The 57671-nt window shown below is 58.4% G+C and carries 47 protein-coding genes and 4 pseudogenes (1 of these 51 running past the window's edge); 19 read left to right on the forward strand and 32 right to left on the reverse strand.

Annotated features, from left to right (window positions below; translation table 11 throughout):
* Positions 1 to 263 precede the first annotated feature (263 nt).
* Positions 264 to 478 (reverse strand): annotated as a pseudogene (locus ACTJJ7_RS11205) (transposase); the annotation flags it as partial.
* 162 nt (positions 479 to 640) lie between these two features.
* On the reverse strand, positions 641 to 1042 hold the full coding sequence (locus tag ACTJJ7_RS11210; RefSeq protein WP_353574394.1) for a hypothetical protein: 402 nt from the start codon (positions 1040 to 1042) through the stop codon (positions 641 to 643).
* Between the two features lie 403 nt (positions 1043 to 1445).
* Here ACTJJ7_RS11210 and ACTJJ7_RS11215 point away from each other — a divergent pair, with 403 nt between their 5' ends.
* Positions 1446 to 2006, forward strand: a complete 561-nt coding sequence (locus tag ACTJJ7_RS11215; RefSeq protein WP_353574393.1) for a TetR/AcrR family transcriptional regulator — start codon at positions 1446 to 1448, stop codon at positions 2004 to 2006.
* 724 nt (positions 2007 to 2730) lie between these two features.
* Here the strand turns inward: ACTJJ7_RS11215 and virB11 are convergent.
* From virB11 to ACTJJ7_RS11275, 12 genes are all read right to left on the reverse strand, one after another.
* Complete coding sequence (gene virB11 / locus ACTJJ7_RS11220; RefSeq protein ID WP_353574392.1) at positions 2731 to 3744, reverse strand: P-type DNA transfer ATPase VirB11; 1014 nt, start codon at positions 3742 to 3744, stop codon at positions 2731 to 2733.
* A gap of 8 nt (positions 3745 to 3752) precedes the next feature.
* Entirely contained in the window at positions 3753 to 4925 is a 1173-nt protein-coding gene (gene virB10 / locus ACTJJ7_RS11225) for a type IV secretion system protein VirB10 (RefSeq protein WP_353574391.1), read from the reverse strand.
* A gap of 11 nt (positions 4926 to 4936) precedes the next feature.
* Positions 4937 to 5794: a P-type conjugative transfer protein VirB9 gene (virB9, locus tag ACTJJ7_RS11230; protein ID WP_434782055.1), complete on the reverse strand. Its 858-nt coding sequence runs from the start codon at positions 5792 to 5794 to the stop codon at positions 4937 to 4939.
* A complete protein-coding gene (locus tag ACTJJ7_RS11235; protein WP_353574390.1) occupies positions 5791 to 6462 on the reverse strand; it encodes a virB8 family protein in 672 nt (223 codons plus the stop codon). Before ACTJJ7_RS11235 ends, virB9 begins: the two co-directional genes overlap by 4 nt.
* Positions 6463 to 6785: 323 nt before the next feature.
* A complete protein-coding gene (locus ACTJJ7_RS11240; RefSeq protein WP_353574389.1) occupies positions 6786 to 7706 on the reverse strand; it encodes a type IV secretion system protein in 921 nt (306 codons plus the stop codon).
* A gap of 7 nt (positions 7707 to 7713) precedes the next feature.
* On the reverse strand, positions 7714 to 7944 hold the full coding sequence (locus ACTJJ7_RS11245) for an EexN family lipoprotein (protein WP_353574388.1): 231 nt from the start codon (positions 7942 to 7944) through the stop codon (positions 7714 to 7716).
* Positions 7941 to 8636 (reverse strand): P-type DNA transfer protein VirB5, encoded by a 696-nt coding sequence (virB5, locus tag ACTJJ7_RS11250; protein ID WP_353574387.1) that lies wholly within the window; start codon positions 8634 to 8636, stop codon positions 7941 to 7943. Before virB5 ends, ACTJJ7_RS11245 begins: the two co-directional genes overlap by 4 nt.
* Positions 8636 to 11023, reverse strand: coding sequence for a VirB4 family type IV secretion/conjugal transfer ATPase (locus tag ACTJJ7_RS11255; protein WP_440967149.1), 2388 nt, complete (start codon positions 11021 to 11023; stop codon positions 8636 to 8638). Before ACTJJ7_RS11255 ends, virB5 begins: the two co-directional genes overlap by 1 nt.
* Positions 10995 to 11333: a type IV secretion system protein VirB3 gene (locus ACTJJ7_RS11260; RefSeq protein ID WP_353574385.1), complete on the reverse strand. Its 339-nt coding sequence runs from the start codon at positions 11331 to 11333 to the stop codon at positions 10995 to 10997. The genes ACTJJ7_RS11255 and ACTJJ7_RS11260 overlap by 29 nt, the downstream gene beginning before the upstream one ends.
* Before the next feature lie 2 nt (positions 11334 to 11335).
* On the reverse strand, positions 11336 to 11635 hold the full coding sequence (locus ACTJJ7_RS11265; RefSeq protein WP_353574384.1) for a TrbC/VirB2 family protein: 300 nt from the start codon (positions 11633 to 11635) through the stop codon (positions 11336 to 11338).
* Positions 11636 to 11642: 7 nt separating this feature from the next.
* Positions 11643 to 12317 carry a lytic transglycosylase domain-containing protein gene (locus ACTJJ7_RS11270; protein WP_353574383.1) on the reverse strand — a complete coding sequence of 225 codons (675 nt, stop codon included), beginning with the start codon at positions 12315 to 12317 and terminating at the stop codon, positions 11643 to 11645.
* 2 nt (positions 12318 to 12319) lie between these two features.
* Positions 12320 to 12841, reverse strand: coding sequence for a hypothetical protein (locus ACTJJ7_RS11275; protein ID WP_353574382.1), 522 nt, complete (start codon positions 12839 to 12841; stop codon positions 12320 to 12322).
* An 89-nt stretch (positions 12842 to 12930) separates the two neighbouring features.
* Here ACTJJ7_RS11275 and ACTJJ7_RS11280 point away from each other — a divergent pair, with 89 nt between their 5' ends.
* The 5 genes from ACTJJ7_RS11280 to repC (ACTJJ7_RS11300) all read left to right on the forward strand — a co-directional run bounded on the left by ACTJJ7_RS11280 (position 12931) and on the right by repC (ACTJJ7_RS11300) (position 19748).
* On the forward strand, positions 12931 to 13284 hold the full coding sequence (locus ACTJJ7_RS11280; protein WP_353574381.1) for a MarR family transcriptional regulator: 354 nt from the start codon (positions 12931 to 12933) through the stop codon (positions 13282 to 13284).
* 368 nt (positions 13285 to 13652) lie between these two features.
* Entirely contained in the window at positions 13653 to 15185 is a 1533-nt protein-coding gene (gene repC, locus ACTJJ7_RS11285) for a plasmid replication protein RepC (RefSeq protein WP_353574380.1), read from the forward strand.
* Positions 15186 to 16027: 842 nt separating this feature from the next.
* Positions 16028 to 17242 carry a plasmid partitioning protein RepA gene (repA, locus tag ACTJJ7_RS11290; RefSeq protein WP_434782054.1) on the forward strand — a complete coding sequence of 405 codons (1215 nt, stop codon included), beginning with the start codon at positions 16028 to 16030 and terminating at the stop codon, positions 17240 to 17242.
* Complete coding sequence (gene repB / locus ACTJJ7_RS11295; RefSeq protein ID WP_353574378.1) at positions 17239 to 18255, forward strand: plasmid partitioning protein RepB; 1017 nt, start codon at positions 17239 to 17241, stop codon at positions 18253 to 18255. Before repA ends, repB begins: the two co-directional genes overlap by 4 nt.
* A gap of 179 nt (positions 18256 to 18434) precedes the next feature.
* Positions 18435 to 19748 carry a plasmid replication protein RepC gene (repC, locus tag ACTJJ7_RS11300; protein ID WP_353574377.1) on the forward strand — a complete coding sequence of 438 codons (1314 nt, stop codon included), beginning with the start codon at positions 18435 to 18437 and terminating at the stop codon, positions 19746 to 19748.
* A gap of 408 nt (positions 19749 to 20156) precedes the next feature.
* Here the strand turns inward: repC (ACTJJ7_RS11300) and ACTJJ7_RS11305 are convergent.
* Both ACTJJ7_RS11305 and ACTJJ7_RS11310 read right to left on the reverse strand, forming a co-directional pair.
* A pseudogene (locus tag ACTJJ7_RS11305) lies at positions 20157 to 20405 on the reverse strand (type II toxin-antitoxin system Phd/YefM family antitoxin).
* Between the two features lie 68 nt (positions 20406 to 20473).
* Positions 20474 to 21403 carry a recombinase family protein gene (locus ACTJJ7_RS11310; protein ID WP_353574376.1) on the reverse strand — a complete coding sequence of 310 codons (930 nt, stop codon included), beginning with the start codon at positions 21401 to 21403 and terminating at the stop codon, positions 20474 to 20476.
* A 282-nt stretch (positions 21404 to 21685) separates the two neighbouring features.
* Here ACTJJ7_RS11310 and ACTJJ7_RS11315 point away from each other — a divergent pair, with 282 nt between their 5' ends.
* Complete coding sequence (locus tag ACTJJ7_RS11315) at positions 21686 to 22792, forward strand: RHE_PE00001 family protein (RefSeq protein ID WP_353574375.1); 1107 nt, start codon at positions 21686 to 21688, stop codon at positions 22790 to 22792.
* Positions 22793 to 22954: 162 nt separating this feature from the next.
* Positions 22955 to 23374 (forward strand): hypothetical protein, encoded by a 420-nt coding sequence (locus ACTJJ7_RS11320; RefSeq protein WP_353574374.1) that lies wholly within the window; start codon positions 22955 to 22957, stop codon positions 23372 to 23374.
* Positions 23375 to 23725: 351 nt separating this feature from the next.
* Here the strand turns inward: ACTJJ7_RS11320 and ACTJJ7_RS11325 are convergent.
* Both ACTJJ7_RS11325 and ACTJJ7_RS11330 read right to left on the reverse strand, forming a co-directional pair.
* Positions 23726 to 23953: pseudogene (locus tag ACTJJ7_RS11325) on the reverse strand (nucleotidyl transferase AbiEii/AbiGii toxin family protein); the annotation flags it as partial.
* 165 nt (positions 23954 to 24118) lie between these two features.
* Positions 24119 to 24661 (reverse strand): hypothetical protein, encoded by a 543-nt coding sequence (locus tag ACTJJ7_RS11330; RefSeq protein ID WP_353574373.1) that lies wholly within the window; start codon positions 24659 to 24661, stop codon positions 24119 to 24121.
* Positions 24662 to 24935: 274 nt separating this feature from the next.
* Between ACTJJ7_RS11330 and ACTJJ7_RS11335 the strand changes: the two genes are divergently transcribed.
* Positions 24936 to 25565 (forward strand): hypothetical protein, encoded by a 630-nt coding sequence (locus ACTJJ7_RS11335; RefSeq protein ID WP_353574372.1) that lies wholly within the window; start codon positions 24936 to 24938, stop codon positions 25563 to 25565.
* Positions 25566 to 25767: 202 nt separating this feature from the next.
* Here ACTJJ7_RS11335 and ACTJJ7_RS11340 read toward each other — a convergent pair whose 3' ends face one another.
* Together ACTJJ7_RS11340 and dinB are read right to left on the reverse strand one after the other, a co-directional pair.
* Positions 25768 to 26163, reverse strand: coding sequence for a DinB/UmuC family translesion DNA polymerase (locus tag ACTJJ7_RS11340; RefSeq protein WP_440967222.1), 396 nt, complete (start codon positions 26161 to 26163; stop codon positions 25768 to 25770).
* The gene (gene dinB / locus ACTJJ7_RS11345) at positions 26072 to 26863 is read right to left on the reverse strand and encodes a DNA polymerase IV (RefSeq protein WP_353574371.1); all 792 of its coding nucleotides are present in this window, start codon (positions 26861 to 26863) and stop codon (positions 26072 to 26074) included. Before dinB ends, ACTJJ7_RS11340 begins: the two co-directional genes overlap by 92 nt.
* 248 nt (positions 26864 to 27111) lie before the next feature.
* On the opposite strand from dinB, the gene ACTJJ7_RS11350 reads away from it, so the two are divergent.
* The 7 genes and pseudogenes from ACTJJ7_RS11350 (at position 27112) to ACTJJ7_RS11380 (ending at position 35211) form a co-directional block, all read left to right on the forward strand.
* Positions 27112 to 27450, forward strand: a complete 339-nt coding sequence (locus ACTJJ7_RS11350) for a hypothetical protein (RefSeq protein ID WP_353574370.1) — start codon at positions 27112 to 27114, stop codon at positions 27448 to 27450.
* 557 nt (positions 27451 to 28007) lie between these two features.
* Positions 28008 to 29493 (forward strand): annotated as a pseudogene (locus tag ACTJJ7_RS11355) (helix-hairpin-helix domain-containing protein); the annotation flags it as partial.
* A gap of 210 nt (positions 29494 to 29703) precedes the next feature.
* Complete coding sequence (locus tag ACTJJ7_RS11360; protein WP_353574369.1) at positions 29704 to 32679, forward strand: TrlF family AAA-like ATPase; 2976 nt, start codon at positions 29704 to 29706, stop codon at positions 32677 to 32679.
* 302 nt (positions 32680 to 32981) lie between these two features.
* Positions 32982 to 33359, forward strand: coding sequence for a TauD/TfdA family dioxygenase (locus tag ACTJJ7_RS11365; RefSeq protein WP_353574551.1), 378 nt, complete (start codon positions 32982 to 32984; stop codon positions 33357 to 33359).
* Positions 33360 to 33567: 208 nt separating this feature from the next.
* A complete protein-coding gene (locus ACTJJ7_RS11370; protein ID WP_353574368.1) occupies positions 33568 to 34236 on the forward strand; it encodes a DUF6088 family protein in 669 nt (222 codons plus the stop codon).
* Entirely contained in the window at positions 34233 to 34991 is a 759-nt protein-coding gene (locus ACTJJ7_RS11375; protein ID WP_353574367.1) for a nucleotidyl transferase AbiEii/AbiGii toxin family protein, read from the forward strand. Before ACTJJ7_RS11370 ends, ACTJJ7_RS11375 begins: the two co-directional genes overlap by 4 nt.
* Positions 34969 to 35211, forward strand: a complete 243-nt coding sequence (locus tag ACTJJ7_RS11380) for a hypothetical protein (RefSeq protein ID WP_353574366.1) — start codon at positions 34969 to 34971, stop codon at positions 35209 to 35211. Before ACTJJ7_RS11375 ends, ACTJJ7_RS11380 begins: the two co-directional genes overlap by 23 nt.
* Before the next feature lie 107 nt (positions 35212 to 35318).
* Here ACTJJ7_RS11380 and ACTJJ7_RS11385 read toward each other — a convergent pair whose 3' ends face one another.
* A complete protein-coding gene (locus ACTJJ7_RS11385; protein ID WP_353574365.1) occupies positions 35319 to 36080 on the reverse strand; it encodes a hypothetical protein in 762 nt (253 codons plus the stop codon).
* Between the two features lie 769 nt (positions 36081 to 36849).
* On the reverse strand, positions 36850 to 37428 hold the full coding sequence (locus ACTJJ7_RS11390; protein ID WP_353574364.1) for a hypothetical protein: 579 nt from the start codon (positions 37426 to 37428) through the stop codon (positions 36850 to 36852).
* A gap of 211 nt (positions 37429 to 37639) precedes the next feature.
* On the opposite strand from ACTJJ7_RS11390, the gene ACTJJ7_RS11395 reads away from it, so the two are divergent.
* Genes ACTJJ7_RS11395 through ACTJJ7_RS11405 form a run of 3 tightly spaced genes read left to right on the forward strand, consistent with a single transcriptional unit; the run spans position 37640 to position 43639 of the window.
* Positions 37640 to 38722 carry a hypothetical protein gene (locus ACTJJ7_RS11395; protein ID WP_353574363.1) on the forward strand — a complete coding sequence of 361 codons (1083 nt, stop codon included), beginning with the start codon at positions 37640 to 37642 and terminating at the stop codon, positions 38720 to 38722.
* On the forward strand, positions 38722 to 39639 hold the full coding sequence (locus ACTJJ7_RS11400) for an antitoxin (RefSeq protein WP_353574362.1): 918 nt from the start codon (positions 38722 to 38724) through the stop codon (positions 39637 to 39639). The genes ACTJJ7_RS11395 and ACTJJ7_RS11400 overlap by 1 nt, the downstream gene beginning before the upstream one ends.
* Positions 39640 to 39649: 10 nt before the next feature.
* Positions 39650 to 43639: a PIN domain-containing protein gene (locus ACTJJ7_RS11405; protein WP_353574361.1), complete on the forward strand. Its 3990-nt coding sequence runs from the start codon at positions 39650 to 39652 to the stop codon at positions 43637 to 43639.
* Positions 43640 to 43811: 172 nt separating this feature from the next.
* Here ACTJJ7_RS11405 and ACTJJ7_RS11410 read toward each other — a convergent pair whose 3' ends face one another.
* The 10 genes from ACTJJ7_RS11410 to ACTJJ7_RS11455 form a co-directional block, all read right to left on the reverse strand.
* Entirely contained in the window at positions 43812 to 47414 is a 3603-nt protein-coding gene (locus ACTJJ7_RS11410) for an ABC transporter ATP-binding protein/permease (protein ID WP_353574360.1), read from the reverse strand.
* Positions 47415 to 47506: 92 nt separating this feature from the next.
* Positions 47507 to 48949, reverse strand: a complete 1443-nt coding sequence (locus ACTJJ7_RS11415; RefSeq protein WP_353574359.1) for an ABC transporter ATP-binding protein — start codon at positions 48947 to 48949, stop codon at positions 47507 to 47509.
* A complete protein-coding gene (locus tag ACTJJ7_RS11420; RefSeq protein ID WP_353574358.1) occupies positions 48950 to 49807 on the reverse strand; it encodes an ABC transporter permease in 858 nt (285 codons plus the stop codon).
* Between the two features lie 2 nt (positions 49808 to 49809).
* Positions 49810 to 50763, reverse strand: coding sequence for an ABC transporter permease (locus ACTJJ7_RS11425; protein ID WP_353574357.1), 954 nt, complete (start codon positions 50761 to 50763; stop codon positions 49810 to 49812).
* A 4-nt stretch (positions 50764 to 50767) separates the two neighbouring features.
* Positions 50768 to 52330: an ABC transporter substrate-binding protein gene (locus tag ACTJJ7_RS11430; RefSeq protein ID WP_353574356.1), complete on the reverse strand. Its 1563-nt coding sequence runs from the start codon at positions 52328 to 52330 to the stop codon at positions 50768 to 50770.
* 275 nt (positions 52331 to 52605) lie between these two features.
* A complete protein-coding gene (locus tag ACTJJ7_RS11435) occupies positions 52606 to 53499 on the reverse strand; it encodes a MurR/RpiR family transcriptional regulator (RefSeq protein ID WP_353574355.1) in 894 nt (297 codons plus the stop codon).
* A gap of 78 nt (positions 53500 to 53577) precedes the next feature.
* Complete coding sequence (locus ACTJJ7_RS11440; protein ID WP_353574354.1) at positions 53578 to 54528, reverse strand: sugar phosphate isomerase/epimerase family protein; 951 nt, start codon at positions 54526 to 54528, stop codon at positions 53578 to 53580.
* 97 nt (positions 54529 to 54625) lie between these two features.
* On the reverse strand, positions 54626 to 55711 hold the full coding sequence (locus ACTJJ7_RS11445; RefSeq protein WP_353574353.1) for a PLP-dependent cysteine synthase family protein: 1086 nt from the start codon (positions 55709 to 55711) through the stop codon (positions 54626 to 54628).
* The gene (locus ACTJJ7_RS11450; RefSeq protein WP_353574352.1) at positions 55708 to 57042 is read right to left on the reverse strand and encodes a Y4yA family PLP-dependent enzyme; all 1335 of its coding nucleotides are present in this window, start codon (positions 57040 to 57042) and stop codon (positions 55708 to 55710) included. The genes ACTJJ7_RS11445 and ACTJJ7_RS11450 overlap by 4 nt, the downstream gene beginning before the upstream one ends.
* Positions 57033 to 57671, reverse strand: the 3' portion of a protein-coding gene (locus tag ACTJJ7_RS11455; protein ID WP_353574351.1) for an ornithine cyclodeaminase. It continues 357 nt past the right edge of the window; only the last 639 of its 996 coding nucleotides appear in the window; its start codon lies off the right edge, out of view; it ends in the stop codon at positions 57033 to 57035. The genes ACTJJ7_RS11450 and ACTJJ7_RS11455 overlap by 10 nt, the downstream gene beginning before the upstream one ends.

Genomic DNA, 57671 nt, shown 5'->3' on the forward strand with positions numbered 1-57671 from the left:
AACACCCAGGCGTTCGGCAACCTCCTTGCTGTGCAGACCCTGGGCGCACAGTAAAATCATCTGGCAACGATCTGACAAGGAACGTGGCGCTTTATGCTTACGCACCTGGGTTTCAAGGAAGTTTTTGTCCGCCTCGTTCAGAACGACGAGGTCCGCTGGCCGGCCAATCATGATAAAAACTCCTGTTCCTCTGACAGAAGCTAAACAATATGAGGCTTATTTTAGTTCCACCTGACTAGGTGACCGACTCATAACGCGGCCGAGCGCCCATCGTGAGCCTTGCCATGGGTCAGCTTGAGGCGGATCGGCCTGCCCTCGGCATCGACGAGCGCATGTATCCTGGTGGTCAGGCCGCCGCGCGAGCGACCCATGCAACAGGATCGCTCGTCTTTTTTTGACCGTTGGCGGCATGCCGTTGCACGCGGATCGAGGACGAGTCGATCATCTGCACATCCCCATCGTAAGCAGCTGAAACGGCTCCGTTGATCGGGCAATCTCTGCTCGTACTGCTAGGGTTGTTCGTGCTTGAGGATGGACTGCATCATCTCAAAGGCCCTCGGTCATCATGGGTTCAAAACGCCACGCATTCTCTGCGATAGCCCAACCTACTTCATCCCAATGACGTTCTGCAACCAGACAGCTAGGCAACCCGACCATTGCCAGAAGCCTCTGGTGCGAGGCCAATTACTCTTGGCGCTGCCGCCTTACTTGCCACACCGGGACTGCGGCGAATGCCAGAAAACCCGTCTCCGTTGCCTCGCCTCCATTGAAGTGGAAGGTTGATGACTCCGGAGGACCTTCCAAGGACCGACGTCACCACCGATTTGATTCCGCAGCTCAGCAATGGGTTTTTCCCCTCCACGCGGATCATGATTCCACGCTTGTCAGCCCGGAGTAACACGCGACCATCTTGCAGACTAAGAACCGTATCGCAATCAACGCATTCTTCCATTTTGGTCAGATCGGCAATCTGCCGAATGATGGATGGAATGAGCTCCGCCGGCTTCAAGACAATGGCGTAGGCTTCCCAGATTTCATGCATGGCAACTAACTCCCACATAGGTCCGGAAGTAGCTAAAAAGCAGCGTCCCGCGGCGCACGCCAATGTCCTGGTGAATTCTTTAGGCGGGACCCGATCAGGCTGGCGCACCGACTTGAGCTACGGGGCACAGGTCTCTACCATTAGCAATGGCAGTCTCCAGCGTCCGCCCAATCGCGGTTGCCTGTCCCATTCCCTTTAGAAACGCCGCGCTCATGATAATTGCCGTCTTACCTTCCAACTTGCCACTCATGGACTTGCTCCTTCTCCACGCCGGCACTCAGGACTGCCTATGAAAACATAATAAACGTTACATGACGTAACCTTTATTTACAAATAGGCCTATACCTTCGCGAACGTCAAGGAATTTCGTATATGAGTGATGGTAGTAAAGGAGACAGAGCGAATGAGCCAACGTGCGGACGGCCGGGAAAACCGGCTACGCCTGATCGAGGCTGCTGAAGCCATATTCGCGGATGAAGGTTTCGATGTGCCGCTCGAGGCCATAGCGAAGTCGGCCGGCGTGAGCCGCATGACGTTTTACCGCCATTTCCAGGACCGGGAGTCACTTTGTTTCGCTATTTTCGAACGGAACATCCTGAAGTTGGAGGACATGGCGAAACGGTTGCAGAGCGATCCGAACGCATTTGGGCTCCTTCTGGACGCGCTGGTCGACATGTTCGCCTGCGACTATGGCCTGGTGGAAGGCTTGACAAGGCAGCAAACGCATCAGGATCAGCTCAACAGCCTGAGGTGCCGCGTCGTCGCACTTCTGTCCGCGCCACTGGCGCGGGGCCGAGACTTCGGTTTGATAAACGACGATTTTCACCTGAACGATCTCTATATCCTAATTGACATGTTGGGGGCTGCGGTGGGTTTTGGGCCCATCGAAGCAAGGCGTGCGCGCGTCAGTCGTGCATTGACGATTTGCAGCTCGGGGTTTGCGCCTTCTCAAAAAAGTCGATAACTAAACCGTGCGGATGCGGGGATAGCGCGGCCAGTGAGCCTTAGCTCGAAATTGGCGACGAGTTTCAACACACGTGTTCTCCAAGGACCTTGCTGAATAGCAGGGCGTGAAGATGCTGCTGGACACGATTGGGGGATCGACAGTCGAATACTGAACCCTGAACTTTTCTTGCCGCTGGACAGGGCCAGCGGTTCTTGAAAACGTGAACTTCTAGGTACCGGACGGCGCGAGGATTTACCTTGGTGGGCTCTTCTGCGGGTGACGACGGCAGCCTAGGAGAATGGTTGCAAAACTGGATGGAAAGTTACCTGGCAACCGATACCGCCAAGCGAAGGCTCGAAACCTCCGCGAACCTATTCTCCAAGTGACTTTCGACGTGACCGAAGTTTCACAGTGAGCGCGAAGCCGACCCCATCTGGCGCGACGTGAGGTGATGGGTAAGAAATTGTGACACTGGAGAGCCAGGGAGCTTACGGTGTCAATCTCTATATCTGCGCCTATGGCTGACGATAGAAGATTCCATGTCCTGGAGGCGGTTCCGAGCCGGTTGGAGGCGACCCGCAGCGTCCGCGCCGGCGCTGGTCGGAGGAAGCGAAGACACGGCTGGTCGAGCTGAATAAACCGGCGCCGTGGGATATGTTTGGCAAGATCGCCGTTCCCGACTTCGCCTATAAAAGCCATACCTCGATTGATCAGCGGCACAGCTTCATCCGTGGCTGGGCATTCACGCACGCCTCAGAAGCCCCGTTTCAGCTTCTGCGTAATAGATTTCGGTGACACGGAAACGGCCAGCAATCCGTTTGCATTGAACGATCACATCGATCGAGATGTTGAGCAGATTTCGGATATCGTCCCGGTCGAGGTCCTGGCCGCCTTCAGATTCCTTAACCAGAAGCGTCAGCTGCTCGAATGCGAGGTTCGGTGAATCCGCGTGCACCGTGGTAATCGAGCCGGGATGCCCCGAATTGATGTTGCGAATGTAGTAGAAGGCTGTTCCGTCCCGCAACTCCTGTAGCAGCACGCGATCGGGTCGCATTCGCAGGCACGATTCTAATAACTCTTTCGCGCCGAGTTTGGCTAGGCCCTGTCCGCCCTTCGAATAGAAAAGCCGGACATGGTTCGGCTGCGGAATCGTCAGTTCCGGCGTATCCTCGATGCTGATAAGGCGCTCGTCTTTTGGAATATGCTGGATAAGAGCCTTCGACAGCGTGGTCTTGCCGGAACCCGTGGCCCCCGAAATAATGATATTTTTTCGCGCGAGGACGGCCCGTTCCAGAAACGCCCGGTATTGTCCCTGGCGATAGAACTGCATCAGAGACTCGTCCTCCCCCTCGTGTTCTCTGCTGCCGACGACGGCATCGAACAGGCCACCATTCTCCATATCCTGCATCGAGAGTGACACCGATGACGGTTTGCGGATGGTGATGGAGACGGTGTTTCTCGTCGTTGCCGGCGGGATCACGATCTGGATGCGTTCGTCATCCGGAAGGGTGGCGGAAAGAAGGGGCCGTGTCTCATCAATGCCCTGACTGGAAAAACTGGCGACCGCCCGCGCCAGCCGCATCAACTTGTCGTATGATAGCTCCTGCAGCTCGTGACGCTGCCACCCCTTCGATCCTTCCGTAAGCACTTCACCGGCTCGATTGATGACGACCTCATAGAGGGTTTTGTCCCTCAGGAAGGGAGCGAGTGGCAGGAGGAGTTGGCGAACGACGCCGGCATCGGAGGTTTCAGTCATGCCCTGCCCTACTTCGTCACAAGATCGGATTTCGGATAGAAATCGCCCATCACCGCCCGGTCGTAGATCGTGTTGCGCGGCTCAGTGACGCGCAGGCCGTAAATGCTGGAGAAATCCAGGTCGCGCGCAACGAAGATCGATACGAGCGAACCCTGGTGTTTGATCAGTGTCGGCGGAATGTTGATAGACTGCTCGACGGCGATAGCGGCTGCCTCCTTGCCGGCGCTAGTCGTGCCCTGCGCCTGAACATCGCTGCGCTGCAATTCCTGACCGGCGTAGGTCGCGATGTCGCCGACCACCGACAGAAGCAGCGCACTGCCGAACCGTTCCCACCAATGCGTGTCGACATAGCCGTCGAACCCGGCGCGTCCGATGGCATCAGTTGCCGGCGAGGCCAATGTGATGATCACGCCGGTCGGTGTCTTCGCACGATTCCAAAGCACGAAGAGCCGGCTCTGCCCGCGGCGCAATCCGCCACGATATTCGCCGACGACCTGGGTACCCTTTTCCATCAGCACCACGCGGCCATTGTCCGAGAGCACATCACGCGTGATCACGCAGCTGGTGAAACCCGGCTGGTCCGACGATAATGCAGTCTCCAGCGCGCAAGGGATCGACGTGCCCATCGCGACGATGAAATTGCGATTGCCGAGATGCCCAGCCTTCGAGCCCTCCAGCACCGTGGGCTTCAGCATGCGGTTGAAACGCTGGTCCTCGTTTTCGCCCTGTCCCCCTCCGCCCAGCGCGCCATCGACCGGAATGAAATTGGGATCGGTGCCCGGTGACCCGGCAGTCTGCTGGCGGTTGCTGTTTCCGGCCTGGCCGCCCCCGAAGGCCATGACCGGCGCTCGCCTGGCGGCTTCGAGCAGTTCGTCGACAGCAGGTGCTTCCTCCGCTGTGACCGCCGGCGTCGGGAGCTTGATCTCTGGCACGGGCAGCACGACAGGTTCCGGCTCCGCCTTGGCAGGTTCAAATTCCGTGGTCTGCCGGATGACGTTTGAGCCAGGTTGCTCGACTTCTTCCTTGGGTGCCTGCCGCATAGACCACATGGCAAACCCCATGAAGGCGACGATGGCGAACACGACCGCGCCACGCTTCAGCAGAGGATTGCTGTCAACCTTGCGGGCTGTCGTTGTCTGACCACGTTCGCCGGGGATGACCGTTTCTTCAGTCTCTGACATGGTGCCCTCCCCTACTGGCCCGCAGCCGGAACTTTGACCACGCGCTCGACCGAGGGCGAGGTGGTGTTGGTGCCTGGATTCACCCCGACCGGCGAGTAGGCCTCGTTGAAGATGCAGAGTGTGTCGGAGCCGCGGCGCAGGATGAACTTGCGGCTGATCGCGTGAACGAGAACGAGATCGCCCTGCACGGTCTTCGGCACCAGGCTTTCCGTTCCATCGGAGTTCTCGATGTAGATAGCCGGCATCTCCTGATTACCGCTAAAGGTAAACGTCGTTACCTTGCCATTGTCATAGACCGCCTGTGGTTCGATGGCCGCAGATCCCTGCGCAGAATAGCGCCAGTTGCGCGGGCCATACTGCTCATGAATGCCAAGAACCTGGTCGGCATAGCCGGCCTCGGCGGCGCGCTTGCGTGCTTCTTCCTCAAGGCGGCGCCGCGCCGCCTCGTCAGCTGGATATCGATACTTCACGTAGAAATAGGTGTTCTGCCCGGCATCAACGGAGCCTTCTCGCACGATCAGCTCCATCTGGTAACTGCGCTTTGATCCGTCCCGCCTTGTTGTTACCACGGAAATGTTCGTCGCGGGCTGGTTCTCACGTGGTTTGAGGAAAAGGATATGCCCCGCAGGCGCGACCTCCCAGGCCACCGTGTTGCCGAGTGCGACATGGGCGATTTCTTCATCCGGTGCGAACTCCACCTGCACCGAGGACCGGATCGTCCCGACGACCCGCGTGATGTTGTAGGGCTGATAGTTGACAAAACGGACGCGATTGTCTTGCTGTGCACTGGTCGGAATCTCCAGCGCGTAGGCCGTGTGCATTGCCATCAGTGCGATGTTGCTTGCAGCGAAAATTCTTGCTTTCTTCAATTGAATGCCTCCGGATCGGCACGGTACTCGCTCACCACGAACCCAAGTGGGTTCACCAGCCGGTCGCTGGAGGACGCCGGGGCATTTGCATAGGAATAGGTGATCGTCGCGACCCAATGGGTCGTGCGGATATCGTCACCCCGTGTGATGGTTCTCGTGTATCGAACCGAAACGACATTATTGTTGATGAGCGAGATCGACTTGATCGCAATCCGTGAAGTCGACGAGCGTCCATAGACGTTCTGAGGCGATTCCGGGTTGCTGCCACGGTACCACGAGGAAAAGCGCTGCTGCTCGGCGGCGGTTGACATCAGCGAGGCAGTACGGAAATTTTCCTCGGCCTCCGACCACACATAGCCCTCGCGGGCACGAACATAGCGCGCCGCGAAGTACTTCGTTACCTCCTCGTCGTAACTACCGGCGGCTGAGGACAGCGCCGAAACCACGTCAACAATGCCGGTCGAATTATCGACCCGAATGACGAACGGCTCGACGGTCTTGAGCGGCGTCAACGCGACGACGGCAGCCACAGAAATGCATGCAAGCACACTGGCGACCGCAGCTACGAGCCAGGCGAGACGCCTGGACCGTTCGGCTGATATCATTCGATCCTGGTCGAAACGCCGGGCCTTGTTGAAATATTCCTTCAGACTATCCGTGGTCACCATCGTCTTACCCCACCTGGCAGGCGCGGTGAGATCCGGCCTCATCAAAACCCGCGAATGCTGTGTGAACGCCCACGCCGTTTTGGTTTGGCGAAAAGGCCACGGCAGGCGTATCGTTCGCGGCAAGCGAAGAGTGTTGCTGGACGAGGGCCTGTTTGCCACTCTCCCAATCCCACATCGAACGATTGAGCGGCCGCTTCGCGTAGCCGTCGCATTTTGGCAGCGGATAGCTCAGCGTGGCGCAACCGCTCAATGCAAACAGTGACAGACATAACAATAGCGCTCGCCCCATCGATGCGGACCTTTCAAGAGTGCGGGATCGGCGGTCAGGACGAACCTGAGGGCCGGAATTTTTGGTAAACTGCCTTGATGCCCTTGCCGGCGTTCCTTGCGCCCCACGCCAGCGTGCTCTCATGCGCATCGCGGGCCGCGCCGTAACCGTAAGTGAGCGACGCGCCGCCTGCAGCGAGCGCCGAGGCGATCGCGGGGAGTTGGTAAAAGACATAGAGCGCTGCAAGGCAGATGGCGCAGAGCGCGATCGGACGCATCAGTACATCGGAATAGGCCTCGATGGCGAGGAAGATGGAATCGATCGTGTCGATCAGCAACGAGCCGATGGCCACCACCAGAACCTGCAGGATGACAAAATTGACAAGCTGGCCGATCCATGCCTCGGTGAAGCGCCTTGTGGCCTGGAACATGGCGAGCGCGATGAAGATCGGCCCGATCGCCAGAATGATCGCGAGCGCCAGTCTGGCATAGAGTGAGACGATGTAGCCGATTGCCGCGACGGCGAAACTTGCCCCGATCACCAGCATGCCGCCGATACCCGTCACGATGTCGACGGGCCAGGACGCACGCGCCCAGACCTCGTGCGCCGACTTCTGGCCCTTGTCGAGTAACGCATCGAAGGTGCTCGCCGTCGGCGCAGTGCCAACATTCAGCGCCTGAGAGATCTCGCGCGGAAGCGACTCGAAAAACAGATCGGCGACATATGTCTGATATTCGCCGGCATTGCGGACCAGCATCAGAATGATGGCGAGCTTCATTGCGCGGAACGTGAAGTCCATGATCGGCTCCTGAACGGAGCCGCGCAGGATGAGGAAGCCGTACAGGATCACGTACAGTGTCAATGCCACGGTCAGCGGGCCAACGACCCAATTGGCGATGTTCGAGGTGCCGGTGGAGATGAAATTCTGCAACGGCGTCTGGAACTGGCCATCGACGAAGGCAAACACATTATACATCTTCCGGTCAGCCCCCCAATGCCTTGTTCATGCGTTCAAGCCGGGCCTTGCCATCCGCGGCAGCTGCATTGACGCAATTGGGCGTCTGACCGAGTTCGCCGGGATTGTTGCGGCATTTTTCGACATGCTCGGCCAGCAGCGCCTCATCAGCCAGGAAATCCTCCACCGAATAGGTCTTCTCCGCTTTTGAGCAGCCTGCCAGAACGACAAGGCTGATAAGGACGAAGGCTCGCTTCATTGCAGGGCCGCCCCCATCGTATCCATGCGCTTTTTCCAGTCCTCGGCCTGGCGCTGCTGCTCGACCTGGACCTGGGCTTGTTGGACCATCTGCAGGCCTTGCATGCGCAGAAGGTCGGTCTGGAGAAAGGCGCTCTCGGCCTGAATGCGTGCCTGCAGATCAGCAATGTCCTTGGCGTCGCGCGCCGAGGAGATCTGCTGGCGTAGCTGGTCGATGCCCTCGATGCGTTTTGTTGCCGTGTCGTAAATCTGCTGGCCAAGAGACATCTGTCCGGCGTTGCGTTTCTGGATCCTCTCCAGTTCCTGCGCATAGAAATCGTTCGCCGAAGTCTGATAGGTGGAATTGCTCTCGAGGAACTTCGACGCCGCATCGCCAAACACGCCGGAACCGTTGCCACTCAGAAGGCTCTCGATGGCAGCAAAATCCTGCGGCAGCGCCTTGCGAATTTCCGGCTGGTTCAAGAGCGATGCAACATCCGCCATGTCGGTCAGCTTGTTCAGTGAGCCGAACAACTGCTCGGCCTGGCTGATCTGCTGATTGAGCGCTTCATACTGCTCTTTCATGGCGTCGAGCTGGCTCGTCCAACGCAGGATGGCGGTCTTGTCGATGACAGGAATCCCCTGTGCGCTGGCGGTGCCGGCCGATAACGTGAGGATGGCGACAGCCGCCACAATCGAATTGGGTATACGCATCAGCCTGCACTCCTTTGTTGGTGGAAAAGGGGAAGCCACACTTCCGGGTCATCGCCGGCCTGCGCCCTTATCGTATCGGCGAGCTCGACATTTCCCGTGCGGCCCGACAACACGGCGAGTTCGTCGTCGAAGCCGCCGAGATTGAGTTCGGCGACAATGCTGTTGTGACCCTGCTTGACGATGAAGCGGCGGCTCTCATTCGAGAGCTCACGCGCGATCAGCTCATATTCCCGTTCTGTCAGCTTGAAGCCGTCGACATGATCTGCACGGCCGCCGCGTGAGTTCGGCATGAATACCTGCGTCGGGCACTGCTCGATAATCGTATGGGCGATCGGGGAGTTGATCGCGTCGCGCGGGCTCTGCGTGGCGAACAGCATCAGACCGTTCTGCTTTCGAATGGTCTTGAGCTTGTTCTGGGCGAGATCGCGGAAACCCTCGTCGGCAAGCGCCTTCCAGAATTCGTCGATGACGATGATGATGCGGCGGCCGTCGATCAGCTGCTCGACCCGATGGAAAAGATAGGCCATCAGCGGAGTGCGAATCTCCTCATTGTCGAGGAAGTCCGTCATGTCGTAGCCGAGGAACCTGGCGCCGATGCCGATCTCGTCGGCCTCGTTATCGAAAACCCAGCCGAGCGGCCCTACCCTCTCCCATCGGCGCAAACGCGCGGCGATGCCTTCCGGGTCAGTGTTGTTGAGAAAGGTTCTCAGCGCGCCGATCGTGCGACGCTCGACAGGGAGATCGGCAAGGCCATCAATCGCGCCGGCGATATCGCGGACCTCGGACACCGAGAGCTCACGCGTCTTCGAGCTGACAAGCCTGGTTACCCACTGCGCCAGGAACACCTTGTTCTCAGGCGTCAGTTCCATGCCCTTGAGGGGCGCGCAGCCCGTCGGTCGGCCATTCTTCAGCGGCAGATAGGTTCCGCCTGCCGCGCGAACGAAGAGGTCGGCGCCGCGGTCCTTATCAAAGAAAATGATATGGGCGTCGAACTTCTCGCTCTGCGAGAGAATGAAGTTGAGCAGAACCGTCTTGCCCGATCCGGAGGGACCGCCGATGAAGGTGTTTCCGAGATCACCATAATGTAGATTGAAATATAGCGGCGAGCCAGAGGCGGTCTTCAGCATCGCAACCGCCGGTCCCCATTCATTACCGTCGCGCTGACCTGCCGGATAGGAGTGGAATGGCGAGAAGGCTGCGAAATTCTTCGACGTTATGGCGCCGGAGCGAACGCGATAGCGGAAATTGCCTGGGAGCTGTGCCCACCAGGCAGCCTCCAGGCCGAGGTCTTCGCGCGCAACGACGGCGCCACCATTGGTCAAATGTGTTCGGCTCTTTGCCAGATTATCAGTTAGCTCCTTTACCGAGTTGGCAAAAACCGCCAGCGTGAGGTGATGATCACCCAGCACAAAGCGGTTCGATTCCAGATCGTCGAGGGCATCATCCAGTTCTTCCAGCTGCGAGCCCGCCTTGTCGCCAGCGCTGACCATCTGGTTCTGCTTGCGCCCCATTACCGTCTTGGCGTCAGCTTTCGATAGAAACGAGAAGCTTTGCGTCAGGATCAGTTCATAGGGCGCGGTGAGAAGGCCATCGAACATGCCCGGCCGTGTTCGGGCCGGATATTCCTTGAAACCGAATATGCCGGCATAGCGACTCAATCCCTCGTGGCGGATCTCGACGGTCTCGCGTCCGACGATGACCCGATCTGAATAAATCGCCGACGATATGCGCCCCTCGGTCAGCGGCACAGCCTCGCGGCGACCGCCGACCAACCGGTGCAGGACCTCGCTCGGCTCGGAGAAGATAAGCCCGTCTCGTTCCTGCAGCGATAGGACACGTGGACCGAAGCGCTTGAGCCCGGCAGTCACGTCGACGACGGCGTCGTTGAGATGCTTCAGTGCTTCTTCGTCAATCTCTGATCCAGCCCGCCGGGCTTTGCGCAGCTTCGACAGGAATTTCACCACGCGTTCAGCCGTGTCCCGGCCGGGATGCCAAACCAGGGTTAGATAGAGATCGTTGCGGAACAGGTCCTCGTCGATCATGCGAGCGCGGTATTTGTCGTTCAGCGTCCGTGAGAAAACATTGGAGAATGTGCCTTCGGGGTATTCGTTGTCTCGGCGGCGGATAACATGCGTCCACAGTGCCAGCCGCTCATCGGCGATATTGCGGTAAAGCGTATTCAGGTCGCGATGAAGAGCATTGAGGTCAAGCGTGTCGGCTGTTTCAAAGGAGACGCCTTCCAGCGCGATCACCACCATCAGGGCGCGGGAATCGAGCGCGACGATCCGTTCGTCGACATGGCGAACATAGGGAATGAAAGTTTCCGGCTCGAGCTCGCGGCTCCTGATGACGGCGGTTCTAGACAAGGCCGAGGTCCCTTTCGTCATAACGCCGGACAAGTTTCATAGGTGTGAGGCTTGAGCCGCCCCAGAAACTCGAGTTGCGCGCCCTGCCCCGCGTTTCGATCCAGCCAAGCAGAACGCGGAACATATTATGATCGTGCTTGACGATCGCCTTGAAGACGAGGTGAAAGACCAATCCGACGAACGCGTAAGCGATTGAGCCGGCGACGATGAAAAGGATCGTCGTGAAGATCATATTGACCCCCATGGCTTCCATGGTGACACCGCCGATCATCGCTGGCCGCGTGCAGGCCAGAAACAGCGTGTCTTCCTCAAGGTCGATCGTCCCGCTCATTGTCAGCCGCCAGCCAGTGTATTGACGATCTCTGTCGCGCCAAAAATGATACCGATGCCCAGGACACAGTAGGCCGCCTTACGCAGATCGAGGTATCCGAACATCCAGGCGATGCCGGCGATGATGACCGCGATAACGGCCAAAAGCCGCGCGACGTTACCCTGCAGCATATTCACGACGTTCTGCAGAACGCTTTCGATTCCACCGGCCTGAGCAAAGCTCGGTTCGATCAGGGCCAGAGATAAAACGGTTGCCATCGTCGCGATCGTCGCGAACGGCCTCATGCGAGCCGCCAGGTTCATGTGCTCATCACTCCTGTTGTTCATTGGAAAAAACGAGAACGGAAGAACTCCGCCCAGAATTGAAAACGTCCCACCTTGGTGCCGGCGGCTCGGAACGGCTTTGAGATTGCTCCGGGTTCGCGTCAGCATTTGAACTGACCGCGAGCTTCCCTGCCCGCTCTCGCCGCGGCAGATCGTTCGCCTGTTCTTCGGAGAATTCGATATTCTGAAGACGTCCAGCCAGTCGCTGGCGTTCCGCCAGGACGCGGGCGTCATAGCCAACCATCTCGCCCAACGATCCCTCGCCATGGCCATAGTAGGAGCGCAGCATCACTCTCTCGGCCTGCGTCTTTGTAGCACCGCCCTCGATCGCGGCACGATAGTAACCGTCGAGCAGGGAGGCGCTCGCTTTAAGGTTCAGACAAAGATCAAACGCGTCGCTGATGGACAGGCCGAGCCGGGCGAGATTGCCGGAGCTGATTCCCGCAAGACCGAGGTCGACGTCGTGGCCTTCGGCGATCAGGATCGACGCGGTTTCGATCGCCTCGGCTTTGTTTGCTGGCTGATCGGCGAGAGGATAATCGGAATTAATGCGGATCGCTAAAGGGTTAAATCCGCTCTCAACACTCACCACAGCTGCAAGTGTTTCGACTGCGATCTGTGGTGCACATTGCTGGGCGACATCGATAAAAACTACCGGCATGGCTAGAACCACACCCGTTGGCGGCCTGCACCATCTATGGTCACGTCAACATATCTCGGCTGCTCTCGCACGTTGGGACGCTTGGTGACAAATGCCTTGCAGACCCGCTTCCCCTCTTCGACATACCACAGGCCGGTTCCCCCGCCACTGTCATCACGCCTGCACATCTGGCTGCTAACGGCCTTGGCTTCCGTGGATACGCAACCAACCTCACTGCGGCCCCGATCACCTGAGCGTGTGACGAGGCGAAATCCGCTATCACAATAATAGGGCTCATAGCGCGGCTTGGACGCAGTGAAGCCAACGCCACTGCAAATGGGAAATGAGCGCCCCTTGGCCAGATGCGACCAAAGCCGCTCGATTGGTGGGCGGCATTCGGCGTATTCGGTCGGCGAGCCGGGATTGGAAAGGCAGAGCAAAACCTGGCAGCCCCAGTCATTGGCTCGCGCTACAGATGACGAAAACGTGTATAATGAAACAGATAGTACAACGCTGGAAAGTGTCCGAATGACTGCATGTTTCATGCCAATCTCCCCGTCTAGCGCGCATCAGGTGTCCCACCTGGGCGCTTTCATCATCTTGCCATACTACACGATAACGCATAGATAAAAAGATGCCAAGCCAATTAGAGAGCCGCTGGCACAACACGATTTTTGCGACCGTGACCACGCACGAGATCATGTCCAAACCGCAGCCCAATGAGACACCGAATTCGCGTCTGCGCCAGCTTGGCATGATGAATCTGCTCTATAGCCTGCAGAAGGCGGAAATGGCGTTAACCATCACCAACGTCACGGAAGTGACTGGAATGACACGCAAAGCGGCGCAAGAGGCGATTGACCCACTCGTTACACGTGGCTTGTTGAAGGAATCCTGGGGCAGGACGTCCATTGGCCGCGGCAAAGCACGGCAGTATGAGATCGCGCCGGAGATCTTTGAAAAGCTGCAGGGTGTTTACGGCGCCTGATCGTTTGCCAGAGGGTTCCCTATCCTCTCGATCTTCTTATCTATAACATTACGAAAACGCACAGTATTGATTGCACCAACGCGCGCAAGCATACTTGACGTTACGACTCGGCTGTCCAAAAGGCAGGCTGATTCGTTTTTGCGCAGGTAAACCGTGTGATGGAGAAGCTATACGGCAAAAATGGAACGGCCTCGGAAGTTGGCGCTTCCAAGACCGGTTCGATGAAGAACGGATTTCTTTGATTGGGCTCTTTGGCGAGAACCGAAACCGAATAACCAGGTTCAACAATCGCAAAACCCCAAATTCCTGTCAAGGCGAAACGCCGCTTCGGCGAACGATCCTGTTTGCCGTTTCGGAGGGATCTCGAAATGAGCACTACAAGAGTATCTGAACCGACCGGATGTGCCAAACCGGTGGCCGGTGCCCGAAAGGTCACGCCCGGCAGTCTAGCCGCACAACGGGCAGCACGCCGCTACGCCGGCGATCGCTCGACGCACATCAAGCGCATCGAGGCACTACAACTCGCGAAACGCGCGGCCGCGGCCATGGGGCTGAAGGCGGCGAAGATCGCGATGATCGACAAGCTGTTCGCCTACTCACCCTCGGCGGATTGGGACCGTAAGGTCGCCAACCCGATTGTCTGGCCTTCCAACGACGTCCTCGCCCGCCAGCTTGGTCTTTCCGTGTCTACGGCCCGGCACCATCTGCGCGGGCTGGCCGAGGCTGGCCTCATCGCTCATTCGTCACACCCGACCTTTCAAAGACGCGGGGTTCGTGACAAGAACGGCTATATCGTTGAGGCATACGGGATCGATCTTTCTCCTATCGTCGCGCGTTACGACGAACTGCTTGCAATGGCGGAGGCCTATGAACAGGAAGGCCGTGATCGACGTGCGCTTTCCTTTCAGCGTACGCAGCTCCGGCGAGAGATTGAGGGGATCTTGGAAGCCGCGCGACGAGATCGGTTCGTTGGTACCAGCTGGCAACAATATCAGGCGAGACTTGATCGTCTCCGCGAGACCAGAGTAAGGAGCATTGGCAAGTTTCACGAGGCAGTCGCCGCGTACACGGCGCTGCTCAGCGAAGTTGAGGATGCGTACGAGGGTGAATACTCACGGTCAGATTTAGACACCGCGGTGTCCGGAATTCGTCAGTTACAAACTACAGGAGATCTACCTTCTGATAATTGTAGGAAGGCGACATCCTCCGGCGGGATGGGTCCTAAATTCAACGCACCGCCCTCCCGCGGCACTATTGCTTCCGGAAGGATGAGAACCGCACGCCGAATGGCGGCCCGGTCCGACAAAGATCATGAATTGCCGTCCCGCGATGACATCGGGCAGGTGTCGCTCGACCTTGTTCGGACCGCCTGCCCGGCTCTTGAAAAGCATATCCCGAAAATCTTTGATAGCTGGACGCAACTGCGTGAATCCGGCCGTCAACTCTGCGCGACAGCTGAAATCAACGCCCAAGTGTGGACTGAAGCTGAGGCTTATCTCGGTCCTGACACCGCGATCGCTGCTCTTGCTGTGACCATACAGCGCGCAGCGGACGGTCACGTCGGGAGCCCAGGCGCCTATCTGCGGACGCTCATTCAACGCGGTAGAGTGGGGGAATTGCGGATCAGTAGGTCTCTGTTCGCGCTCGCCACCACCAAGGTCGGTGAATCCTCGACGGCGACCCTCCGGTCCAAGGCGTCGTATCGTGGGTTCCCGACCGAGCGAATCACATGGTCCGTCTGGGCTGACTTGGTGCGGATGCATGCGCCCTCGCCGACACCCGACATCGAGCTCTTGGCGGATGCTTTCAGGTCTTGGTGCCTCAAGGGGAATATCGATCTTGCTCAGCCAGCTATCGAGAAGGCGTTTATTGGGTTCTGCAAAAAGTGGCGATTGCGCTGACATGTTGAAGTTTACCGGTCGATGGCTGTGAGTTTAGGTAGAGGGCGCGTCTTTGAGAAGTGGGCTGGCCGTGTGGCGCTGTAGCAGCGTCGTGGCTCGTATCTCAGACACTGACGAAAGAGGTAGTAATGCCACCCAACCCGTGTTCAAAAACCGGGGGCTTTATCGCGCACTGCTACGTTAGCGGCTTTGATAATGGAGCCGCCGGCCTGGAACAAGGCATGTGCGTCCTCCGCGTGACAGAGAGAGAAGGGCCGCCACCCCAGTATCGAGAGAAGGAGGTCGGGGCGAAGGCCTCCCAGACGGGTGTCTGCTCGAGTGAGTTCCTGGTTCCTGGTGACTGCGGCGCATGTTCCGAGCATACAATCCAGGGCCCCGCAACGGTGAGTGCGTGCCCGGAAGATAAATCCGTGGCGGAGTTGCCATGTGGCAACTCGTCGCCATGCAGTATGGTGGGCAACTGTTGTGAAGGGTTGGGCTCTAACGGAACTGTTGCGTTGCCGGCGTTGAGGCAAGGTCGCCGTCGGGAAAAATCTATAAAGATCTTCCTTCCACGAGGCGAAACAAATCGATGCCGTTAGGTTGAAATGGCACCAAGGCCGATCGGAGTTTGGCTCAGCGGTTTCCTTGTGCCGGCGACTGGCGACGCGCAATCGAAGCTCACAATCCGCGACCGTACATCGGCCGGTCATCGCAGCCGCATGGTGGGAGTTGCCATATGGCAACTCCCGACGATGACGCAGTCGTTAATTTCCATTAACCTTAAAGTTGTTGCATAATCACGCGACTCGGCGCATTCATATCTACGATGAAACGCCGTAGTTGGAATTGACCCCGTAGTTATGCAAAAAGCTCGTAGCACAAAGACACTCGCATCGGGAACGAAGCCATTGATGACAGACGTCATTGCTGGCGACGGTGCCGCACTGTCCGCAGAACTGCTGGCGATGCGCGAAGCCTTGTTCCCACCCGTTTCCAGAAAAACGCTCCGCTCTTTCTCGTCCGTCGAAACCGCGAAGCTCATCGGAATTGCGGACGCATACCTGAGGCAATTATCCCTCGGCGGCAAGGGGCCGCAGCCGACAATTGGCGCGGGTGGTCGGCGGTCATACACCCTCGACCAGATCAATGAATTACGGGCCGTCCTTGAGGAGGGCTCGAAAGGGAAGCGGTACGTTCCACATCGGCGCGGCAACGAACATTGCCAGGTGATGGCAGTAGTGAATTTCAAAGGCGGTTCGGGCAAGACGACGACCGCCGCGCACCTCGCGCAATATCTGGCGATGCAGGGCTATCGTGTACTCGCAGTCGATCTTGATCCGCAGGCCTCGTTTACTGCTCTCCATGGCTATCAGCCGGAGTATGATATTCAACCCAACGAGACTATGTACGCCGCAGTGCGTTACGACGAGGAACGCCGTCCCCTCAGGGAAGTCATCCGCAAGACGTATTTCCCCGGTCTGGATCTGGTTCCCGGCAATCTCGAACTCATGGAATACGAACATGACACGCCGCGTGCCCTTGCTGAGCGTGACGCTGAACCCTTTTTCGGACGCGTTGCCTCTGCCTTGGGGACTGTCGCTGATGACTACGATGTCATGATCCTCGACTGCCCCCCACAACTCGGGTTTCTGACGCTTGGGGCGCTGTGCGCTGCGACTGGACTTCTTATTACCGTCCATCCGCAAATGTTGGATGTGATGTCTATGTGCCAGTTCCTGCTGATGGCAGCGGACATCCTCAGGGTCGTGCAGACCTCTGGCGGCGATCTTGAATATGATTTCATCCGGTATGTGGTGACGCGGTTTGAGCCGGCCGATGCACCGCAGACGCAGATGGTCGCTTTCATGCGATCGCTGTTTCGGGACCGCGTGCTAAACAGCACGATGGTCAAATCGACAGCGATATCGGACGCCGGCCTTTCCAAGCAGACGCTTTATGAGGTGGGAAAAGAGAACTTCGCCAAGCAAACCTACGACCGGGCGATGGAATCGCTCGACGCGGTCAATGACGAGCTTGATCAATTGATGCAAAAGGCTTGGGGGAGGGCGACATGAGCCGAAAAGACACCCTGAAAGCAATGTTGACGCGGCGATCGGAAGAGTTGCCACATGGCAACTCGGAGCCGCAAACCCCTGCGCCACAAACGTCTTTGCCCATTCCACATATCCAATCAGGCGCAGTGGGAGCAATGGGCCGGTCTCTGGGCCAGATCGCTTCTGCCGCGGAACGAGCGAAAGCCTTGGTCGCCTCGGGGGCGACCGTTGTTGAGATAACTGCTGACAAGCTCTCCGGATCGTTTGCTCAAGACCGGCTAGAGGACGAAGGCCCAGACTTTCTCGTTCTCTATGAGGCGATCAAGGAGTCAGGGCAGAAAAGCCCGATCCTCGTTCGGCCGCATCCCGACAAGCCAGAGAGCTATCAGATAGCATACGGTCATCGCCGCGCAAAAATTCTCGCCAGGCTCGGCCGACCCGTGCGTGCGGTGGTCCAGAACCTGACGAATGAAGAACTCGTCGTCATACAGGGGCAGGAGAATTCCGCGCGCAAAGACTTAAGCTACATCGAGCGTGGGCTGTTCGCACTGACCCTTGAGGAACAGGGTTTCGATCGCGCGGTGATCATGTCTGCCCTGAGCATGGAGAAGACACAACTCTCCCGGCTCCTGTCGCTTACCAAGTCGATCCCCAGGAGCGTCATCACCGCGATTGGGCCCGCACCAAAAGCTGGACGGCCACGCTGGCATGCACTTGCTGAGCGCATCGCCGCCCAAAACAATCAAAGCCGTCTGGATGCAGCCCTCACAGACCCAACGTTTGCAGCAGCAGACACCGACCAACGCTTCATCCGTCTTTTCAACTCACTTGCGTCAAAGAAGTCCGCCGGCAAGCCAACCCGCCTGGTGGTGAAGGCTGAGAGTGGACAAAAGATCGCGACCGTCGAGAGGACGAATAAGTCTCTTGCAGTTGTCCTAGGCGCCGAGGAATCGCTGGAGTTCGGAGAGTTCGTGGCGGGTCGCCTGCTCGATCTATACCGGGAATTTGAAGCCAAGAAGGAGAAGCCAAACTAGGCAGCACACGAACCAGACAAGTCGCAAAAGAAAAAGGCCCCCGAAACCGCGTCCGGAAGCCCTTCTCAGTCATAAGCAAACAGAGAATCGCATTTTCGCGAATCGCAGTCAAGAGTCCCTGGCGGGATAAAACCGTTTCGGCGAGCAGATTTCTTTTGCCTAGAGATAGGTGAAGGACAATGCAAACGTATACTTCGACGACGCCCTTTGGGCGGCGGACGCTGACGCTTGGGCAAATTGCTAACCAGGCAGCGGCAAAGGCGATGCCAACCGGCGCGATAATAAACAAATGGCAGGTGTTCAAGAATGTGCGTGAGGCACGAGAAGTCCTCGGCGCCACGGACCGTTCGCTTGCAATTCTCAACGCCTTGCTCTCGTTTCATAGGGAGACAGAGCTGACTGCCGAAGGTGAACTCATCGTGTGGCCCTCGAATGAGCAGCTCATGGCCAGGTCGAATGGCATTTCGCCGGCGACGCTCCGACGTCATATAGCGGTCCTGGTTGAGTGTGGATTGATCATTCGCCATGATAGTCCCAATGGCAAACGTTTCGCCCGAAGGGCGAGGGGAGGGGCGATCGAACAAGCTTACGGCTTCGACCTTTCGCCGATCGTGGCCCGCGCAGACGAATTTAGGGATCTCGCAGACGCCGTTCAGGAAGAGAAGAAGGCTTTTCGTGTCGCGAAGGAACGCCTGACACTTCTCCGGCGTGACATTGTCAAGATGATCGACACAGGGATTGAGGAAGCTGTACCAGGCAACTGGGACCCGGTACTGTTGACTTATCAAAAGATCATTGCGCGCCTGCCTCGGACCGCCTCGCGGCAGGTAATCGAGGATATTTGCGCCGAACTTTACGATCTGCACATGGAAATACGTGAAGTATTGGAAACATTCACGAAAACCAAGAATCTGAACGCCAATGAGTCCCATTCTGAGCGCCACATACAGAATTCTAATACCGAATCTAATTTTGAATCTGAACAGAGCTTCCGAAAACAGAATGAAGCGAGCCGCAGCCCCGCGGAAACCGGCAACGTCCGGAGTTTGCCGAAACGGGATTTATCGCTGAGTGTCGTATTGGACGCCTGCCCCAGTTTGCGCGAAATCGCTCAATCAGGCGAAATTCGCCACTGGCGCGACTTTCTGGCCGCCGCGGAACTAGCCCGGACAATGCTTGGTATCAGTCCAAGTGCCTGGAAGGACGCTCAGGAGGTAATGGGAGTTATTCCGGCCGCGATTACGCTCGGCGCGATGTACCAGCGTTCCGACCAAATCAACACCTCAGGCGGTTATCTGCGCAGTTTGACCGACAAGGCGCGGGAAGGGAATTTCTCGACTTGGCCGATGATTATGGCCCTCATGCGGGCGAAGCTGGATGAGAACAAACAACAACACAGAGCGCCATCGAATGGAGAAGCCGAAGCTTCTACGCGGCTCGAAGTGTCGCATACGCTCCTCAAAATCCTGCAGAAAAGGGGCCCTCGTTCATGAGTTCCGCCGGGACGAAATCTGCCGGGCGACGAATTCCCGTTTACCGCCGGGAGAGCGCGCCTCACAAACCGCGGCTGAATTACATGGGTACCGACATCAGGTCGATGCCAACAGCTCGATATGCTGCCGATTCAGCGTTACCACCGTTCGCTGGTGCGCCTATGCTGTTCCTGCGATGACCGCGTCGGCCATTTCGCTTCAGCTTCCAGGCGGCCGGACAACGCGGAAACCGCCGAGCCGATGGGCAGGGTTCGATCTTCGTACGCCGAGGATAAACCGGCGATCCATCCCCTGAGTCCCCGCGCCCTGGCGGTAGTGCCCTTCCGCTCCAGCAAGACAATTCCGTCGCGGTTTCGGCGCCTGATCGGGACAGAAGAGAAACGATATTGGTGTCGAGGAGATAGGCCGTTAATATCCACATCCCCACGCCGACGAGCGGTTCCGCTCGAATTCTCCGCCAACAAAGGTCTTCAAGGATGAGACGAAGCTGGATCGGTTGGGCTTCAACGCGCGTTCGGCGAATTAGGCGGCTTCGAGAGGAACAAGAGCGGCTACGGGCTTCCGATGACGTGTGATGGTCACGAATTCGCCCTTGATGGCCTCAATGACATAGCTTGAGAGGCCGGCTTTCGCATCCTTTAGACTGACAATAGACATTGGCGCCTCCGCAAAGAGGTCATATGTGACCATATATGCTCTGGGCCGGTCTAAGAATCATAAGACGATCACGCTGCCTCGCTCGCAAGAAGACCAGATCGTTTTGCACGGTCGAGCAAATTCTTCACAGACGACGGTGACCACTTGGTTCCGCCGCGAGGGGTCCGCTCATGCAGCTTTTCAAGCTGGCCAGCCATTTCCCGCAGCGTCAGGCCAGTGTTGGATAAGTGGATGCCAGCAACGAGGGTCATTAACCTGTCCTCGGGAAGACGAGGACAGGATTTACGAAGCAAACTCGCATCCGCCATGCGCTCGCCCACAAGCCACTTCACGGCACGACAAAGCCGCTCAGGCGTCCAATCCTGCCCGCGCTGTTTCAGGACACGGGCAATGTCTTCCCAGGTATGGTCCGGCCGCATGCGCTTCACCGTGGGGAGCCACTGGTGCGCATTTGCCTGGATGCGTGCTCCGTAGGCTGCCTTTTGTGCGGCTGTCATCTTCGCCAGCGCCTCCGGCCGGCGCTCACGGATTCCGGGATTGCCTGGCAGCCTTCCCTTTGCTTTGGCGGCTTTAATGCCCGCCTTGGTACGCTCGGATATAAGCGAGCGCTCCAGCTGCGCCACGGCGCCAAGAACCTGGAGCGAAAACATGCCTTGCGCCGTGGTCGTGTCGATCGGATCCCGTAGCGAACGGAAATGCACGCCCTTTTCAGTCAGATTCTCGATCACCTCAAGCAAATGACCCACAGATCGCGCCAGGCGATCTATCCGGACAACGACAAGGGTGTCGCCAGCGACAATCTCGCTCAGCAACGTTGATAGCGCGGGACGTGCCCGAGATGCTCCAGAACCATGCTCTTGAACGACCACGATGCAGCCGGCCGAGCGCAGCTCGATCTCCTGCGCTTCGGTTGCCTGTTCGTCGGTCGAAACTCGAGCGTAGCCGATCAGCCGGCCCTGGGGCTGATGAGAAGTTCTTTTTCGTGGGTCTGCGGCCATTCGGAGCGCCTCAGGGCCGCCTATCGGCCCATTTTCCAAACATAGATGTTACTGATAAAGGATCGTTTGTAAACGTCTCTAGATGATCTTTTGCGCCTTTAGAAACCGCGAAAAGCCCTGAAAAACGGGCATTCTCGTCGATCCAACGTATCGGGCGGATGCTGTTGTACAGTCAGAGCGACGCAGAAGCGCGTCTCGGGACATGGCAATCAAAAACATCGTCTATAGTTGAATAAAATGATAAGTTAACTTCAGGATAGATGATTTAGCGTTGGAAAAACAATGACTTGCGAAATCGGTGATTTGCCCCTGGAGGCTCTCCTTCCAGAGATCGCGACTGCTGAAGATCAGCTGGCGCGCCTCGATGAAGTGGTGCGGCGCAGTCCGGTGGGACAGGGCTTTGCGGAGCGGGTCCATTTCGCTGAAGCAGTTGCCAGCATGTGGGTTGCAGGCGAGCTTGTCCATGTCGAAGATCTCGTTCTTCACGACGCAAATCGGGATGTTCGGACACCCACTCATGAAATTACGATCGCGCATTCAATTATGCGCGCTCGGCGCCGCATTGCCACGGCTGAAGCAGATTGGGGGGTGAGCAAGGCAGGAATGGCCGGCCTGATTGGTGGGCGCGCGACGACGATGGAAGCCGGCAAACCGGGGAAGGGGACGAAACCTGCTTCGCTAGGACCGGAGGCGTCGACTGACGGGTACGACGACTTTGCGGCGGAGCTCGCGAACATCGACGTGGTTCTTGAGCGCTCGACCCGACTGCTCAATAAAGCTGGCGAGATGGCGCGACCGGAAGCGTTGAGCGTTGGCGAACTAGTCATCCGGGATCCGGAATGGGACGAAGAGAGCAGGCTTTCCGAGTGGACTGCGATCCTGCATCAGGTTGAAAATCTGCCAGTAACGCTTGGGGCGGTGCTACTATGGGATGCCTGGGAGAACTTGGAGCCGCTGCAACGGCAACACTGGCTGGGAGCGCAACTGGTCAATTCGTATCTCCGCGCGCGGGGCAAGGTCTCGTCGCATCTTTTCTGCATGAACGTTGGCCTCAAGACTGTAACCCGCGAACGGCGCCGTTCCCGGGACCGAACAGTGCGACTGCTTAGTGGGCTCGAGGCATTGGCTGGTGGCGCGGAACTCGCAATGAAGGAGATTATCCGCCTCGCGCAGGTACGGGAGCGACTTGATCGAAAATTGCGTGCAAAGAGATCATCGAGCAGCCTGCCTGGCCTGGTAGAACTCCTTATGGTTCGGCCGCTTGTCTCGTCGTCAATGATTGTCAAGGACTTGAAGATCAGTCATCGCGCTGCACTCAATCTGGTCGCCGAACTCGGCGTCAGGGAGGTAACAGGAAGAGGTAGCTTCAGGGCCTGGAGCATCCTGTGATCTATCGATGGCTGTCGGTCAAAGAGGAAAACTGCCGAAGTCCTTAAGATCACCACCGAGACGCAAGAATGACGCTAGCTAATCGCCACCGATTACTTGCTTTAACGAGCTCCGTCGTGAATATGCAGTTGCATTACGAAGCAGCGAAACGACCGGTTACGAATGTCAACTATCGATTATCATTACCAAACCATGGGCCGGATTCTGTCCCATCTTGTTCAGCAGGGTTTCAAGCGCGTCGATTTCGACGCTTCCGACGCCATGGATATTATGACCGAGCGGCGCGGCGACGAAGAGGAGGTGCTGAAGACCTTCGCCGACGTGCTCCACTGGATGCGGGATGAGGGGCTTATCCGTGTTGGCACCATCCAGGAGTTTGACGGCGGTTTTGCCTTCTCAGGCGTGCAACTCACATCGAAGGGGATCGCGGTCATACAGGCCAAGCCGAACGATCCCGAGCTTGGTGAGAGCATCGAAAAGAAGGTCAGTGACAACGGCTCCCTTGACGCGTCTGCCTACACGAAAATCGGCTCATTCGTTGGGGGCTTGATTGGCGGAGCTGCCCAGGCGTTGGCAGGCTAGACATGTGCAGCACGCCCGCTAGCGTGCTTGGGGTATCATTTGAAGCGGGGATGGCTTTCATTGTCTGTGACTCGAATTGAACGAATCGTTGGGGGCCGCATCGTTGGCAATGCCGAGCGTGGCGCGGACGGCAACTACGCCTGCCACCTTTTCGGATCCAATGTCGATCCAGTGCCCTGTACAAGCCTGGACGAGGTTGCCGATTTCCTTCGGACCAATACCCGCGGCGGTGTGCGGATGAATCCGGGTTGGGTCAAGATCTCGCGTAACATTTTCATTGATGGAATCTTGCTGCGCTAATCCGCACGAGCGTGTCCGGGCAGGCTTGGCCGGAAAATTCTCAGATCCTGGTCACGTATTGTCGTTATGCGGCTTATTGAGAAACTCTTCCGAGGCTTCACTGCTCGCCATGACTTCGTCAAATTCTGGTGACTCGCCAAAGATCATCGCTGACATGCGTTCATAATCCGCAGCCAGTTCTCTCCGCATATCTGCCGTTGGCACCAAGCGATATGTGCCAGGCAAAGCTCGGTCGTAGCGGTGGTTGGGGGCACGAAACATCAATTCCTTATGCTGGCGGCTCAAACCGGTTTGCCACTGACCAAAATTTATATGCAAACTTTGGTCAGTGGCATTGCCGAACCACCGTACAGCCCTGATCGGTAACGGCAACATGCATCTCAAGAACTGGTCGCTAATCTATGCGGACCGGCGCACGCAGCCGCACAGTCCGTAACGCCTTAATCATTCCTGTACTTCGAGACTGAAACTGTATGAGCAGCCGGCGAAAATCTTGCCAGGGTGACTTTCGAATGTAGAAATCTGAAGGCTGACACGTGTCTTTACTGCGATCAGTGCGTTGGAATCGTCAGTTCCCTCGGCGATGACCCGCTCGAACCTGCCGGATTGGTCGAAGAGCGTCGGGACGTCGAGCTCTCTGGCCAGATCGTGTTCCGCATCATGATCGAGGACAGCAAGCAATCCGTAGCCTGCAAAGGCAACGTCTCTGGTTTGCGTCGCGAAAACGGCCACCGGCTTATCGAGTCGATATTGTTCTATGAACGGATTGCCGCTGTCAGCCTGTTGCCAACCGAGCTTTTCGAGCGCCTGCGGTTCCATTTTTAACCATGCACCCAGGCGACTGTATTCAGGAACCGTTGCACGACATTCGATCAGCTTCGCCAAATCCAGTTTTGTGTGATCGAATTCAACTTCCTTTGCTTGGGACGATGACACCATCGCAGAAAAACCGACGGCGCCGCACAGAAAGTATTCTCGAAATCTCATTCTATCCTCGTCAGGGTGAAAACCGCTGCATCTTATCTCGTGCCCGGATTCACCGGTTCACGTCGCTCGTCTATCCGCCCTCGATCGGGTCAATTTTTTGGCGAGACAGGCGCTGACCTGGGTATTGGCGATTACGGGCCATCGCAAAAGACTTCCGGCTCTGCTGATACCGAAACGGCATTTTAGCTTGCTTGAGACGGGTCGACGTCGCGTATGTTTTGCGCTGATTCCATTAGATAAAGATAGTTCTGTAGGAAATTGGTGAAATCTTACGATGAAAGTTAGAGTAGAAACTGGAAAAATTGGCGGTACCGTAGCTACGGCGATAGCGTTACTGACTTTCTATTTTGCAGTCGTTTATAAGCATAGGGAGCTGTATATTCAGTTCACCGAGTTGCCTGTCTCGATGGTGCCGGATATTAAATCCGGTGAAGATAAGGACATCATTAAGATACGTGTCCCGTTCATCAATGATGGAGACCGTTCAGAAACAGTCATCGCTGCCAGACTCGTACTGGTCAATGATCTCACGTTTAGAAAAGAACTGGTCGGGAATGGTTCACAAGAAGGACCGTTTCCGATTCCGGCCAGAGAGGCAAAAGTTGTAACTTTTTCAATACCCAAGAATATATTCCTTACCGACGTGGAGCCGGGTTCCAATATATTTCCCGTGAGATCGGTTGGTCTTGAGGCCGAATGGCTGTCACCAGACGGAGCCGTCGTTCATACAGCCTTCTACCCCTATACTGTCGGATATGAGAACGATGAAAATGGAGCAACGGCTTCCATTCAAGTGAAATCAGAATTCCTGGTTGGGCGCGGGCAACGTTTGAAAGAACAACTCATCTATCAGGACGATTGGGTTGGGTATCATATATTAAGTCGTATAAGGCAGTTGCTGTGAGATTTCGCCAAAGGCAATACAATTCACCTCAGGTCGCGATTAGCGCGACAGTCCGTGAATGGGTGGAACCGCGTGGGTCATTGTCATTCGTCGCGGAGGTCACGATAAAAAGGAGACCGTGACTAGCCGAGCCAGGGTTCCCCGCCGCCAGGGATAAGGCACATCCAAAGGTCAGCCCGGAGGTTCTGCTGGCTCGACCCAGTCAGAAGAGCGCCAATTGGTCTGGTATCACGACGCTATCCCTGGCACCAAATGACGACAGCGTAACGCCGAGCAGGCGAATTCCCTTCTCGATGGGAAACAGGTCAGCGAGCATTGATTGGGAAACCGCAATCATCTCATCGGCGTCCATTACCAGATGCGGCAGGGATCTGGAGCGGGTGATCTGCTGGAAATCGGCGAACTTCACCTTAAGCGTCACAGTGCGACCGCTAATTTCCCTGACCTCGCAATTCGTCCAGACCTTCTCGGCCAGAGGCACCAGCTCCGCACGGGCCGCACCGAGATCAAAGATGTCGGTCGCAAAGGTATCTTCGGCGCCGACTGACTTGCGCGGACGGTTTGGCTGAATCAGCCGGTCGTCGATCCCCCGTGCGATGCGGTAATACCAGCTTCCGGATTTCCCGAAGTGCATGGAGGAATATCAGAGGCTTTTCTCTCAGGTCGGCTCCGGTCACGATGCCGAGCCGCTGCATCTTTGCGGCCGTAGCCGGGCCGACGCCGTGAAATTTTTTTACCGGCAGCCTGGCCACGAACTCGGGCCCCGCTTTTGGAGTGATGACCGCCTGTCCGTTCGGCTTGTTGAGATCGCTCGCCATCTTCGCCAGGAACTTGCAGTATGAAATCCCGGCCGAGGCATTCAGACCGGTCACCTCCTTGATCCGGGCGTGGATCTTCGTGGCGACATTGGCGGCGGCCGGGATGTTCTGTTTGTTCTCTGTGACGTCGAGATAGGCTTCATCGAGCGAGAGCGGTTCGATCAGGTCGGTGTGCTCGGCGAAAATCTCGTGGATCTGCGCTGAGACGGCGCGATAAACCTCGAAGCGGGGTGGCACGAAAATCAGTTCCGGGCAGCGCCGCCTGGCCGTGACCGAGGGGAGGGCGGAACGGATGCCGAAAGCGCGAGCTTCATAGCTGGCGGCTCCTCCGACTGCGACCGGCTTGCCGCGCAGCTCCGGATTGTCCCGCTGCTCGACCGATGCATAGAAGGCGTCCATGTCCACATGGATTATGCGCCGAATGCACTCCGCGCCCGCTGGGCTTCCGTTACCGGTCATCCTTCCCTGATCCGTCGTCATTTATCTTTTGCGCCTAAGAAAATTTTCCTGCTCTCTGGTTGGCAGATATCCCCTTGATGCAGCAAACGGAATCGTTTCCACGCCTAACCGCCGGTGGCGGGTTCGCGCTGCCCTGTGATCAGATGCCCGATTGACTCGCGAGAACAATGTGAACAAATAAAGAACATACCATCCTGAAAACGTGGTGCAACCCCAGAAAGGAGTCCCTTGCGGGATGCAAGAGGCCGTTTTTGAGTTGGAGGCTTGCGATGACACGGGTCGTCTCACTCTTCCTGCCGCGCTGGTCGACCGACCGGCTACGGCGGAAGGCAGGCGACGCGGCGCCTCCGGCTGAGGCACCGCTCGTCCTGATTGGCCGGGAAGGAAGCAGGCGGTTGGTGGTCGCGGCGGATGCCGCCGCGCTGGCCGCCGGCCTTCGCATCGGCATGCCCGTGGCCAAGGCGCAGATTCGGGTCCCCGACCTGGTTGTCAAAGATGCCGACCCCATCGCGGATGACATCGCACTGGAGCAACTGGCCCTGTGGGTACTGCAACGCCTCGCGCCGATCGCCTGCACGGCGGCGAAGAGGCCATGCTCGAGGCACTGATCGGCCGGCTCATCATGTCTGGCATCTCGGCGCGCGCCGCGATCGCCGATAGCTGGGGCGCGGCCCACGCGCTTGCGCGTTACGCTGCGTCCCCAATCTTCATTGCCCCGTCCGGGCATGGCGCATCGGTCCTGTTGTCGCTACCGCTCGAGGCGCTGCGTTTGCCGCGCGCGATGTCGTCGGACCTTCGTGTACTCGGTTTCGAGCGCGTGGGCGATCTGCTCGCGCAGCCCCGCGCGCCACTCACTCTGCGCTTCGGCCTGGAGCTCGGTCGTCGTATTGACCAGGCGATCGGCGGCTTGGCCGAACCGATCGAGCCGGTGCGACCACCGGATTTGATCGAGACACGCCGCACCTTCCCTGAGCCGATTGGCGCTGCCGAAACGATCGCGCGCTATATCGGCAAGCTCACCTACAACCTGTGCGAGGCGCTCGAGGAAAAGAGCATGGGCGCGCGCCGGCTCGATCTGCTGTGTCATCGGGTTGATAACCGCATCGTCGCCCTGCGTGTCGGCATGGCGCAGCCGGTTCGCGATGCCAGGCGTCTCACCCGCCTCCTGAAACCCCGGACCTATTACGACCTTGTCGTTCAGGTCGCGATCGTACGGCCGGGCCCGATCCAGGGCGACATGGTCCATCCCTATCTACGGCGCCGGGAAGGGCTGGAGCCCGTCCACTATCCAAAGCCCGAGCTGGAGAGGGTGCTTGGAAAGACGCTCGGCGTGCCGCTCTTTCAGGAGCAGGCTATGCGCGTCGCCATGGAATGTGCGGGCTTCAGGCCCGGCGAAGCCGACATGCTGCGCAAGTCGATGGCCATCTTTAAACATACGGGCGGTGTCTCCTCCTTCAAGGCCAAGCTAATCGACGGCATGGTAGCAAACGGTTACGCGCCGGACTTTGCCGAGCAGACGTTCAAGCAGCTCGAAGGCTTTGGCTCTTACGGATTTCCGGAAAGCCATGCAGCCTCCTTCGCGCTGATCGCCTACGCGTCGGCTTGGCTCAAATGCTGGCATCCCGACGTTTTTTGCGCGGCGCTGCTCAATTCGCAGCCGATGGGGTTTTACGCGCCGGCGCAGATCGTCAGGGATGCGTTGGAGCACGGTGTCGACATCCGGCCCGTCTGCGCCAACGCCTCACGCTGTGACTGCACGTTGGAAGCGACAGACGACGACGGCCGTTTCTCCGTGCGTCTCGGACTTCGCATGGTCAAAGGCCTTGTCAATGCGCACGGGGCCGCGATCGTCGCCGCGCGGGCCGACCGGACCTTTGCCTCCATCGACGATCTCTGGCGACGCGCGGGCGTGCCATCAGTCGCCCTGGTCCTTTCGTCCCGGACTGGGGCTCGCCCGCCGCGAGGCCTTGTGGGCGATCAACGCTCTGCGAGACGAGCCGCTCCCGCTGTTCGCGGTCGCGACCGTCCGGGAGGCGGAGATCGCGCCCGAGCTGAACGAGCCCACCGTCGTGTTGCGGCCGATGAAGGCAGGTAGCGAAGTGGTTGAGGACTATGGACATGTAGGTCTCACACTGAGGGCTCATCCCCTCAGTTTTCTCCGCGAGGATCTGCGTCGCCGACGGATCATCACCTGTGCCGAGCCCATCGCGACGCGCGACGGGCGTTGGCTGGAGGCGGCCGGCATCGTTCTCGTCCGCCAGCGCCCGGGCAGCGCCAAGGGGGTCATGTTCATCACGCTCGAGGATGAGACCGGCATCGCCAATCTCGTGGTCTGGGCAAAGGTGTTCGAGGCTAACCGGCGCGCCGTCCTGTCGGCCAGCATGATGGCGGTGCGCGGCCGTATTCAACGCGAGGGCGACGTCGTCCATCTGGTTGCCCAGCGCATTACGGACCTCTCGGCCGACCTCGCCAGTGTCGGTCGCTGCGACGCGGCATTTCCGCTTGCGCACGGCCGGGGCGACCAGGTCCGCAATGGCGGCTCCGGTCCCGATCCGCGCGATCTGCCTCCGAAGAATCTGCGCGGTCGCGAGATCCACATTTCCGACCAGCACATCGAAACCATCAAGGTGAAGGCGCGGAATTTTCACTAGCCGGTGCGTTTCCGTCGCCTCACTTATACTTGGACCAGCCATCATGTTGTTTTCCGCGGAAAAGACAACGGACGGCGCGACAATATTATATATTGCGCGGCGTTGGTTTCAGGAAATATTCCTACGAAAACAATGCATGGCGCTGCGCTCCGTGCAGTTGCATCGTGGACATCGGAGCAGCACAACAAAGGAAGGGCGCAAGGGGGGCTTATGATCAGTCGCGGTTCGGAATGGCACCGTTGGGAGCCGCATATTCATGCCCCTGGCACCATCCTCAACAACCAGTTCGGTGCAGCCGATCCCTGGGGTGCATATCTCACGTCACTCGAAGGGCTGACGCCGAAGATCGAAGCGATCGCCGTTACCGACTATTACGTCACCGACACCTACGAGCAGTTCCTCAAGCACAAGGCCGCCGGCCGCTTGCCCGGCGTGAAGCTGCTGTTCCCGAACATCGAGCTGCGGCTCGATGTAGCGGCAAAGTCCGGCTTCGTGAACATCCATCTCTTGGTGAGCCCCGAGGACCCGGACCATGTCGACGAGGTCAAACGGATCCTCAAACGGCTGCAATTCGGCGCCCATAACGATCGCTTCGATTGCACGCGTGAGGAGCTGATCAAGCTCGGCAAGCGCTCCGACACAACGATCACCGACGATGGGGCAGCGCTCCGTCACGGCGCGACCCAGGTAAAGGTCAATTTCGACCAATTACGCAAAGTCATCCATGAGAGCGAATGGGCGAAAAAGAACATCCTGATCGCTGTCGCCGGCGGTGCGGGAGACGGCACGTCCGGCCTGCGGCAGGCCGCCGACGCGACCGTGCGTCAGGAGATCGAGAAGTTCGCGCACATCATCTTTTCCAGCAGCCCGGCGCAGCGTGAATTCTGGCTCGGCCAACGCGGTGTGACGATCGAGGAACTGCGTTCGCGCTACGACGGGTGCAAGCCCTGTCTCCATGGCAGTGATTCCCATGACCAGAAATCCGTGGGCCAGCCCGTCGAAAACCGCTTCTCGTGGATCAAAGGCGCACTCGAATTCGATGCCCTCCGGCAAGCCTGCATCGACCCCGAGGGCCGCGCCTATGTCGGCGAACAGCCGCCGCGCTCGGCAATGCCATCTCAGGTCCTCTCACATGTCAGGATCGACGACGCGGATTGGGCAACCACGCCGGAGATCCCGCTCAACCCCGGCTTAGTCGCCATCATCGGCCCACGGGGCTCAGGAAAGACCGCTCTGGCGGACGTCATCGCGGCGGGCTGCGATGCGATCACACCCTCGGGGTGGGACGCGGACGAGAACATCAGCCCGTCCTTCCTGGCGCGTGCGCGCCGGCTGATGGGAAACGCGACGGCGACGCTGACCTGGGGCGGAGGCGCGACGGTCACGCGCGCGCTCGATGGCAGCGACGCCAACGGCCATATGACGTTTCCGCGAGCCCGCTATTTGTCCCAGCAATTCGTAGAGGAGCTATGCTCGGCAAAGGGCGTCTCAGACGGGCTGGTCGACGAAATAGAGCGCGTGATCTTCGAATCCCATTCGCAGGATGACCGCGAATGGGCGCTCGATTTCGCCGAACTGCGCGAGCAGCAAACTTCACGCTTCCAGCAGGCGCGCGAACGCGAAGCCGAGGCGATCGGCGACATTTCAGATCGCATCGCGACCGAGTTCGAGAAAGAGAGCCTTATCGCCTCGCTGACCAAGCAAGTCGGGGAGAAGAACAAGCTGATCGCCGACTATACTGCCGATCGCGCCCGACTCGTCGTCAGGGGCACCGAAGGCCAGGTCGCCAGGCACACGCAGCTCAGCGAAGCCGCTCAAAAGCTCCGCAGCACCATCCAGAATTTCGGAAATCAACGCCGAAGCTTCGTCGCCCTGCAGGACGAGGTCCGTTCCATGCGGGCAACGGGCTCACCGGAGATGCTGCGGCAAGCACAGGCGCGTCACAGCAATAGCGGGCTGAATGCTACGCAATGGGACGAATTCCTGCTGATCTACAAGGGCGATGTCGACAACAGCCTTACAGCCTATGTGAATTGGGCGGATAGCGAAATCCGCAAGCTCCAGGGAGTCCCGCCGCCGCCCGGCGACCCCAATGTCGCGCTGATCGGCGATACGGCCGATATCTCGAAACTGCCTCTGGCACCAATCGTCGCCGAAATGACGCGGCTGGAGGCATTGTTCAGTGCCGACAAGCTGGTGCGCGATCAATATGCGGCGCTCACCAACCGGATCGCGCAGGAAAATTCCGCGCTGCAAACGCTGCAGAACCGCCTCACAGATGCTGAAGGAGCCGCGGCGCGGCGCAAGGACCTGCAGAGCGAGCGTGACGACACCTACGGTCGCGTATTCGAGGCGATTATCAACGAGCAGGATGCGCTAGCCGGCCTTTATGCGCCCCTGATGGCGCGCCTTGCTGCCTCCTCGGGGACGCTGAAGAAGCTGAGCTTTTCAGTCCGTCGGATCGCCGACGTCCAGGCTTGGGGTAGCTTCGCGGAGAAGGAGCTTATCGACCGCCGCGACTCCGGACCTTTTCACGGAAAAGGCTCCCTGATTGCAGCCGCCACGGAGGCACTCAAACCGGCTTGGGAGACGGGCTCTGCCGCAGAGGTCCAGGCCGCGATGGCCGCTTTCATGGCGAGATATCTGAAAGACTTCCTGTCGCACGCACCCTTCGCGCCGACACAGCAGGTCGAATACCGATCCTGGTCGAAGCAGTTCGCGCACTGGCTTTTCAGCACCGACCACATCACCGTCCGATACGAGATTTCCTATGATGGGGTCGACATCCGCAAGCTCTCGCCCGGCACGCGAGGCATCGTACTTCTTTTGCTCTATCTGGCGCTCGACGACTCCGATGATCGGCCGCTGATCATCGACCAGCCTGAAGAGAATCTCGATCCCAAGTCCGTCTTCGATGAGCTTGTCGCGCTCTTCATCGCCGCGAAGGCGAAGCGCCAGGTGATCATGGTCACGCACAACGCCAACCTCGTCATCAACACCGACGCGGACCAGATTATCGTCGCGGAAGCAGGACCGCATCCCTCGGGCGGTCTGCCGCCGATCAGCTATGTGGCGGGCGGGTTGGAGAACGGGGCAATTCGCAAGGCGGTTTGCGACATCCTCGAAGGTGGCGAAGCCGCTTTTCGCGAGCGCGCTCGACGTCTTCGTGTCCGCCTCGACCGATAGGACAGCGACATGGCTGCCTCTGATCCTCAACATTCTGTCGGCTCGCTGACGGAGCGCGGCTGGTCTCTGCATAGCGGCGGCGGCAGGAATCCCGACGCCATTGTCCGCGAGCTGGGCCGCCTCGGCGATCGCCTCGGCTCCCGCGTTGCTGGCCGCGCGGGCTCGCTCGAAGAGGTTCTTCAGCCGCGCGCCGCCGACGATGCGCACCCTCGATCCTTGAGCGCGCGTTTCGGACTCGGCGCGTTGCCGTTTCATACCGAACTCAGCCATCGCACCAGACCTTGCCGTTACCTTCTTCTCGGGTGTGTCGACCCGGGATCGCCGGCCGCGGCGACGATGCTCCTCGATTGGCGCACGCTCGGCTTTTCGCGGGAGGAGTTCGACCTTCTCGAAGAGACTCCCGTCCTCGTGCGCACCGGTCGGCGCTCCTTCTACTCGACCATCCTGCGCCAGGCCGAGCCTTCTTGCGATACGATCCCGGCTGTCTCGAAGCCCTGGACGAGCGCGGCCGGAGCGCCATGCGGTTTGTCGAAGCCCGGATCGCCGACGCTCCGTCGGAAGCGCATCATTGGCGCCAGGGCGACATCCTCATCATCGACAACTGGCGCGTCCTGCATGGGCGCAGCCCGTCGGACCGAGGGTCCGGCCGACGCATAGCGAGGATTCTCATCGATGCCTGAAGACGTCTTCATCGCAATCAACGGCGACGCACTTCATGCGAAGTCGAAGGTCTACATCGGTCGTGCGCTTGCGCGGAAACGCCAGCATTAACCCGGCGCGGTATTGTGAGCGCATATCTTCGCGAGCGTGGAAAGGTTGAAGGCGGTGCGGGCTCCTGTGAGTGCTCGCGTCCTGGGCTCTGTCCGAAAAATGTAGCATATTTCGGACATGGAAACTCTGGCTCAAGATACTGATCTGCGCACTCGGCTGTTGGACCGGGTCGCGTCCCAACCGGATGAAGTCTGGACGCCAGGTGACTTCGCCGACCTTGGCAGTCGTGTTGCCGTCGACAAGACGCTCCAGCGTCTTGCTGCTGCTGGCGAACTGCGGCGCATCGACCGTGGGCTCTATGACCGGCCGCGCAAGAATGCGCTGACTGGCCGCCCTACCGTTCCCGACTGTCGCGCTGTCATCCGTGCCGTCACCCGCCGCGACCAGGCGCGTGCGGTAATCGACGGAATGACTGCCGCCAACGATCTCGGCCTCACCACAGCCGTTCCAGCACGCATTGAGGTGTTGGTGGATGCCCGGCTAAAGCCGATCAAACTCGGCAAACAGGAGATCCATTTCAAGTTCGCCGCGCCAAGCCGTCTCTACTGGGCTGACCGGCCGGCCATGCGCGTCGTGCAGGCGCTACATTGGATGCAAGACATGCTGACCCAGGACACCGAGCGTGAGCGCATCCGAGCGGTGCTTCATCGTCTCTTCACCGATCCCAAGCATGGCGACGCCATTCGCGACGATCTGCGGAACGGTCTATCTGCGCTGCCGATCTGGATGCAGGAGTTCCTGCGCGACATGATTAGCCCCATCGAAACAGGAGCGGTGCGGAAGTGAGCTCGGCAGCCTATAAGCAGATCATCACTGCGTCCGCGCAAGACCGCCTCGATCTTTTCCTCGCGACGGCAAACCGGCTCGGCGCGCCGGTCGGCAATGTTGAGAAGGACTTCTGGGTCTGCTGGACTTTGAACGCTCTCTATCACGAGCGGCCCACAGGCGCGCCGCGCCTCCTCTTCAAGGGTGGCACTTCATTATCCAAAGCCTACGGCCTGATTCAGCGCTTTTCCGAGGACATCGACATCACGGTATTCCGCGACGACCTCGATGAGGCCGCGGGCTTCGAACTCGCGGTCGAAGGCGTGACTACTGTCGAAGCAACGCGGACCTTTTGGGACAAGATTGTTATCGCGCACGGTCTGCGCCGATGGTATGAGCGGCGGGGCGTTTTGCGCCAGGAAGGCCAGCGCGTCTCTCGGCACTATTATGACCTGCATTGCCTTCTCCAGTCCGAGGCCGGCCAGACAGCGATCACCGATCTCGACTTGGGCGCCGACTGCGTGCGGCATGCCCGGATGTTTTTCGACCGACCTGACTATGACCTCGCCTCTGCGCTGCCAGGGAGCTTTGCCATCGAACCGGTCACCGGCATGGTCGAGGCACTCAGGGCGGACTACGCTAACACAACAGCGATGATCTTCGGGGCTGCGCCAGCGTTCGACGATGTGCTCGCATCGGCTCAACGCATCGAGAGAATTTTGAACGATCCCGAGATCGCAAGTAGCGGAACCCATGATGCCCGTAACCAGGATTGAACGGATCATCGCAGGTGCGCTGAAAAGCAGAGTGGAGCGGGGTTCTGATGGCTTCTACGCTTGCCACCAGTTCGGCTCGAACGTCGCGCCGGTGACGCTTTCCACACTCGATGAGGTTGCGGACTTCCTGCGCGCGAATCCTCACAGCGGCGCCCGCATGAATCCCGGTTGGGTGAAGATCGTACGCAACATCTATATTGATGGCGTCCTGCTCCGCTGAACGCTGTCGCCCCTCCAGACGCCGCCCGCGCCCTTCTCGGGGTCGTTTGCGGGAGAGGGCGAAATCCTACGTTAGCGGCCCGACTTGTCGGCAATGATCGGACGTTGTTATGGTTTGACTGACAAGGTCGTGACGACTGAGCGCATTATCGCTACCGTCTCCTTGCTCACATCAGTACCATCGAAGCTCATTATGTTCACTATGAGCGGAACTTTCATGATGTTTGCGTACGCGCTCACGCCCGAGAACGTAATTTTCCCGCCCTTGACGGCTCTCTGGGCGACATAAACGGCCCGATCATCGCGCCCCACGGCTGGAAATCCACTAATCGGGGGACTTTGCCAATAGCGCGCGGTTAACGGCTCTCGGGCGCTGAAACGCTGGAAGGCGTCGGCCAGATAAGCCTCTCCCGTTGGTAAATCGTCATTGGTCAGTAGATTGAGGGAAAACATACGACGAAAGCGTTGAAGCTTACCTGCCTTCAAAATTTTGCTCGTTTCGCAGTCGACGCCCATAGCGAGTAGATCAGCTTTCCTGCCAGTGGGCGGCCTCGTTCGCCGCAACAACTCCCTCTCAGCGGGTGTCCCCTCCGGAGTAACACGGCAAAACCCATTTGGCATCGAGAGTTCTACTCGTATACCGTTGACCTTTATAGTTAGCTGTTCGCCATTGAGAGCGAGCACTTCGGCTGAAGTGTTGTCATGTAAGGCCGGTGGTAGACCTGAAGGATCAAAATTGAAGGTGACTTTACCCTGAAGGCCGAGACCGACGAGCCGTGGCTCGCATTTTAAGATCGCCCTGAGGGCCGCGTATGCATACGTGTTATTAATCGGGCCTTCGCCTTTTCGGACAATCTCGGGCTTATCCATGAGTGAGCCATCTGGCCCGAATGTCGCAGAAACGATAACCTTTCCCGTTGCACCGGGTGGAGTGCTGAGGCAGGATTCAACGATCTTCTGGATCCTTGCAGCAGAACTATCCGGTTGTTGCGCCCTCGTCGGCCCATGACCGATTGCGAAAACTCCCGCCGATATCGCCAAACAAGCACAGAACCGTCTAACCATCGCGCCTCAACCACCTTCCTTCTTGTGCATACATCTACGATAAGCGGTTCCTCGCTATCGCTCGCCAGATTCTCACAAACGAAGGTTTGCGATACGGGCATTTCAACCCGTCTTGTTTTCGACAATTGTGTTTCTAAACCCGTATCACAATCAATGTTCGGTAAACCATAGCCGCTAACGTAGGATTTCGCCCCTCCCGCAAACGACCCCTTCTCAAAGGGTTGTGAAGTTCGGGCAGAATTGAACCGGTTCGAGGACAGGAAATGTCGATCAGCTTTCAGAAAATGCATGCGAATGGAGACGGTTTCGTTACTGTTGACATGCGCGGTCAAGCAACCGCAATAGATCGAGACATTGCCAAGCGCCTTGGAGACCGAAATAGCTGGAAAGGGTGCACTCAACTCGCGGTCATGCTGGATTCCCGCCTTGCCACCTCGCGCGCGCCATCATGTCGCTATCGCGCCCGCCCTGGGAAGCTGGCGATAGTCGTTAGCAGACGAAGCGGTTCCATCCTTAATTTGCTAGCCCTGCCTCAGTACCTGAATCGAGTTGCGAATGCCGTTGCTGTGAGTCGTCACCAGATAGACTTTCCTGGACCGGAAGACCCAGGAAATTGGTAGCCCATGATTGTCACCGTGTTCACCACCGCAACGGCAAGCTCCGCCACGTGCTGTTGAAGCTGTCGGAGGAAGGCGATGTCCACGGATGTATCGAATATCTCGAGCTTCCGATTGACGAAATGTAGCCGAGACGCACCTTGTTCGTTGGGTGAACGCCACGATCCGTGGCAAATCGCGTTTCGCACCTCGGTAGCCTTTCTAAGATCAGAGATAAGATCGTCGAGATTCTTCATCTTCAGATTGCCGTTCGCTTTGACAGCCTTCTCGTATCCGCCGATCAGAGAAGCGAGTGCGTCAGTTAGCGCCTTTTCGAGGGTCACCTGCCACTTGGCCAAGGCATCGGCGAGAGCATCATCGCTAAAGGTAGTTGTGCCAGAAAACGCAAAAATGGCCTTACCCAACACCTCTTCGAGGAACCCGTAGGTGGCAACGGTCCGGCCTAGTTCCTCCCAAAACTGTGGACTGTGACGATGCGTCGGGAAACGATCTGGCAAGTTTGCGCTGTCCACGCGGTGACTTTTGTTTTCATCCATGCTGCTTACCTTTTCGGTCTGTGATGCGCGCCCAGTCCGAGTTTTCGTCGCTCGGCCCCGTGAGTAGGCCCCATATCCTTTCGCGAAGTCTATGGCCGGTTCAGTCCATGACAGGTTGGATAGCGACGGGCCGTTATACGCTGCGCAGCAAATATTGACAAAAAACGGCATATAAGATAAATCTGCTTTATTCGCTGCGCAGGGAATAAGGATGATCGACAGCATAACACCGGACACATTGGTTGCAGAGTTTCTGTTGGCGCTGGAAAATGTGCCCGGCGTCTCTGTTCGTATCAGCGAACAGGAGGCCGCATTTGAGCCATATCGAGCGGATTATCTGATCGGGGCGACGATTGGAGGCCGCGACGTTCTGCTCGTTGCCGAGGTCAAGCGCACTGCTTATCCACGGGACGTGCGCGAGGCCATTTGGCAGCTCCGCAATGTTATCCTGCACATGGATATGAAGGCGGATATCGTCGTTCCCGTTGTGATCGCAGACACGATTTCTCCCGGAGGACGCTCCCAACTTCAAAATGAGGCTGTGGGCTTCTTTGATAGAAGCGGCAGCCTTTACGTGCCGGCACCGGGCGCGTTCCTGTACGTGGAAAAACCTGCGCGTAAACAGCAAGCCAGAAAACTCACGAGCCTCTTCGTGGGCCGTAGGGCCCAAACCCTTCACGCGGTCTGGCTGACAGCTGGCCACTGGTTCGGCGTTCACGAGATTGCTGAACGTGCGTCGGTCTCACCCACAACTGTTTCGCAGACGCTTATAGCCCTTGAGCGAACTGAATGGGTCGAGGTAAGGGGATCAGGACCGGCTAAAGAGCGTCGTCTAAGTAGTCCTCGCGCCTTGCTTGATGCCTGGGCTGCCCATCAATCGAACGTGAAGCCCAAACCTCTCCGCCACTACTACGCTCGTGCCTCGGAAGTCGGGGAGCTTGTGCGCCGACTTGATCGTGCGTGCGATGATCATGATCTTGCCTACGAGATCACTGGGCTGATGGGTGGCCAAGTTCATGCCCCCCACCTTTCCAATGTCACTCAGGTTCATTGTCGCCTGCAGGCTGGTCACGCGCAGGAGGCAGTTCTTGAGACGATCGACGCTCGGCCGGTACGAGAGGGCTGGAATCTTGCGCTTGTAGAGCAGGGCTCACATGATCCCTTTGTCTTTCGTCAGCGGATCGACGACGCGTGGTTCGCAGACCCTCTTCAAACCTATCTTGACCTCCTTCAGGCGGGGGGCCGTTCAAAAGAACTGGCGGAACATCTTCGCCTTGAAAAGCTCGGTGTGTAATGACAAAACCGCAAGTCCTTCAAGATTACAGTTCCGATGTTACCAAAGATTGTGAGCGCGTCCTGGTGACGCTCTTCCGAGGGCTGGGTCCCTGGCGCAATTCGGTCTTTTTGGTTGGTGGGCTGACCCCTCGGTATCTTGTTACCGCCCGGCCACCCGACGTTCCTCCGCACGCGGGAACCGGCGACATCGATGTCGTCGTCGATCTTTCCATTCTCGCTAACATCGAGGCCTACCGGACGCTTGAAGAAAACCTGAAGAAGATGGGCTTTGAGCGCGGGGAAAACGCAAAGGGGGACAAGGTCAATTGGCGCTGGAAGACCAAGACCGAGCACGGTGTAACCGTAATCCTCGAATTCCTGGCCGATGATCCGAAGTTGCGGGGCGGAGCCCTTCAAGAACTGCCAACCGAAGGAAATGTTTCGGCCGTCAACATTCCGCATGCCTCGTTGGTCTTCGATCTTCACGACAAGATGGAAGTGACGGCTGACCTTTTGGGAGAGGCCGGACGGTCCACCGAGACCATACCATTCGCCAACATCGTTTCTTTTACTTGCCTCAAGGCTTTTGCGTTCGACCACCGCAGCGAACGCAAGGATGCCCATGACCTTGTCTATTGCCTTGCCAACGCCAACGGCAAGCTGGAGGCTGCCGTCGCGAAATTCAAGGAAGCCCTCGGAGGACAGCACCACGAGGTTATTCAACAGGCCCTCGCGATCCTTCTGAGGCGTTTCTGCGACCCCAACCCGGACGATGGCTATCTGCGTGAGGGTCCTGTCGCCGTTGCCCAGTTCGAAATCCCCGGCGACAATGAAGAGCCCGACATCAAGGAGCAACGCGCCTTACGGCAACGCAACGTCCATGACCTGATGGCCACCTTCCTGGCCGATCTCGGCGTGGGGTTCCCCACGACATAGCCGAGCTATCATGTCAGCACTTGCCGCGACGCAAATTCCCAAACCAGCAGACGAACAGGCCTTCGAGAGAGCAAGCCTGACACTTTGGCGTTGCCTTCTCAAGGATCCCGCGGTTCAGCTTAATGCAAGACGCGGGCAGGGGCAGGATGGCGTCGATCTCTATGGTAATCGTGACCGCGACCTCGACCAGCTTGTCGGAATCCAGTGCAAGTTAAAGGGCGACGGAAAAGTCCTAACCGAGAAAGAAGTGCGTACCGAGGTCGAGAAGGCGCTCAAGTTCAAGCCAGCGTTGCGTGAATTCTACATTGTCACGACGGCGCCAGATGATGGAGACATGCACGAGCTCGCACGCGTGATAACCCGCGAGCTTCGAGCAAGTGGCCGCGAGATGCTGGTGTACATTTGGGGCTGGGGAAATCTCGAAGAGCGGATTCTCCAGTACGACGAGGCCCGGAAGGCATTCGATCCCAGCTATGGTCCCTTCAGTGGTCGTATCCTCGACAACACCGAGGAATTGCTTCGCGGTCAAGCGGAGACGCAAACAAATCTCGCGCAAATGCATGAGGCGTTAACGCAGCTCGTGCTGCCGCGGGCGGTTGCACCCGGTGATGCCACGATCGTTGCCAACGTGCTAGAATCCCATCTCGATGGCGAAATCGATACCTACAGGGGTCTCGCCGTCGAGGGTAAACCTCGCGTTGCGCTGCCGCTGTTCGAGAGCCTGCTCGCTCGTGTTGCGGCGACAGCCTCGGGCCGCATCCTGTTTCGCATCAAGGCAAATATCGGATCCTGCCTTTTTGCACTGGGAGACGACGAACGCGCGGCCGATTTGCTGGCTGAAGCCTACGAGCATGCACCGACCGAGCCGAAGGCCATCGCGAACAAGGCCTTTTCGCTTTTGCTGCAAGGCCGTTGGCAGGAACTGCTTACCTTCGGCGAAGCCGCACTCGCTGAAGATCCCACCAATGAGGGTTTGGCCGGCTATCTGGTTCAGGCAGCCAGGTTCGATGATACGATTACAGAGCCACTGGACCTTCTCCCGGAAGGCCTGAAAACCTCAGCCGCCGTCGCTATCGGGCGGGTCGACTTTCTTCGGCGCCGCGGCACGCCAGCGGAATGGCGGACGGCCGCAAAGGCCGCCGTTGATGTCCATCCGGGTGACCCCAATGCCGTGCAATTCGCTGCTGAAGCCGAAATCGACGAGATTCTGACGTCGGAAGGCTTTCAGCATTCCCGTTTTCTTGCCGCAGACGAACGCAAACGATTGACCGCAGCGGTCGACGCGCTGATCCCTTTGTGGGACGATGCGCGTCGCAGCGATGCCGATCTACGCCCCGAAGACGCCGCTATTTGCGGAAACATCGTCGTCGCGCTCCATATGCTCGATGAGCTCGCGCGTGCAATGGAAATCGCACAGCAGGGCTTGGCGTTGGTCCCGGACGACATCGGCATCGTTAGCCGCGCGGCAGTCGTCGCCTTCGATCAGCACGATGAGGTTCTCGCAAGGGAGTTACTCGGAAAACTTCCAGCCGGTCCAGACGCGACGGTGCTCGCTTTTCAGATTAATGCCTCGACGAGAAACTGGCAAGGTCTCGCTAAACTTTACGACACCGAACTCGATCAGGTTCCGCCCGTCGAGCGTCCTGTTGTCGCCGCTGCTGGAAGATTGGCAAAACTGAAACTCGCTGACGGATGTGTCGTCGAAGATGAGGTTCGGGCCGTCGCTGCGGAAGCGGAGCACGAGCCTAGGGCGAGTATCGTCGTTGCCGATTTCGCGCGCGCTGAACGGTTCGAGCAGATCGCGGATGAGGCCTTCCATGCTGCTCTTCGCCTGATTGATGCCGAGAGCCATATTGCAAACCGGATGATGGTCGCACTTCATGCTGCTAAACGCGGCGATTGGGCGGTGGTCGCCGATCTGCTGGATGGCCATATCGCCGAGGATCACGACAGCGAGGAACTACGCACCCTTGCGCGTGCATTCGTAAACGACAGCCCCATCCGGCAGCGCGCCTTGCGGTTCTTTGAACGCCTTCCCGAAAACATCTGCAACCTTCCATTTTTCCTGAATGCTCAGGGCCTTCTCCATTTCAATCGGGGTGCTTTGAGCGAAGCCGAAACGGTGCTCCGCCGCGCAATCGAAGTTGACCCCCATCTTGATAATTATCTCGCCTTATTCGCGGTTCTGCGCAGAACAGACCGCGACGAGGAGATAAAACCGATTCTCGACGGCATCGATTTCGGCAAGGCAAAAGGCTCAGCGGGCCAGAAAATGGTCATAGCGCAGACGCTTCGGTCTGTCGGCGAAGGCCAGAAGGCCCTCGCTTTTGCCTATGGCGTGTTGCAGCAGGACAAGAACGATCCCGACGTTGCGTTGCGCTACTTCGGGCTGATCATGATGGATCCAGACGATGGATTGATCCCTGCAGCGAATATTGTGGCAACTGATTGCTGGGTCCGCCTCGAAGGTGCTCAAGGGCAACAAAACGCTTTCGTCATCGAGGAGGGCGTTGACCGACCCGCAGATGGGGTGTTCACCCCTACTCACCCAACCGCCAAAGCAGCACTTGGCTTGAAGGTCGGCGCGACATTCTCGATGCCGGCGGCATTCGGAGATGATCGCGTCTGGCGGGTCGCCGAAATAAAGCACAAATACCTTCATGCCCTTCACGATGTCATGGAGAATTTCGAGAAGCGATTCCCCGATGCGAAGGGATTCTACACGGTCACCATGCAGGAAGGCGACATCCAGCCCGCCCTCGATCAGGTGCGCCGTGTCTCTGAAAGCAATCGCAAACTCGCTGACCTCTACATCGTCAAGCACCTCCCGCTGAACATGGTCGCCTCGCATCTTGGCGGAGATACGATCGGCTTCGCGGAGTATATTCGCTCATTAAATGTCGATTTGCAGACCTGCGTCGGCATGCATGCTCAACGCGAATCCGCAATCGCAATCATCAGGCAGCATCGCGCCCAGGGGGCCGTCCTCGACACCTATACGGCCTGGACAGTGGCGACGATGGACAGCTTCGATGTCCTGAAAGCCGTTTTCGGCACGCTCATCGTCGCCCAATCGACCATCGATGAAATCAGGGAGCTTGTAGGCAAGCAGGACACAGAGCGGGGGCCTTCAATGACCATCGCCTGGCACGACGGTCAGTATATCAAACAGGAGCACTCGGCGGAGGACATCGCCGCGCGGCGTGCCTTCATCGCCGAGCAGCTCGTCAAGATCACGGCTTCATGCGAGGTGAGACCGGCCGTTGCGCCGGATAAGCCTTCAGAAATGGCGACGCTTCTTACGGAAATGTTCGACGCCCAGGTATTGGACGCAGCCAATCTCGCGGCTGACAATCAGATGCTGGTAAGCGAGGATCTTTACTACCGTCAGGTCGCCGAGCAAGCCGTTTCAGCTAGGGGCGTTTGGCTTCAACCGGTTTTCGCTTTTGCCAGAGAAAACGGACTTATCGATGCCGCGCGCTATGCCAAGGTACTGGTTCAGCTTGCCTGGCGGCGCCACGGCCATGTCTCGATCGATCCCGAGAACCTTCTCGAGGCGTTTAAGGCCGACGGATCGGCAGATATCACCGACTTCCGGGCGCTCGTCGCCTTTATTGGTAACCAGAACGCGGAGATGAGATCGCATCTGACCGTCGTTGAAGCGTTTTTGGATTACGCCTGGGAAAGCAAGAACACGTTTGACCTCAAGCTAATGCAGGCGACCGGCATCCTTCTGGAGCGGTTGATCAGCCACAGGCCGAAAAGCTGGGCCTTGGTCCTGGCCTTCATCAAGAATCGCGCCGTCGCGGATTTGAGGAAGTACGTTGATGACTGGGTTCGTGGCCATTTCCTGCCACATGACGATCTTGCTGCTGCTGAGAGAGACCTGCAGGACATGCGTTCGAGGTCGGTCGAGGCAAGAATCGGCCGGCCGCTGATTAAAGAAAAGCATCGAAAAAAGCGTGGCAGGAGGCATGGATCGTCCAGGGGCGATGCGTGATGAGATCGGTCCCGAATGGGCAGATCTCCCTCAAGACAATGAAGTGAAGAGCTCTGACATCGCGGCTCCGAAATTGCGATTGCGGGAAATGGCACAACGGGGAACGGCGCTATGAGTGAACTGGTTGGACAACAAGCCCAGCCTGAGGCGCGCCAGGAAACACGGTTCTTCATCAACTTCTGGCCGCAGCAAATTCCATCCTTGATATCCCGGCGGACTGATGGCCAATAAGCTCAGCATAGAAGCCGCCCAAGTCTATCAGATCGTGATGAGTTCCCCGTTCAACGATGCGACCATCGCGCATGACCAGGATCTCATCGGCTGCCCGAATGGTGGAAAGGCGATGAGCGATGATCACGGTCGTTCGATCGATCATCAGTTCATCGAGCGCCTTCCGCACGTGCGCCTCGCTGGCAGCGTCCAGATGGGATGTCGCTTCGTCGAGGATCAGCACCGGAGCATTCTTGAGGAACGCACGGGCGATGGATATTCGTTGCCTCTGCCCGCCGGAGAGTTGAACACCTCGCTCTCCGACCGGCGTCTCCAGTCCGGCTGGCAATGAAGCGACGAAATCCGAGAGCGCAGCGCGTTGGATGGCGAGGTTCAGGTCATCATCGGATGCGTCAGGACGGGCGAGGCGAATGTTATCAGCCAGCGTCGCGTTGAATAGATACGTATCCTGCGCAACGAGCGCGATATGTTCGCGAAGACTGTCCAGCGTGATGTCACGAACGTCATGGCCGTCTATCGAGATGCGCCCCTTCTCAGGATCCCAGAAACGGAGCATGAGATTTGCGATCGTCGTCTTGCCGGCTCCAGATGAGCCCACAAGGGCAATCCTCGCGCCGGCCGGCACCTTGAAATCGATGTCTTCAAGAACGGCAGGACCAGTCCTGTCGTAGGAAAAGGTGACGTTCGAGAATTCAAGGGGCGATCCACCGCTCGTCTCCGGCAGCAACTCCGGCCCGTCCGTGACGGGAACCGGTTCGACGTGAACGGCGCGGACCCGCCGGGTCGATGCGATCGAATCCGCGAGTTGTCTTGCCGCCTGGGCAAGCTCCGACACCGGGACGAACGCCGCGGAGGAGAGCAGAGTGACAAGCGGCAAATAGGAAGGCTCGAATGCATGGGTGTGTATCAGGACCGCCGAGGTGATCAGGACTGATGCCGAGCCGAGCGCCAGGACCAGTTCCTGCTTCGCGACCTGGAATGAAAGATCGGCATTGAGAGCGAGCCTCGTACGCTGATACTCGGCCGTTTGCTCCTCAAAGGCTTTCCGGCGTGTTGCGGTCGAACGAAAGGCGATGAGCTCACCCAGGCCCTGGACCGTGTCAACGACGAAGGCGTTGAGACCCCCCAGGTCTTTGCGCGCCTGCCCGCCGAGTTCGTCCACCTTACGCCGCTCGAAAACAGGTGCGAGGGCCGCATAGAGCAGGAAAGGCAGAAGGACGATTGCGGTTGGCCATGCTATGAAGGCGAGGGCGATCAGCACGCTCGTCGGCACCAGCAGCGCTACTATTGCAGGTGCGACCACGTGGGCGAAGAAATATTCGACCGTCTCGACGTCCTGCGTGCCAAGCGAGACGAGGTCTCCGGATCGACGCTTGAGCAGATATGCCGGTGCAAGTTTGTCCAGGACGCGGTAGAGATCAACGCGCATTTGCGCGAGCAATCTGTACGCCATGTCGTGGGACCGCCAGGACTCGTTCCATTGCAGGAATGCCGCAAGGGGGACCAGTACCGCCATCCAGATCAGGTACGGTCCGAAAGATGAGCCCGTCTTGATGGCTGCGACCGTCAGGGCACTGAGGGCGCTGACGCCAATCAAGGCGTAGACGCGTCCCACCCCGGAGGTGACGGTCAGGATCAATTGCCGGCGCCAGGGCCCAATGAGACTGAACAGCGTTCCAAGCGTCTGGAATGCTGTGAGACCTGCGGCGATCTTCTCGCCTTCGGTGAGCCGCGTTTCTGCGGCGGATTTCCGTACGACAGTGACTTCGTTCTTTTCCCGCGTTGCCGCAGCAGGTGTGAAGTCGAGCAAGGCATCACGCTCGCTGAGCGCAATCTGCTCGGCCATCAGGCTTCGATAGGGGCCGTCGCGGGCTATCAGTTCCGCATGCGTGCCGCTGTCGGCGATACGTCCGTCGGACACCACAAGGATGCGATCGGCATCGATGACGCTCGAAAGGCGATGGGCGAGGACGACAGTGGTCCGTTGGCGGGCGAGATCGTCAAGGGCAGCCTGAATGACGCTTTCATTCTCGGCGTCGACAGACGACAGTGCTTCGTCCAGAACGAGGATCGGAGCGTTTCTTAGAACCGCACGCGCGATAGCGATGCGCTGTCGTTGCCCGCCGGACAGTCGCAGACCGCGCTCCCCGATCACCGAGCGATAGCCCTGCGGCAGGGCCGAGATGAATTCATGCGCATTGGCTGCACAAGCGGCCGCCTCGATCTCCTCCATGGTCGCGCCGGGACGCGCAATACGGATGTTGTCCTCGACCGTTCCGTAGAACAAGTAGGTATCCTGCTGAACAACGGCGATCTGGTCGCGGATGTGGTCGGCCGATAGCGTCGTGACCTCATGACCGCCAACGCGGATCGAGCCGGAATCGGGGTCGTAAAATCGAAGGAGCAACTTGACGATCGTCGATTTTCCGGAACCGCTGTAACCGACGATACCGATACGCTCGCCGGTCTTTACGTCGAACGAAATGCCCTTAAGCGCTGCACCGCGTTCATCCGAATAGCTGAATTCAACATTCTCGAACGCGATTGAGGGTTCCAGGTCCGGGCTGGAGGTTGTTTCGCGCGGTGGCCGTGGCGGCGTCGCATCCAGCAAGCTCTTGATCCCGACAGCTGCCGCGTTTGCCATCATTCCACGGTGAAGCAGTGACCGCAGATCGCGCAACGGGCGGAACACTTCGGTTCCGGCCATCAGAACGATCAGCAGTGCCTCGATACTCATTTCCCCGTGACTGACGCGCCAGGCCCCGAGAGCGATAGCGGCGGCCGCGCCGCCGGCAATGGCAAGGTCGGTCAGCGCCCTGCTCATCAGACTCGCCTGCAGAACGAACATCGTACTTTCAGCCAACTGGTTTGCCTTGAGCGCCAGGCGGTCACCGAAGGCAGCGCTTTGCCCAAATGCCTTCAGCGTCGGCAACCCTTGAACGGCATCTAGGAAGTCCGCGCCAAAAGCTTTGAAGGAACGGACGCGTCGTAGCGTCGACTCCTCGCCGATCTTATTGAGAACAACCGGCAGGATGAGAGCCAGTATCGCGGAGACAGAGATGACCGCAGCGACAGGAATGTCCCAAAAGGAAAGGATAACAAAGAGAAGGACCGGGGCGAGCAGTGCAATGGCAAACTGAGGAAGGAACTGACCGAAGAAGGTTTGAAGCTGCTCGACACCGTCGATGGTCGAAAGTGCGATCGCTCCTGTGCGCCGCTCTGCGAGCCATGCTGGTCCCAGCCTGACGATCTGGTCGTAAAGGCTCAGACGCACGCGGTCCTGTATAAGAGCCGCCGTGCGGTGTGCAAGGACTGCACGGCCGTACTCAAGCCCCATGCGCAGAAATATCACTGCCAGCAGGAGAACCATTGCCACCCCGAGATCGGCGAGTCCGGCGCCTTCAAACAAGCGGGCAATCAACCAGCCAAGGACAACGAATCGTGCAATCCCGAGCATCAATGACAGGAAGCCAAGTCCGATTGCAGCGGCGATACGGGATCGAAAGCCTATGGTTGCCTTCCAAAGCTGAGGGTCGAATTGCATGAGGATGTCCTTACCGGGATGACGCGAAACGTAGTAATAGCTACGCAATGCAGATATATCCGATAAGCAGCGTAATGTCTATTACGTGCTGTTCAGATGGTATGGAGATGCGCTCGAGTGACGTCGAGCAGTGTCGCGGGTGAGGTCGGTTCGGCCACCATCAACATCTGGCGGTCTGCGATAGCGGTAGCCAGGTCGCGGTCGTGGGTAATCAACAGAATAGCCAGCTCGTCCTCGTCAGCCACTTTGCGCAGATATCGTATGACCTGCTCCTGCACAGGTGGATCAAGTCGAGACGTAGGTTCGTCGGCAATCAGCATCCCCGGCTTCGTCGCGAGGATCCGAACAAGCGCAAGTCGTTGTGCTTCCCCGCCGCTGACTTGGTGCGGACGGCGATCGAGCAGGTCGCGACGCAGGCCGAAACGCTGCATCAACCCGGGAACTTCGCTCAGGATGCGCTCGCCATCCGGTATACTACGCAGGTCTTCCATGCTGCGCCCAAGGGACTGCCAGGGCGAGAATACGCGCGTTGGATCCTGATGGAGTTTCTGAAGAAACTTGCCTTGTTTGCCGATCGGCCGACGGATAGTGCCGCCGAGGGGAGTGGTCTGGCCGAGCAAGGTCCGGCCAAGCGTCGTCTTGCCAATGCCGCTCTTGCCCAGGAGCGCTGAGATGTGTCCGGCATGGCAATGAAAATTCAGATTGTCCGCGAGAACGCGGTTGCCGATACCGATACGTAGATGATCGGCCTCGATCACCTTCGGCGTGTGCGAGCGCGAATAGGCGCGACGTTCCCAGGTCGACGGGTCACTGGCTATATAACGACGCGCATAGTCCGTTCGCGGCTGGCGCAGGACCGAGGCGGCCGGTCCGGATTCGATTATCGTACGTTCGTCGAGGAACGCAATCTGATCGGCCAGCAACCGCACGAGTGCTATATCGTGGGTGATCAGGAGGATTGCGCGGCCGCTTTCTCGCAGTGCTTTGAACACCTCCGCCACCACGCTACGTCGGTCTGCGTCGAGCCCCTTGGTCGGTTCGTCGGCGATGACAATGCCGGCGCGGGTAACAGATGCAATTGCAGCCATGACGCGCTGCGCCATGCCGCCCGAAAGCTCGAACGGTCGCTTGCGGTGATGCTCGGTGTCCAGTTGCATCGCGGAAAGCGCCGCGGCAGCATCGGCCGAGGTCGTCGGCGCCTTGATCTGCTCGGCAACCTGGACATCAGCACTGAGCAGCGGGGCAAGTGCGTTGAAGGGTTCCTGCGGCAGTAGAAAAATATCCTTCGACCAGAGCGATCGAAGCGCATGGCTGTCGCTCGCATCATATATGCGACCGTTGACAACGACGCGGCCGGACACGGAAACGCCTTTCGGGACGAGGCCCATGATAGCGCTGCCGATCAGGCTCTTGCCGCTACCTGTCTCCCCCAGCACGGCAAGGATCGCGCCCGACGCTACGGTCAGGGAAACGTTCTCGACAACAACGCGGTGCGGTGTTGCGATCGTCAGATTTTCGACGGCAAGAGTGCCCACTCAGACGGCCTCCCCGACGCCTTGGCGACGCCCACTATAATATTCGCCGATCACCGTGGCCGATAGCGTGCAGATGAGAATCGCCGCGGCTGGGGCCAGCACCATGTGTGGATAGCTGCGGAAGAAGGTCATGGTTCCCGCAATCATCGCACCCCATTCGGCGTCCGGCGGTCTGAGGCCGAGGCCGAGGAAACCGACGGACGAGATGGTCAAGACATTGGCGCCAACAGTGAGGGCTCCAAGGGAAGTCAGATACGGTGCGATCGCCGGCAGCACATGAACGCGGAAGACATATGTCCGACCAAATCCGAGTAGGCGCGAGGCCTCGACATGATCGGAGGCCAGTTCCCGCCGGGCTATGGCAGCCGTCAGGCGGGCAAAGCCCGGCCATTGCGACATCCAGAGGCCGAAGAGAATCGGGCCGATCCCACCACCCAGCAGGCTGGAAACGAGAATGACGAACAGAAGGCTCGGGCAGGCGATGATCACGTCGGAGAGCCTCATGATCACCTGCCGGATCCAGCCGCCATGGAACGCCGAGAGGAAACCGAGCGCCAGGCCGGTAATCAACGACGCGATCGCCCCGGCCACCGCTATTCCCAGCGAGATGCGTGCACCGGCGATCACACGGGCGGCGAGCGAACGACCGAGATTGTCTGCGCCGAGCAGATGTTCCGCCGATGGCGGCGCATAGGCGGCACTGAGGGCCTGGCGGTTGGGATCGACGGTCAGTAACGCCGGTCCGAACAGGACCAGAAAAAGCATGATGCCCAGCGGCAGGAAACCGAAGAGCACGATACCCGGCGATGGCAGGATCCGGCGCTTTTCAAGAAGCAGTTCGGGTAGCCGCATGGTCATGGTCAGGGTCCCGGCGCGATCAGACGTGGATCGAGCAATTGCACGGCGATATTCGCAATGCCATTGACGACAACGACAGAAATGCCAATCAGCAGCCCCGCACCCATGGCCATCGGTATATCGGCGGCGAGCACGCTGTCGATCAACTGGGTCCCGAGGCCATCGAGATTGAAGAGGACGTCGATGACAACCAGACCGCCGATCGTACCCGCCATCAGCGGCCCGGAATAGGCGACGACAGGTACGAGCGTCGGTCGCAGCGCATGGAAAAGAATGATCCGCAGCCAGCTTTGTCCCTTGATGCGGCCGTAGGTCGGATAAAAATCCTGCATCGTACGAACCACGGCGTTGCGGGCGACGCGGGAAAGATCCGGCAGCAGCGCGATCGCAAGCGTCAATGAGGGAAGAACGGCGTAGCCCGGCAAATTGTTGCCGGCGGCCGGCAGCCATTGCAGACCGATGGCGAATGTCGTGATCAGGAAGATGCCAAGCAGAAAAGAGGGCACAGACGACAGGACGGCGGAGACGACGAGAAACGCCCGATCGATGATGCTGTCCCGCCGCATGCCTGCCGCAAAACCTATGGTCATGCTGACAATGAAAGCCAGGCTGACACCGGCGACAGCGATGCTGAGCGTGGTTTGGAAGCTACGCCACACCTCCGGGGCAACCGGACGACCGCTAACCATGGATCGCCCCAATTGTCCGGTTAGCGCCGAGCCGACCCACCGTCCGTACTGGACGATGATCGGCTGGCTCATTCCCGCCGCTTCGCGTGCCTGCTCCACCGACCGCATGCTGAAGTTCTCGCCGAAGCGGGCCTCGGCGATGCGGAAAGCCACATCGCCTGGTGCCGTTTGGACGGCGATGAAGGCTAGGGTGGCAACCGCGATAGCCACCCCCACCACCGCCACCATATGGCCAAGGATTGCACCGACTATGCGGCGGATGGGCATCAGTTTACTCCGCCCATCTGACGCGATCGATCCAGAAACTCACCTCCAGCGCATCTACTGGCACGCTGTCGACATCGACCCGTTCGGAAACCGAGACGTAGTAGTCGGACCAAACCAACGGGACGACCGGGAGATCACCGCTGTTCACGATGGCGAGGAGCCTATTACGGGCTTCCGTAACCTCGTCCTTGTTCCGTGCGGCAAGATACGCGTTGAGACCACTTTGCATCTCCGGATTGCGATAATTGATACCGCTCCATGGGGATGTCGCTGCATTTTCTGCGCCATAATCCAGGACTAGGGTAGCTACAGGGTCCGGCACCGCACCATAGTTGCGTGGGGTAAAGCCGAAGACGAAGCTGCCGTTGGCCACCGATTCGAGGACTTGCCCTGCGCCCCCCAGTTCAACATTGACCTTGATGCCCACTTCGGCGAGTTGCGCCTGAACAGCCTCTGCCAGAAGCGGTATTTCAAAGCGCTTCTGGGCAATCGCCGTAAATGAGAACCGCGTCCCGTCGCGGGTAAGGATGCCGTCTGGTCCCGCGGCCCAGCCCGCCTCGGCCAGGATCCGCTTGGCCTCGTCGACGTTGCGCTCTATCTGCGGCAGGTTGGGATCATACCAGTTCGGGAATGCGGAAGAGAATAGTTGGTTGGCAGCGGCCGCACCGTTGCCGAACAGCGCAGCAGCGATTCCTTGCCGATCAAGGGCCAGGGAAATAGCGCGGCGCTCCGCGGGGCCATTGAACCTCCCATCTTCGGCATTGAAGATGATTCCGAAGATACGTGCGGTCTGGGCCCGCTTTATGCGCACCCCGCTCGCTTCCACGCGATCACGCAGTGCCGGTGGCACGCCGAGGACGAGATCTGCCTGCCTTGCCTCAGCCATGTTGGCAATCGTATCGGTGGACGCCGCGCCGGTGAAATGAACTCTCGTGATATGGGGCTGCTCGCCCCAATAGTCGGGGAAGGCTTCGAGCTTGACCAAAGTCTTTCCTTCGATCTCGGTGATCCGATACGGTCCGGTACCGATGATCTGAGCCACAGTCCCATCAGCGGCAAACGATGACGGCGCCAGAATCACGGCCGGGCCATCGGTGAAGAAGTCTGGAACCAGGCTGAACGGGCGCTCCAGCGTCACGACCACAGCCTGACCCTTCACGCGCACGTCTGAGATTGGCAGCCTCGACACCAACTCGGCATTGGTGTTTGCCTTGCGCATGGCTTCGATCGCAACGCGGACGATTTCGGGCGTTAGGACTGATCCGTCATGGAACCGAACACCCTCGCGAATGACGAAAGTCCAGGCCAGCCCATCATCACTGACCGACCAGCTCTGTGCGAGTTCGGGAGCGAGCTTACCTTCCGGGTCGATGGTTACGAGCGTCTCGGCGACGCGCAGGCGGCGGAAATGGTAGCTGGTGTCAGCCAGATCGAGGCTGCTGATCTCGCGCAGCGAAGCGATCTGAAGGATACGATCGCCCTGCGCCCATGCGGTGTGCTTCCACGGGGTTGCTGCTGCGATCCCTAGGGCCAGGGAGGCAGTCAGAACGGTTCTTCTGGATATCATAGATCGGGCTCCTGGCGTTGAATCGGACACAGCGACAGTGCCCGAACCAAGCCGTCAGCGTCCGTGGCACCCCGCAGCCTGTGAAATGGCGGCGTCTGCCGGAACCTGCCCACTACACAGCGTAGTGTCTGTTACCATTCATGATTAATGCAATCAAGTTTAATTTTCCCGGGAACACAGCGCTTCATCTGCTTCGTCCCGGTCAACCGGAGATCGTCTTGCAATTTCCTCGGCTTGACGTAGCGTTCACGACGCACATACCTAGCCGGTACTGTTCAATGGCCGTGATCAAGTTCTTCGCGGAAATCCCGAAGGCGACGCGCTGTTTCCATGGCCCGCTCCGGGCCGAGCTGGGTCAAGGACAGGACCAGGGTTTCAAGCGCCAGCAGGATTGTACCATAGAACGTCATATTGCCCACCTCGGTACGCGGCGTTTCGAGAACTGCCTGTGCACCTTTTGCAAGACGACCCGCAGGATTGTCGGTGATAACTACGAGCTTCCCGCCAACACGCTGAAGTTCTTCCTTGATCAGCAGGCTTTCCTTGTGAACCTTGCCATAGGCGAGGAGGATGACCGCATCGCCCGGCTGAAGACAAAGAAGAGCGTCCGCAAAGGCGTGGCCCGTCCCTTCCATGACAAAGGCCGTCCGACCTATGCGCCCAAGATGCGTTGCGGTTTGCTGCGCTAGTCGGGATAGCGGCCCACCCCCAAAAAGCCCGACGCGGCTAGCATCGTTCAGCAGCTTTGCGGCGGCTTCGAAATCTTCGGCCAGTGTTGGGTGCGAAAGTTTCTCAAGCGTCCTCGCATAGGCTTCTATAACCAGTTGAAGGGGGGGGCGGGTCCGATCCTGCGTCAACTCACTCACCGTCACCCCCACCTTCTCCACAGGTGTGCGGGTGCCCTCGTCCAGCTTTTCTGCGATCACGGTCTTGAGGTGAGGGAGGCCATCAAAGCCAAGCGCCTGGATCGATCGAATAACGGTGGCATCGGATGCATCGATCTTGGCAGCCAGATCGAGAGCGGAGCTGACAAGCACCGCATTGGGGTGCCGTTCGATATAGTTGAGAAGCCGGCTTGCCGCACCGCTCAGATTCTGTCTTTGCTGCACGTCCAGCATGCCATATTCCACCGTCGGTTTCAGGGTGTCCCCGTAAGGGGTGAGCCACATATCTAGCTCGAAAGAAGCACGAATTCCAGCTGCGAGCGAACCGATGTCGTGCGACTGCCATCATTCGCAAGGCTTGCGTCATGCAACGCTGCGGACTCCTTCCGGGGCGTTGCGATCCTTCGTTCGATAGACCGCAATCATTTCTTCGAGACGAATGGCAACTTTGTGAGCCCGCCGATAAAAAGCGGCTTCTGGCATGCTGTAGCGGTCAATATGAGTTTCGAGGTTCAACGGCTGTTCATATGGTGTTCCTGCAATCAAACCGGTGACGACCCCCCAGTCGATACGGCCGTCGAACGGCAGCAGATGATCGTCGGTCGCGCCGAAATTGTCGTTGACATGTGTCGTGATGAGGCGGTCTCCGAACTGTTTAAGCACGGTGCATGCGCCAGGATCAATCATTTCCCAATGGCCGGTGTCCAAGCACAGACCGACAAACTCGGCCGGAAAGCGTGCGAACAGTCGATCGTAGAGCATTAGGAAGCTCTCAGCAGACGCGCAGAACAATGTTTCGACGGCGATTTTGACACCTTTCTTCAGGCAATATGGCTGAAGCTCTTCCAGGGAGGTCCAAAGCGGAGTGAAAAAAGCTTCCTCGGCCTCCCTTGAGCGGAAGACGTCATCCGTGATGTCGATATGCATCACAATGTCAGGCGAACCGAAAGCTGCTGCCAGATCAACCCGGTTTTTGACCAGTTCCACCCCGCTCTGCCGCTGCCATTCGTGGGGGGACAGGATGTCCCTTCGCGTTTCCCTGCCTTCACGCCGATCTTTTCGCCACTGAACTTCGCCGATCGGATTTCGGCCGTTGGAGCCGTGAACGGATTTCACCTTAAGTCCCGATGCGCGGACCATCTCAGCGGTGAAAGCAATCTCGGCGTCGCTGAGCATATAGGAATTTCCGGAATCGGGGTTCCAGTTGATATGGGTGAACCCGGCTTCGGAAATCAGCCGCAGGGAGCGCTTGATACCTTCGTCGTACCAGCGTTCATCGTCGGGCCATTGCCAGACAGTTATGCACGTGTCCATGCTACTACTCCTTCTTGGCGTTGAACCCTTTGATCGACGAGGCGCCACACGTAAGTTGCCACTCGTCTCGCTGCGGAGCTCGCAGCGTCATTACCGCTCAGCTGGCCAGCCGTGATGATGCGATTGGCTTGCCAGGCGGCGATACGATCTGCAAAGACGCCCGATAGGCGTCGAACATCCGTTCAATTCGCCGATAGGCCGGCGCGTCGAGCAACTGCCGTTCATTGAGCCAATCATCATTGTAAATTGTGTCGAGATACTTCTCCCCCGCATCGCAGACGAGGACGACAATGGTACTGCCCGGCTCCAGCAAAGGTAAACGTCTCAGCGCGACGTAAATCGCCATTCCGGCTGTCCCTCCGACCAGGAAGCCGGTCCTCCGTGCGACGATGCGTGCTGTCGCGAACGCATCGACGTCAGCGACGGTGAGCTCCTCATCAATCAGGAAATGATCGACGTTCGGCCCGACGCAAAATCCGGCTGGTGCACCGGCTCCGGTTTGCCAATGTTGGTAGGGCGAGCCGCCGAAGATTATCGAGCCCGCAGGCTCCACACCGATACTGACGACTTTTGAGCCGAGACGGCGCAGCTCCTTGACGGTTCCGCAAAGTGTTCCGCCCGTTCCGACAGCCCCAACCAGATATCTGAGATCGGAGCCGACATCGCGAAGCAGCTCTTTTGCGAGACCTACATATCCGAGATTGTTGTTCGGGTTATGGTGCTGGTCCGGCCAGAAAGCGCCTTCGGTCTCGGCGATCTCGCCAGCGACCCGCATACGTTCGATCGTGCTGGCCGTATCGCTTCTTTGACCGCCCACGAAGCGCAACTCCGCGCCCAGAGCTCTCATGGCGCTTAATTTTGCTCGCGCGGCGTTGTTGTCGACAACTGCGATGAACTTATAACCGCGCTCTATGGCGACGAATGCGAGTCCGGTTCCTGTATTGCCTGAGCTCGACTCGACGATTTGCCCGCCGGGTTTCAGGCGACCGTCTCGCTCGGCTGCCAGGATCATCTCTCGCGCCATGCGCACCTTGCAGGATCCCGTCGGATTGAGTTGTTCCATCTTCAGCAGGAGCCGGATGCCTGATCCGGTCCTCGCAAGTTCGAACAGGGGCGTATTGCCGATCAGCTGAGACCCTGCGGTGGCGATGTTCATCGGCGAGTGCATATCCTGGAAGGTCATTGCTCTATCCTCCAAACGAAACGTTTGTCCTGCTCGGAAACGACGATCTTGGGAGGAAGGGCAAGCTGGTGAAACGAGCTTTCGTTCTTGTCCATCTGGTAACCAGCCGTGTTGGGATAGACGATCAGATCGCCATAGCGCGGCCGCGCCTCAAAGTGCACTTTGCGCCACGTGATAACATCGTACTCCATGCAACTGGATCCCCCGATCGCCGTTCGGGTGAGCTCTTGTGGACGTTCCGGACCCAACTGGACCAGCATCGGGGTGGGAAGAAACTCGCTGTTGACCCATTGAGCTGACATGCTCATGCTAAGCCCCGCGACTGTGACGATGCCGTAATCCTGGTTTTGTTTGTACCCTTGCACAGGGAAGACCGTCATGCCTGCGCCATCGAGAAGCGCACGGCCTGGTTCGAGAAAAAGCCGGATTTCATGGCGCCGCAGCTCGGCCGCAAGGTTTGCGCCTTCCGCCGGACTATCGAGGATAGCGTCCAGCATCCTCGCGCCCATGGGCGATTGATAGAACGGGTAAAAGTGCGAAAATGTCTTGTTGGCATGGAATTGCCCGGGATGGCACGTTTCCTTGAATGCCGTCCAATCCTTCTCGGACACGAAGCTGCAGGCGAATCCACCGCCGATTGAGATCGCCGACGCTTTCAGGCCGATAGCCCGCGCCTCTAGTAATTTGGGAACTAGCGCAAGTGCCAGCTCTGCGCGAGGTTTCACCTCGTAGCCTTCGAGGTGAAAGGACAGTCCCTCCATGACAATGTGAGATTTCGCTTCCGCGCATCTCTTGAGTGCGATGTCGAAATCTTTGTCGTTCAGCCCAAAGCGACTGTCCGGCGCCGTAGGCGGGAGTACCCTCAGCAGGATGTGCAGAGGCTTGGACTGCGCAGCGATAGCGATCGCCCGCCCGAGCTCGTCCAGTGCGTCGACAGCGACGATGGCTTGATGTCGGGATGCCAGCCATAAAAGCTCGTCGCTCTTCGCCGCCCCGGTAACGCCAATGCTCTCGCCTCTTATGCCGTTGGCGAGAGCATGAACGAACTCCGGGATACTAGCGACATCGACGCGCCCGTCGAGCCTCGCGATTTCTCGCAGCCAGGCCCCCGATTTATTGGCCTTTTTCCCAAAATAGACATCTCCCGGCACATCGTGCCTTCTCAACACCTCTTTGAATTGGAGGAGATTGTCAGCGAAACTTCCGGGATGAACAAGATGAAAGGGACCCTGAACGGCACGGGCGATCTGCTCGAGGAAAGGGGTATCCCGGCGAACCGCGATTGCCCAGTCGCGCTCAATGGCGCGCAGGGAAGAAACTTCTAACTCCACAATTCGACCCTCCCGCCACGGCCTGCTGCGATTGCTTTGATCGCCAGGGCATGCGCGACCGGAATATCCGTAATAATCATCCCGCTGTTAAAGGCGAAGACCCTGTCATCCTGAGTTCGGCGTCCTGATTGCCGACGTGCAATAATGTTCGGTAGATCTGCATCCACATTTGCGGTGCCATCGGTACCGGCCAGTCGCTTATGTTTGGCACCCATTTGCTCCTCGTTTGTCGCAATGACAAAGTCGGCTTGGCCAAGGGCGCCAGACTCAACCCCCTTGCTTGCAACTGAAATCAGGAGGCCGCCGGGTGGCAGCCACAGCGTTTGTACTTTTGGATGTGCGGCCCGTCCTGATGCCGTTACGACAATATCCGATGCTGCGACCGCTTGGGGAACATCATCCACCAATTCGATCTGCCGATCCGGGAAATGTTTCTCGAAAATTGAGAGACTTAACGCGATGCCGTCGGGATGTGTGCCAAAAAGACGTAAAGTCTCCAAATTCGGAAGCGCCGTGAGCAGATATGCAAGGGTGTTCACCCCCTGCGCACCGGTTCCAATCATAAGGGCCGAACGCGCGTCGTCTCTGGCGCAATATTTCGCGATGACGGCCGTCGTTGCCGGGGTGCG

The organism is Phyllobacterium sp. 22229, assembly GCF_052056495.1.
GTDB lineage: Bacteria > Pseudomonadota > Alphaproteobacteria > Rhizobiales > Rhizobiaceae > Phyllobacterium > Phyllobacterium myrsinacearum.

Coding starts and splice junctions, on each gene's coding strand:
- ACTJJ7_RS11210 (WP_353574394.1), bottom strand. CDS start 1,042: ATGCATGAAATCTGGGAAGCCTACGCCATTGTCTTGAAGCCGGCGGAG.
- ACTJJ7_RS11215 (WP_353574393.1), top strand. CDS start 1,446: ATGAGCCAACGTGCGGACGGCCGGGAAAACCGGCTACGCCTGATCGAG.
- virB11 (WP_353574392.1), bottom strand. CDS start 3,744: ATGACTGAAACCTCCGATGCCGGCGTCGTTCGCCAACTCCTCCTGCCA.
- virB10 (WP_353574391.1), bottom strand. CDS start 4,925: ATGTCAGAGACTGAAGAAACGGTCATCCCCGGCGAACGTGGTCAGACA.
- ACTJJ7_RS11235 (WP_353574390.1), bottom strand. CDS start 6,462: ATGGTGACCACGGATAGTCTGAAGGAATATTTCAACAAGGCCCGGCGT.
- ACTJJ7_RS11240 (WP_353574389.1), bottom strand. CDS start 7,706: ATGTATAATGTGTTTGCCTTCGTCGATGGCCAGTTCCAGACGCCGTTG.
- ACTJJ7_RS11245 (WP_353574388.1), bottom strand. CDS start 7,944: ATGAAGCGAGCCTTCGTCCTTATCAGCCTTGTCGTTCTGGCAGGCTGC.
- virB5 (WP_353574387.1), bottom strand. CDS start 8,636: ATGCGTATACCCAATTCGATTGTGGCGGCTGTCGCCATCCTCACGTTA.
- ACTJJ7_RS11255 (WP_440967149.1), bottom strand. CDS start 11,023: ATGACGAAAGGGACCTCGGCCTTGTCTAGAACCGCCGTCATCAGGAGC.
- ACTJJ7_RS11260 (WP_353574385.1), bottom strand. CDS start 11,333: ATGAGCGGGACGATCGACCTTGAGGAAGACACGCTGTTTCTGGCCTGC.
- ACTJJ7_RS11265 (WP_353574384.1), bottom strand. CDS start 11,635: ATGAACCTGGCGGCTCGCATGAGGCCGTTCGCGACGATCGCGACGATG.
- ACTJJ7_RS11270 (WP_353574383.1), bottom strand. CDS start 12,317: ATGCCGGTAGTTTTTATCGATGTCGCCCAGCAATGTGCACCACAGATC.
- ACTJJ7_RS11275 (WP_353574382.1), bottom strand. CDS start 12,841: ATGAAACATGCAGTCATTCGGACACTTTCCAGCGTTGTACTATCTGTT.
- ACTJJ7_RS11280 (WP_353574381.1), top strand. CDS start 12,931: ATGCCAAGCCAATTAGAGAGCCGCTGGCACAACACGATTTTTGCGACC.
- repC (WP_353574380.1), top strand. CDS start 13,653: ATGAGCACTACAAGAGTATCTGAACCGACCGGATGTGCCAAACCGGTG.
- repA (WP_434782054.1), top strand. CDS start 16,028: ATGCAAAAAGCTCGTAGCACAAAGACACTCGCATCGGGAACGAAGCCA.
- repB (WP_353574378.1), top strand. CDS start 17,239: ATGAGCCGAAAAGACACCCTGAAAGCAATGTTGACGCGGCGATCGGAA.
- repC (WP_353574377.1), top strand. CDS start 18,435: ATGCAAACGTATACTTCGACGACGCCCTTTGGGCGGCGGACGCTGACG.
- ACTJJ7_RS11310 (WP_353574376.1), bottom strand. CDS start 21,403: ATGGCCGCAGACCCACGAAAAAGAACTTCTCATCAGCCCCAGGGCCGG.
- ACTJJ7_RS11315 (WP_353574375.1), top strand. CDS start 21,686: ATGACTTGCGAAATCGGTGATTTGCCCCTGGAGGCTCTCCTTCCAGAG.
- ACTJJ7_RS11320 (WP_353574374.1), top strand. CDS start 22,955: ATGTCAACTATCGATTATCATTACCAAACCATGGGCCGGATTCTGTCC.
- ACTJJ7_RS11330 (WP_353574373.1), bottom strand. CDS start 24,661: ATGAGATTTCGAGAATACTTTCTGTGCGGCGCCGTCGGTTTTTCTGCG.
- ACTJJ7_RS11335 (WP_353574372.1), top strand. CDS start 24,936: ATGAAAGTTAGAGTAGAAACTGGAAAAATTGGCGGTACCGTAGCTACG.
- dinB (WP_353574371.1), bottom strand. CDS start 26,863: ATGACGACGGATCAGGGAAGGATGACCGGTAACGGAAGCCCAGCGGGC.
- ACTJJ7_RS11350 (WP_353574370.1), top strand. CDS start 27,112: ATGACACGGGTCGTCTCACTCTTCCTGCCGCGCTGGTCGACCGACCGG.
- ACTJJ7_RS11360 (WP_353574369.1), top strand. CDS start 29,704: ATGATCAGTCGCGGTTCGGAATGGCACCGTTGGGAGCCGCATATTCAT.
- ACTJJ7_RS11370 (WP_353574368.1), top strand. CDS start 33,568: ATGGAAACTCTGGCTCAAGATACTGATCTGCGCACTCGGCTGTTGGAC.
- ACTJJ7_RS11380 (WP_353574366.1), top strand. CDS start 34,969: ATGATGCCCGTAACCAGGATTGAACGGATCATCGCAGGTGCGCTGAAA.
- ACTJJ7_RS11385 (WP_353574365.1), bottom strand. CDS start 36,080: ATGGATAAGCCCGAGATTGTCCGAAAAGGCGAAGGCCCGATTAATAAC.
- ACTJJ7_RS11390 (WP_353574364.1), bottom strand. CDS start 37,428: ATGGATGAAAACAAAAGTCACCGCGTGGACAGCGCAAACTTGCCAGAT.
- ACTJJ7_RS11395 (WP_353574363.1), top strand. CDS start 37,640: ATGATCGACAGCATAACACCGGACACATTGGTTGCAGAGTTTCTGTTG.
- ACTJJ7_RS11400 (WP_353574362.1), top strand. CDS start 38,722: ATGACAAAACCGCAAGTCCTTCAAGATTACAGTTCCGATGTTACCAAA.
- ACTJJ7_RS11405 (WP_353574361.1), top strand. CDS start 39,650: ATGTCAGCACTTGCCGCGACGCAAATTCCCAAACCAGCAGACGAACAG.
- ACTJJ7_RS11410 (WP_353574360.1), bottom strand. CDS start 47,414: ATGCAATTCGACCCTCAGCTTTGGAAGGCAACCATAGGCTTTCGATCC.
- ACTJJ7_RS11420 (WP_353574358.1), bottom strand. CDS start 49,807: ATGACCATGCGGCTACCCGAACTGCTTCTTGAAAAGCGCCGGATCCTG.
- ACTJJ7_RS11425 (WP_353574357.1), bottom strand. CDS start 50,763: ATGCCCATCCGCCGCATAGTCGGTGCAATCCTTGGCCATATGGTGGCG.
- ACTJJ7_RS11430 (WP_353574356.1), bottom strand. CDS start 52,330: ATGATATCCAGAAGAACCGTTCTGACTGCCTCCCTGGCCCTAGGGATC.
- ACTJJ7_RS11435 (WP_353574355.1), bottom strand. CDS start 53,499: ATGTGGCTCACCCCTTACGGGGACACCCTGAAACCGACGGTGGAATAT.
- ACTJJ7_RS11440 (WP_353574354.1), bottom strand. CDS start 54,528: ATGGACACGTGCATAACTGTCTGGCAATGGCCCGACGATGAACGCTGG.
- ACTJJ7_RS11445 (WP_353574353.1), bottom strand. CDS start 55,711: ATGACCTTCCAGGATATGCACTCGCCGATGAACATCGCCACCGCAGGG.